We start from the raw sequence: 56,680 nt of genomic DNA on the forward strand, positions 1-56,680 counted from the left end.
GCGTTGAGCGCGTCCTCGGCGGCGTCGGCGCCGGTGCGGTCGATCGGGAACTGACCGGTGGTGGTGAAGAACCACTTCTGGAACGCGCCCTTGACGCCGGGCGTGTTGAAGTATTCGGCCTTCGCCAGGTAGTTGATCCGGCGTGGCGAGAGCAGCGGCGCGAACAGCCAGTCCGCGAAGGAGAGGTGGTTACCCGCCATGATTGCCGGACCATCGGCTGGAATGTTCTCCACACCCTCGACCGTGGGCCGATTGTAGAGATGCATGAACGGTCCCAGCAGCAAGTACTTCAGCAGCCAGTAGAACATGACGTCCTTCCCCCGGGACCGGGATCGAAGCGGGCACCTGCGTCAGTTGCCGACTTTACCGCTGGTTGCAGATCACATCCAAGCGCAGCGGCGAATCTCACCACACTCTGCCATGCGCGAGCGGGTGCACCGCGATCCGTGCCCGAAAGCGAGACTCCCGGCCACCGGAATCAGGTCATCGGCGACCGAGCGGATCTTCTGCTTTCCGGATACCACCGCGGCAGGCGCTGAAACCCGCACCGTCGCAGGAACAGCCGTGCCGCTCAGCGGGTACGCGCGACCCGGGAGTTCTTGCGCTCGCTCTCGATGAGGGCGGCCCGCGCCAGGTCGGCGGCGCCGATCATGCCCGCGGCCTCGCCCAGTTGGGTGGTGCGGATGCGCGCCAGCGGACGGTGACCCGCGCCGGTGACGGCGCGGGCGTACTCCTCGCGCGCCTCGTCCAGGAACAGCGGGGCCGAGCTGCTCACCCCGCCCGCGATGACGACCAGATCGGGGTCGAAGATATCGCTGACGAAGGCGAGCCCGAGGCCGAGCCAGCGCGCGAAGTCCGCCATCACCCGCACCGCGAGCGGGTCGCCGTCCTGGGCCGCGCCCGCGACCCGGCGCCCGGTCAGCGAGCCTGGATCGCGATAGACGTCCTTGGCGAGCACCGAGCGCACCGGATCGGTGGCCAGCATCTCGATCGCGGTGTCGGCCAATGCCGTTCCGCTGCAATACCGTTCCCAGCAGCCGCGTTTGCCGCACGGGCAGGCCCGGCCGTCCGGCACGACCTGCAGATGCCCGAGTTCCGGTGCGACGCCGTGCGTTCCGCGATACAGCCTGCCGTCGATCAGCAGCGCGGCGCCGATTCCGGTGCCGATCGCGACGAGCACCACGTTGTGGCCGCCCGCCGCCGCACCGAACCGGTACTCGGCCCACATCGCGGCGTTCGCGTCGTGTTCGAGAATGACCGGCAGTTCCAGTCGTTCGGTGAGCCGCTGCGCGACCGGGGTGTCCTGCCAGGGCAGGTGCGGGGCGAACCGGACGGTGGTGCGGTCGGCCGTGATGAACCCGGCGACCGCGAGACCGACCGCGCCGATCTCGTGGCGGTCGCACAGGTCGCGCACGGAACGGGCGAGTGCGTCCTCGAGCGCGCGGGCCGAATGCGGGGTCGGCGCCTGCACGGTGTCGAGCACCTCGCCGCTGTTGTCGATCACCGATGCGCGAATGTTGGTGCCGCCGACGTCGATTCCGACAGTCAGCGCTCGCGCACCTGCCAGCCGGTGCGTCATGCCTTGATCGTCACTGGGATCTCGACGTACCGGGCCCGCGCCGGGCGCTCTCCGGTTCGTCCCGCGGTCGAATCGTGGTGCGGCGTCGCGTGTTCGTGCTCGGGCATCACCGGATCGACCGGCACGCCGGCGAGCGCCTCGCGCAGCACCGTGACGATGGCGGTGCCGTGATCGGCCACGCTGCGCAGCACCTCGTGGTGTTCACCGCGGACCAGCGCGGCCGCGGCGCAGACCGGGCACCAGTCGCAGCTCGACCATTCCACCTGGCCGTCGGCGGCGCGGCGCAGCACCGGCTCCACCCGTTCGAGCACGGCTTCGGCGAGCAGCTTGAGTTCGGCGGCCAACTCGGCCAGGCCGTCGCCCGGATCATCCTGGTGGGAGCGGCTTTTCGCGTGATCGCCGTGGCCGGATGCGTGCTCGCCCGTGGCATTGTCGTGCTCTGCCGCGGTGTCGCGTTGGTCGTCGGCGGGCGGAACGCCGGGCTCGGGGGCAGTGGATCGCGGGTACTCGGTGGACCGGCCGAACTCGCCGGGCTGATCCGTGCTGTGGTCCGGTGCCTCGGTGCCTGCCCGCTGTTCGTCCGCGCGGCCCGCGCCCCGGCCGGTGACCCGGCCGAAGAAGCCGGTGCTGCGCTCACCGTTCATCGCCGTTGCTTTCCGGCCACACGCGCGGGTCGGGGCGAAAACGCACCACGAGTTGCCCGCCGTCGAGTTCGGCACCGTCGACCGTGCACCGCCGCAATACCGGCGCCAGACGTACCCGCCGCCGGACACCGTCCGCTCCCACGATCAAATCGTCCTCCACTCGGCCAAGTCGCAGCGTTGCCGCGTCGACAACGGGCAGGGGCATCCGCAGTGTGTATATCGCGTGCAGACCGCTGCCCGATTCACATCGAACCATCGGTGCGCCGGAACCCGCGTCAACCTCTGCCGGACTGTCGCTCAGCATAAGGGCTGCCTCCGGTGCGTCCCCGTTCGAGCCCACTGCGTACGACAACGTCGTGAGCGAGGTGAGGCCGATCGGTTCCGGCCCGGTGTGCTGCGCGATCAGCACCGGGATACCCGGCATCGCCCGCCGTAACTCGGCGATCGCGGTGAGTTGCTCGTCACGTCGGTCGGCGTACCAGCGGGCCGCCGGATGGCCGGTGTCGGGCTCGTGGTCGAGCCGGGGGAGCACCTTGTTGACCACGACGGCGTCCAGCCGCAGGCCGAGCAGGGTGGCGGCGGAGCGGACCCGCTCGGATTCGGCGAGTGTCACCCGTTCGGCGACGGTGACCAGGCGCGCCCCGGTGCGGCGATGGTCGGCGAGCAGGTCACGGACCTCGGTGACGGCTTCGACGATCCGTTCCACGGTCGCGGCGAGCACGGCGCGGCGCAGGTCGGTGCCGATCGAGCTCATCGCACGGGCGTGCCGCGGCCACACCCGCTCCAGATAGCCGAGCAGCGTGTCCGGTGCGGTGACGATGCGCAGCATGTCGGCCGAGGGCGGGCAGTCGATGACGACCACGTCCCAGTCGTCCTCCTGCACGAACTGGGTGATCTCCACCAGCATCAGCAGTTCCTGCACACCGGGCAGTCCGGTCAGCTCGGCCGGGTCGAGCGCGGCCAGGTCGACCCCGTGCTCGTGGCCGGTGCCGGTGGCCAGCATCCGCACCACCTCGCGGAACCGATCCTCCAGCAGCGCAAGCGAATCCACCTCGATCACATCGAGCCCGGGCATGACGGTGGCGATCCCCGCGACCGTGCCAGGATCGTGCGGAAAACGGAATCCGAGCGCGTCACCGAGCGAATGCGCCTGATCGAGCGAGGCGATCAGCACCCGCAGGCCCGCCCTGGCATGGGACACGGCGGCGGCACACGCCAGCGTCGTCTTGCCTACCCCGCCTTTGCCGATGAACAGCTCGACCCGGGTCGTGTGCGTCGTCAGCCTTCGACCCGTTTCTTCAGTTCCTTCAACGCGGTATCGGTGATCACCTTCTCGGCCTTGCGCTTGAACATGCCGATCATCGGGATGTTCAGGTCGACCGTCAGGGTGTAGACGACCTCGGTGCTGCCGTCGGGCTGATCGATGAGCTCGTAGGTGCCGTTCTGCGCCTTCTGCAGATCACCGCTGACCAGGGTCCAGCTGACCGCCTTGTTGTCCGGGCGCCAGGTGTAGGCGAGCACGTAGCTGTCCTTGACCACTCCCGCGTCGAGCACGAACCTGGCGGTGCGCGCCCGGCCGTCCGGGCCCTTCTCCTGCACCTCGACCGACTGTGCCGCCGAGACCCACTCCGGGTAAGACTCCAGGTCGGCGATGACGGACATCACCTGCTGCGACGGGGCCTCGATGATGATCGACCTCTGGGTCCTGTCGGCCATGGCGGACAGCGGTTCCTTTCAGCGTCGGTCGGGGATGTCGGTCGGCCCTCAGGAGGCGTGGGCGGGCGCGACACCCGCCGGGCGACCGGCCTCCAGCCGGGACTTCAGTTCGAAGGACATGTTCTTGCCCGCCACCCGGCGCGCGCGATTGGCGGCCGCCAGCTTGCTCGGCGCCGGCGCGGGCTGCGGTTCGGCGTGCAGGAAGTAGTGCAGGATGACCCCGTCCAGCGCGGGTTGCAGCCAGACCTCCATGGTTCCGGTCAGCGCGCCCGCCACGGTCCAGCGGATTCCCTTGTCGCCCCGGTCTTCCCGGACGGTCAAGGTCAGATCCGGCCACCAGCGGCGCCAATTGTTCGGTCCCGCCAGCACATCCGCGACGGCGGTGCCGGGTGCGGCGATGAACGTCTGGTCGGCGACCTGGACAGTGCTCATGACCGCACCTCGCCGATGCGGCCGACGGGCGCGACAGAGACAGTTCCTTCGCTCACAACCGTGAGCGTATCCGATTCGGGCAGTGGGGCCGCAGTAGCGCTCGTGCGCGCACCCCGGCCTGCGCTCGATTCGCTCATCGAAGCAGCTGACGCAGGCGGGCGCCGTGGCTGCCCCAGCGCCAGTGTTCCTCGACGAACGCGCGGCCCGCCGCGCCCATGCGGGCCGCGGCATCCGGGTCGGACAGGAGGTCGACCAGGGCGTCGGCGATCTGCTGGACCGAACGGCCGTCCACGACCCGCCCGGTTTCGCCTTCGACGACCGTTTCCGGCGCGCCGCCGGAGCGGCCCGCGACCACCGGCACGCCGGACGCCGACGCCTCCAGGTAGACGATGCCGAGACCCTCCACGTCCAACCCCGCGCCCCGGGTGCGGCACGGCATCGCGAAGACGTCGGCGAGGGTGTGGTGGGCGGCGAGTTCGCCGGAGGGCACTCGGCCGGTGAACACCACGTCGTCGGCGACACCGAGTGCGATGGCGTAGTGGCGCAGCTTCTCCTCGTACGGTCCGCCGCCGGCGATCACGAGGATCGCCCCCGGCACCCGATCGCGGATCTCGCGCATGGCCGTGATCAGCATGTCCTGGCCCTTGCGCGGCACCAGGCGCGACAGGCACAGGATGGTCGGCCGGTCGTCGAGGCCGTAGCGAGCCCGCAATTCGGCCCGCGCGGCCGGATCGGGTCGGAACGTGTCGGTGTCCACCCCCGGTGGCAGATACTCCAGCGCGGCATTAGGGCCGAACGCGGCGGCGAACCGGCGCCGGGTGTACTTGCTGACGTAGGTCACCACGTCGGTGTGCTCGCCGATCTGGCGCAGCGCCTGCCTGGCCCCGGGCAGCATCGACCAGCCGACCTCGTGCCCGTGCGTGCTGGCCAGAATCCGTTCCGCGCCCGCCCGGCGCAGCATCGGCGCCAGCAGGGCCAGCGGCGCGGCCGCACCGAACCACACGGTGTCGCACTGTTCGCTGCGCAGCAGCCGCGCGGCCCGGCGCAACACCAGCGGGGTCGGCAACATCAGCGTGGTGGGGTGGCGCACCACCTGGAATTTCTGCTTGGCGTCGAACCTCAGATGACTGTCCCCGCGCCAGCGTGGGGCGTAAACCACCAGATCATCGGGCGGCAGTTCACCGGCCAGGGCATGCAGATAGGACTGGATACCGCCCGGCCGCGGCGGGAAATCGTTGGTCACCAGCAGAGTTCGGGCCATGCGAACAACCTACTGGGTCGCGCGCCCGCGCCTGCGGCGCGGCGTGTCCGTGGCCGGAGTGCCCGCCTGCACGGAATCGGCCGCGAGTAGTTTCGGACGGCGCGACGATCCGCAAACCGGTCGCGTCGACCCGTCCGGTGACCCGAATCTCTTTTCCTGCCACTGCGCTTCGCGCATCGACATGACGCTCGAGGACGGCACGCACTACCGCTGCGAAGACCTCAGGGCCGGTTGCCCCTGAGTTCGCGCTGGACGGGTGATCACCAGGTAGTGGTGGCGTTGTGCTCTCGGCCGATGCTGCCAGGACTACCTGGTGATCGTCTGTCCGGTCGCCGGGGTCTCAGGGGACCTGGGCGGGCAGCCACGCCTGCCAGCCGGCGATGAACTCCTGACGGGTCACGCCGAGGACGGAGCGGAGGATCTCGTCCTCGGTGGCCGGGGTCTGGCGGGCGGCGGCCAGGCGGCGGTAGAGCTCGGCGAGGCGGGGTTGGTCGTACTTGTCGGCGACGAAAGCGCAGATCGACCAGGCCTGCTCATAGGTGGCGGCGGCTTTGGGGCCCGCGAAGTCGGCGTCGGCGGGCAGGTCCCCGGGCAGCGCGTGCAGGCGGACGCGCGCGGTGAGGCCGGGCGCGACGTCGGTGAAGGGGTGGCCTTGGTCGCGGTGGGCGACGTAGTCGGCGAAGCCCTCCAGCATCCACAGCGGGGCGCCGTCGCGAGTCTCGGCGCGGGTGGCGATGTGGGTCAGTTCGTGCCGCAGCAGTGTGCGCAGGCCCTCAGGGTCGAGGCGGCGGCCCGCGTCCGGGCTGAAGACGATGCGCTGACCCGTGGGCGGGGTGCCCGGAATGTACGGGTCGGCCACCGAAGCGGCCGCGACCTCGGCGGACATGATGGCGCCCCCGTGCACCAGCCCGGCGAACTCGGACGGCGACGAGGCGACGACGACCACGGTCGACTGCGGCCACCCCGGCCCCCACACCTCGGTGACCGCCGTGGTCGCCGCGCCGAGTGCCTGCTCGAGGACGTCCATTTCGATGCGCTGCGTCCGATGGCCCACGACCAAGGACTGTTGCCCGTCGCCGGTCGGCACCTGATGCGCGAGGATCGCGCCGAACGGTTCGATGTCGCGCCGGATCTCGGCCAAGCGCGGGTCGGTGGCGGTGGCCTGGCCGACCGCCTCGTGCTGGGCCGTGCCCTCAGGTTTCGGCAGCGCCGTGTTCGGCAGCAGCATCAGCGCGCCACAGAACCCGGTCAGCGCCACCACCATCGCGACGGTGAGACAGAACTCGAAGCGCCGCCGCGCCGACCACCACGCCCGCAATCCCCGCTCACCCCTCATGACCCACCCAGCCAGTGCCTAGTGCCCACTCATTGGTGTTCAGTATCGCCGAGCGGAGTGGTACGGCGTGGTGCTGATGGGTGCCACGGCGACCGGGACGCCGAAGGTGGAGGCGTGCACCATGAGTCCGTTGCCCGCGTAGATGCCGACATGGGAGATGTCGCTGTAGAAGAACACGACGTCGCCGGGCTGCAAATCGCTTTGCGCGACGGGCGTGCCGTAGGAGGCCTGCTGGGAACTCGTGCGCGGCACGTCCTTGCCGACCTGCTTGAACGCCCACTGCACGAGGCCGGAGCAGTCGAACTGGTGCGGTCCGGTCGCGCCCCAGACGTACGGGTCGCCGATGCGGGTGAGGCTCGCGGCCAGCGCGCTGGTGCCGCTGCCGGGCACCAGCCCCTGCAGCAGGGTGTCGCGGTCGAAGCCGGGCGGGAACGCCGGACCGGCGAGTGCGGCCTTGTCCTTGGTGGACAAGCCGGTCCACGCCTGCACCACCTGAACGATGGCGCCGCTGAGGTCGCTGCGCTTGCGTTCCAGCTCGCCGCGCACGGTTTCGGCCTTGGTCGCGGCCGCGTGCGCCTCGTCGGCGGCGCGGCGGGCGTCGGCTTCGGCGCTCTCGGCGGCGTCGGTGGCCTTCTTGTATCGCGCGAGTTGATCGGAGGTCTGCGCGGCGAGCACGTCCAGCGTGGACATCTGGTCGAGCAGTTGCTGCGGGGAATCGCTGACCAGCACGGCGAACAACCGGTTGGTGCGCGCGCCCTGATAGGCGGCGATCGCGGTGCGGTCGATCATCGGCTGGTACTTGCGTACTTCGTCGCGGGCCTGGTTCACCCGATCGGTGCTCTCGACCAGCTTGGCGTCGGCCTCGCGTTGCAGCCCGAGTTTGGTGTCCAGATCGGACTGGGCGTTGAGGGCCTGCTCGTTGAGCTGCTCGGACTGGCGGGACAGGTCGATCATCCGCTGCACGGCGTCGGCGGCGGTCGCGGGTAGGGCGACCGGATCGGCACCGACCGGGCCTGCGCCGTAGACGGTGGCGGTGGCCAGGATTCCGGCCGCCAACGCGCCGCCCACCAGACGTTTCGTGTCGAGCTTCAGCGTGCCCTGTCTCCGGTGTGCTGCCACAGGCTGCCGTGCCCCTGTTCTCTCGATCTGGTTGAACCGACGCAACGTCTTCCGGAAAACGGAGGTTTGCGGGGTGCGCGCCTCGGGTAGATCCAGAAGGTCTCGATTAGGTTACGGAACGGCCTGGGTCTGTGTCCAGTAAAGAACGAAACGATCACGGCCGCCATCCGGCGGTCGGGCCGCAACGTACGGCCCGACCAGCGGTTTCTCAGAAGCGACGGGCCCCGGCGATGGGCATCGATGAGATCGGCGCCACCTGCACGGGCGTGCCGGAGGTCGACGCGTGCACGACATTGCCGTCGCCTGCGTACAGGCCGGAGTGGCCGCCGCCGTAGAACGACACCAGGTCGCCCGGCTGCAGGTCGTCCATCGAGATCGGGCTGCCCGCGGCGAGCTGGGCGCCGCTGGTGCGCGGCAGCTCCAGGCCGGCCTGCGCGTAGGCCCACTTCACCAGGCCGGAGCAGTCGAAGGCGTTCGGGCCGGCGGCGCCGTACACGTACGGGGCGCCGATCTTGGTCATCGCGGCGTCGAGCGCCTCTTCGCCGATGGTCCTCTTCGGGGCGACGAACGGCAGCGGCTGCGCGGGCAGCTCGATGCCGGGGATGCCCTGCGGGATCTGAATCTCGTTCGGCACTTCGAAGGTTCCGACGCCGGGGATGGTCACCGGCTGAGCCGACGCGGGGGCGGCCGGAAGCAGGAACGCGCCGATGGTGGCAGCGCCGACGGCCCCGGCGGCGAAGGCACGCTGCGCCTGTCGCTTGACGGATTCGGTCGTCATGATGCGGTACTCCCAATCTGCCCCACGACGCCGCACCCTGACTGGTGCCGCGGACTTCGTGTCGTTCGCACCGGATGGGATGCGGCGGACTCCGTGAGGTCTCGAAAAGGTTACGAACACATCACGGTGGTTTGTAAAGTCGGACTCCGGCGAATTGTGTGCGCCTGTGTGAATTTCCGCTTAATCAATGTGAGATATGTCCCAGCAATCACGAAAAGATAACGACGCGGTGCCTCCGGTGGGCTTCCGGGTCGCGATCTCGGGCGCGTCCGGCGCGTCCTCGGGTGGGTCGAACGGGCCTCGACTGGGCATTCCCCCAGGTCGCCGGGCTCATTGCGGGGATATGTCCAGCTCCGATACCGGTCGGTCGGCCGCTCGGCTGTGATCGGTCACAGCGCACCGCCGACGGCGCGCCCGGACCGCTGGACACGCCAGGGCCGTTGATACGGTTTATGCAACAATGTGATCTACGCCACTTTTCGGAGTTCTAGATCGTTTCATGGGTAACGAAACGAAATCCCCACAGAGTAATTCGGACATTCTGTGTGGCTTTCGCGTGCGCGCGGGCGGTGCCGTCACCGGCCCGTCCTTGTCGGACCCACCGCCTACGCTCCAGCCCGTGTCCGTCCCCGCTCAGCGCAAGGCCGCAGCTCAGCAGTTGGTTTTCGACGACCTCGACACGCCCCTCTACGACACCACCTTCGTGGTGGTCGACCTGGAGACCACCGGAACCAGCCCCGGCGCGGACGCGATCACCGAGATCGGCGCGGTGAAGGTGCGCGGCGGCGAGGTGCTCGGTGAATTCGCGACCCTGGTCAATCCGGGACGGGCGGTGCCACCGGCGATCGTCCAGGTCACCGGCATCACCACCGCGATGGTGTACGCGGCACCGAGGATCGAGGCCGTGCTGCCCGGTTTCCTGGAGTTCGCCGCGGGCGCGGTGCTGGTGGCGCACAACGCACGCTTCGACATGGCGTTCCTGCGGGCCGCCGCGGCCCAGTGCGGGACAACCTGGCCCTCGGCGACGGTGCTGTGCACGGTGAAGCTGGCCCGGCGCGTGCTCGGCCGGGACGAGGCGCCGTCGGTCCGGTTGAGCGTGCTCGCCCAGCTGCTCGGCGCGAGCACCCAGCCGACGCACCGGGCACTCGACGACGCGCGCGCGACCGTCGACGTGTTGCACGCGTTGATCGGCCGGGTCGGTAACCAGGGCGTGCACAGCCTCACCGAGCTGGTCGACTACCTGCCCGACGTCACGCCCCGTCAGCGCGCCAAACGCTTCATGGCCGCGGACCTGCCCACCGCGCCGGGCGTCTACCTGTTCCGCGGTCCCTGCGACGAAGTCCTCTATATCGGCACTGCGGTGAATCTGCGTCGCCGCGTACGCAATTACTTCACCGGATCGGAAACCCGAGGGCGGATGAAGGAAATGGTCGCCCTCGCCACCCGGGTCGATCATGTGGTCTGCGCGCATGCCCTCGAAGCGGGTGTGCGGGAGTTGCGGCTGCTCGTCGCGCACACCCCGCCCTACAACCGGCGCTCCAAGTTTCCCAAGCGGGCCTGGTGGCTCACGCTCACCGACGAGCCGTTCCCCCGGTTCGCCGTGGTGCGCACCCCGAACCGGGATGCGCTGGGGCCGTTCAACTCTCGGATGGACGCCGCCGATCTCGCGCTGATCATCGCCGAGTTCACCGGCCTGCGTACGTGCAGTACCCGACTGTCCCGACGCGCGACGCACGCGTGCCCGCCCGCGATCGTCGGCGGCTGTCCCGCGGCCGTGCGCGGCACTCCTATTAATACAGAGGAATACGCGCCCGCTCCCGCGCTCGTGCGCGCCCTGTTCAGCGGATGCTCCGACGCGCCCGTCCGCGCCATGCTCGACCGCATCGAAATCCACTCCCGCGCCGAACATTTCGAGGCGGCCGCCCGGCTGCGCGACCGCACCGTCGCGGTGATCCGGGCCCTGCACCGCACCCAGCGTCTGGCTGCCATCGCGCGCATCGCCGAACTCGTCACCGCCCACCCCGACGGCGCGGGCGGGTGGGAGTTCGCCGTCATCCGCTACGGGCGCCTCGCGGCCGCGGGTACCGCCGCCCGCGGCGTCGCGCCCATGCCCGTGGTGGACCACCTCGTCGCCGCCGCCGAGACCGTGATCCCCGAGGGCACGGTGCCGCTCAATGTGCCGCCGCTGCGGGGAGCTTCGCCGGAGGAGGCGGCGTTGGTGGCGCGCTGGTTGGCGCGGGCGGGGGTGCGGATCGTGCACAGCACGGAGGGCTATCGGGAGCCGAGGTTCGGGGCGGGGCGCTGGCTCGGCTGGGCGGAGGTGGCCGACGTCGCCGCCCGCGGCCGGTCCGCCGAAGACGAGTACACACAGCGGTGACGGGCGTGGCGCGCATTACGCTGATCCCATGATTACCGCGATCGTGCTTATCGACGCCGACAACGGGCGTATTCCGGAGACCGCGCAGGCGGTGGCGGATACCGAAGGGGTCGCCGAGGTGTATTCGTGCGCAGGCGATGTGGACTTGATCGCGATCGTGCGGGTGCGCGACCACGAGCAGATCGCCGACGTGGTCACCGGACGGATCGACAAGACGCCCGGCGTCGCGCGCACCACCACGCACATCGCCTTCAAGTCGTATTCGAGCGCCGACGTGGAGGCGGGTTTCTCACTGGGGGAGTAGCGAACTACGTCAGCGATCACCCAGGGTGATCGTGAGCTTGGCCCATCGGTCGAGCAGTGCGGCGCCGTTGCCGGTGTCGATGGCTTCGGCGGCGCGGGTCATGCCGGTCGCCAAAGCATCGTGCACATCGGCCTCGAAATCGACGGTGCCCTGGGACAGGTCGTAGGCGACGATGGCCGCCGCGGAGTTCAACAGCACCGCGTCGCGAACGGGGCCGGTGCCGCCTGCCAGAACATCGCGGGCCACGCCCGCGTTGACCTCGGCGTCCCCGCCGCGCAACGCGGACAGGTCGACACGGGGGATGCCGAGGCGGGTCGGGTCGATGGTGGTCTCGCGACGCCTGCCCCCGAGACCACCCAGGCGGCGGTGGTGTCGGAGGTGGTGATCTCGTCCAGCCCGTCGTCGCCACGCACCACCAGCGCGCTGCCGCCGCGTTCGGTGAACACGCCCGCGATCACGGGCAGCAGGTCGGGGAAGGCGCAGCCGATGAGTCCGGCCCGCGGCTGAGCCGGGTTCGTCAGCGGTCCGAGCACGTTGAACACCGTGGGGATGCCGATTTCCTTGCGGGCCGCGCCGGCGAACCGCAGCGCGGGATGGAACGCCGGTGCGAAACAGAAACCGATGCCGACCTCGCGAATGCACCGTGCGACGGACTCCGGCCCGAGCGCGAGCCGCACGCCGAGCGCCTCGAGCACGTCGGCGCCGCCGCTCTTGGACGAGGCCGCGCGGTTGCCGTGCTTGACCACCGGCACCCCGGCCGCGGCGACCACGATCGAGGACATGGTGGAGATGTTCACCGAGCCGGAACGGTCACCGCCGGTGCCGACGATGTCGACCGCGTCGCCGTCGATGTGCACCAGCCGGGCGTGTTCGAGCATGCCGGTCGCCAGGCCGGCCAGTTCGGCGGGCGTCGGGCCCTTGATCTTCATCGCGACGCCGAACGCGGCGATCTGAGCGGAGGTGGCGTTGTCGGACATGATCTCGTCCATCGCCCATGCCGTGTCGTCCGCCGTCAGGTCGCCGCCGTCGGCGAGGGTTCCGAGCACCTGTGGCCAGCTACGCATGTTCCATTACTCCCGTTCACACTGGTTCAGGCACCAGTTGTCGAAAAAGCTTACTGTGCGCCTCTGCCGGAAAGCCCGTGCTTATGCGGGCCGAGGTTGCAGCGCGTCCCACCCGTCGGCGGTGCCTTCGTGCCGCTGCGCCAGGCCGGCCATCCGCGAGCGTTCCTGCGCGCAGTGCAGCGCGTCGAGCACCTGGACGCGTTGCAAGATCAGGTTTTCCAGTGGGTCGGTGCCCGCGCCGCCGACCCGCGGCGCGGGCGCGTAACCGTCCTGTGCGGCGATGGCGCACACCGTCTCCACCTGATCGGCCGGGATGCGCAGGTGATGGCGCAGCACGGCGGGCGCGTCGGCGTCCCAGCCGTCCGCGCGGGCCAGCGCCGCCGAGCACGCCTCGGCATCATCGAAACTCGCGGTGACCACCACGAGATCGGCCCGGCTCGGATCCAGCGTCGCCACCCCGCGGCGTCCGAACAGTCGCCGCCATATCCCCGCTGCCACATCGCCTCCATCTCAGCTTTTACTCAGTACTGCCTGTCATGCTGTGCGTGCGTGACCCGGCGAGAGCCGGTGCGCACCGCGCACGTTCGGCGAAACGATCTCCAACACGCCGAGCCCAGGTCGAGAGCCTGTCTGTCCGTGGGTTTTCCGACACGGAGACACAAGTTTCGCACCCGGGTACTTGTGTCGTACTACGACGAGTCATACTTACCCCCGTGACGACCGCAGTAGGGACCCCCGGATCGGCCATAACCCAGCGTGTGCACTCGCTGAATCGGCCCAACATGGTCAGCGTCGGTACCATCATCTGGCTGTCCAGCGAGTTGATGTTCTTCGCCGGCCTCTTCGCGATGTATTTCGTCGCGCGCGCCCAGGCCCACGGCAACTGGCCGCCGGAGCCGACCGAGCTGAACCTGAAGCTCGCCGTGCCGGTCACCGCCGTGCTGGTCGCCTCGTCGTTCACCTGCCAGATGGGTGTCTTCGCGGCGGAGCGTGGCGACGTGTTCGGCCTGCGGCGCTGGTATGTCATCACGCTGATCATGGGCGCGTTCTTCGTCGGCGGCCAGGGCTACGAGTACATGAACCTGGTCCACGAGGGCACCTCGATCTCGAGCAGCTCGTACGGCTCGGTGTTCTACATCACCACCGGCTTCCACGGTCTGCACGTCATCGGCGGTCTGATCGCCTTCGTGTTCCTGCTGATCCGCACCAAGGTCAGCAAGTTCACCCCGGCGCAGGCCACCGCCGCGATCGTCGTCTCGTACTACTGGCACTTCGTCGACATCGTCTGGATCGGGTTGTTCGCCACGATCTACTTCGTCCGCTGACCCGGGCGATACCCCAGTCTTTTGCACACGTCGGTTCCGTCTACTCCAAAGGGACACAGATGAGTTCATCTCCCCCGTCAGCGCCAGCGCCCGAACGCACAGGGAACGGCGAGGCCAGCAAGACGCGCAGGCAGCGCCGCGTTCGCCGTCGCATCGCGGGCGGCCTCGCGCTGTTGGTGGGCCTCGTCGGAGCAGGCTTCCTCGCCGCGGCCCTGACGCCGACCCCTCAGGTCGCGACCGCGAACGAGGACAAGACCGCGCTGATCCGCGAGGGTAACCAGCTTTACGACACCTCATGCATCACCTGCCACGGCGCCAACCTGCAGGGTGTCCAGGACCGTGGCCCGAGCCTGATCGGCGTCGGCGAGGCCGCCGTCTACTTCCAGGTCTCCTCCGGCCGCATGCCGATGGCTCGTAACGAGGCCCAGGCGCAGCGCAAGCCCGCCAAGTTCGACGCGCACCAGACCGACGCGCTGATGGCCTACGTCGCGGACAACGGCGGCGGCCCGAGCGTGGTCCGTGACGCGAACGGTGAGATCGCCCAGGAGTCGCTGCGCGGCGACGACATCGCGCGCGGTTCGGAGCTGTTCCGCATGAACTGCGCGTCCTGCCACAACTTCACCGGCCGCGGCGGCGCGCTGTCCTCCGGTAAGTTCGCCCCGCCGCTCGAGCCCGCCAGCGAGCAGCAGATCTACGACGCGATGCTGTCCGGCCCGCAGAACATGCCGAAGTTCTCCGATCGGCAGCTGAGCCCGGAAGAGAAGCGTGACATCGTCGCCTACGTGATGAACGCGAAGGAAGAGCGCGCCCCCGGCGGCTGGGACCTCGGTGGGTTCGGTCCCGCGACCGAGGGTCTGGTCATCTGGGTGGTCGGCATCACGCTGGTCGTGGGTGCCGCGATCTGGATCGGATCGCGGTCATGAGTGAAAAGGAGCCTAACGACATGGGTCGGCCGGATGAGGGCCACGACGGCGGCAAGCCGTCGACCGAGCAGGTCACAGGGGCCGGCGCCCATGTGGCCAAGACTGACGGCCATGCGCTGACGGAACCGACCGAGGCCGAACTCGACGCGATGAGCCGCGACGAGCTGGTCAAGCTCGGCACCGAGCGGGACGGCGTCGACGTCGCCTACCGGCGCGAGCGGTTCCCGGTTCCGGGCACCCGCGCCGAGAAGCGCGCCGAGCGCGCGGTCGCGTTCTGGTTCGCCGTGTCCGGTATCGCCGCCGCCGCGCTGGTCGGTGTGTTCCTGTTCTGGCCGTGGGAGTTCAAGGCCAACAAAGAGGACGGGCACGCCGCCTACTCGCTGTTCACGCCGCTGGTCGGCATCACCTTCGGTGTCTCGGTGCTGGTCATCGGCATCGCGGTGGTGTTGATCCGCAAGCTGTTCATCCCGGCCGAGCTGTCCATCCAGGACCGCCACGACGGTCCGTCGCCCGAGGTCGAGCGCCGCACCCTGGTCGCCGAGCTGAGCGACGCGCTGGACTCCTCCACGCTGGCCCGCCGCAAGCTGATCACCCGCACCGCCGGTGCCGGTGTCGGCGTGCTCGGCATCGGCGCGCTGCTGGTGTTCGTCGGCGGCATGGTGAAGAACCCGTGGGCCAAGGGCGACAAGTCGCCGCTGTGGGTCTCCGGCTGGACCCCGGACTACGAGGGCGAGACCATCTACATCCGGCGCGACACCGGTCGCCCGGAGGACGTCGTGCTGGTGCGTCCCGAGGATCTGGACGCGGGTGCCATGGAGACGGTCTTCCCCTGGAAAGAGAAGTGGCGCGGTGACGAGCACGCCACCCTGCAGTCGCTGCGCGGTATCCGCAACGCGGTCATGCTGATTCGCCTGCGCACCGAAGACGCGCAGAAGGCGATCAAGCGCAAGGGTCAGGAGAGCTTCAACTACGGCGACTACTTCGCCTACTCGAAGATCTGCACCCACCTCGGTTGCCCGACGTCGCTGTTCGAGCAGCAGACCAACAAGATCCTGTGCCCCTGCCACCAGTCGCAGTTCCTGGCGACCGAGTGGGGCAAGCCGGTCTTCGGTCCCGCCGCCCGCGCGCTGCCGCAGCTGCCGATCACCGTCAACTCCGAGGGCTTCCTGGTCGCCAACGGCGACTTCATCGAGCCGCTCGGACCGGCCTTCTGGGAGCGTCGTTCATGAGTGAACGTAGTGAACGAATCATGTGCCAGCGTGCAGGGCACATGACGGAATCGAGCGTCAGCGAGGTGCGGTCATGAGCCCTTCTATCGCAGCTCAGGCGAACGAGGCGGACGAGCGCTATCGCGCCGCCGCGTTCATGAAGCGGTCGATCAACAAGGTCTTCCCGACCCACTGGTCGTTCCTGCTCGGTGAGATCGCGCTGTACAGCTTCATCATTCTGCTGCTGTCGGGCGTCTACCTGACCCTGTTCTTCGATCCGTCGATGACCGAGGTCGTCTACAACGGCGCGTACCAGCCGCTGCGTGGTGTCACCATGTCGCGGGCCTACGAGTCCTCGCTGAACATCACCTTCGAGGTGCGTGGCGGTCTGTTCGTCCGCCAGGTGCATCACTGGGCGGCGCTGCTGTTCGCGGCGTCGATCATCATCCACCTGTTCCGCATCTTCTTCACCGGCGCGTTCCGCAAGCCGCGTGAGGCGAACTGGGTGATCGGCTGCCTGCTGCTGATCCTGGCCATGTTCGAGGGCTTCTTCGGCTACTCGCTGCCCGACGACCTGCTCTCGGGTACCGGCCTGCGCGCCGCGTTCGGCGGTATCACGATGAGCGTGCCGATCGCGGGCACCTGGTTGCACTGGCTGATCTTCGGCGGTGACTTCCCCGGCAACATCATCATCCCGCGCCTCTACATCGCGCACGTGCTGCTGTTCCCGGGCATCATCCTGGCCCTGATCGCCGCGCACGTCGCGCTGGTCTGGTACCAGAAGCACACCCAGTTCCCCGGCCCGGGCCGGACCGAGAACAACGTGGTCGGCGCGCGCATCGTGCCGGTGTTCGCCGCGGATCAGGGCGCGTTCTTCGCCTTCACCCTCGGCATCGTCGGCATCATGGGCGGCGTCTTCCAGATCAACCCGATCTGGAACCTGGGCCCGTACAACCCGTCTCAGGTCTCCGCGGGTTCGCAGCCGGACTTCTACATGATGTGGACCGACGGCATGGCCCGGCTCATGCCGCCGTGGGAGCTGTACCTGGGCCGCTACACGGTGCCCGCGGTGTTCTGGGTCGCGCTGATCATGGGCCTGGTGTTCACCGTCCTGATCGCCTACCCGTGGATCGAGAAGCGGCTCACCGGCGACGTGGGTTCGCATCACAACCTGCTGCAGCGTCCGCGTGACGTGCCGGTCCGCACCGCGATCGGCGCCATGGCGATCGGTTTCTACGTGGTCCTGACGCTGTCGTGCGTCAACGACATCCTGGCGCTCAAGTTCGACATCTCGTTGAACGCGACCACCTGGATGGGCCGCATCGGCCTGCTCGTGGTGCCGCCGGTGGCGTACTTCATCACCTACCGGTTCTGCATCGGCCTGCAGCGCAGCGACCGCGCGGTGCTCGAGCACGGCATCGAGACCGGTGTGATCAAGCGGCTGCCGCACGGTGAGTACATCGAGGTGCACCAGCCGCTCGGCCCGGTCGACGACCACGGTCACCCGATCCCGCTGGAGTACCAGGGCGCCCCGGTCCCGAAGAAGATGAGCAAGCTGGGTTCGGCTGGTAAGCCGGGCACCGGTAGCTTCCTGCGCCCCGATCCGTGGCAGGAGAGCGAGAAGCACTTCGAGATCGAGCACGCCGAGGAGCATCGCCAGCTCGCGGTGCTGCAGCAGCGCCAAGAGCTGGAGAACGGTGGCAAGCACAGCCACTGACAGCTGAGGCACGTGCAGGCCCTGCGTCCGACCGGACGCGGGGCCTGCTTTTTCAACCGCGTTGCCGGTGGCACGTGGCGACCCAAGTCCCATGACGGTGGATTCCTGTCCAGTACACAGCGATTCTCGTAGATTTCGGACGAAATCTGTGGTCTGAGCGCTGATGACTCGCGTTTTGGTGCGTAGGATGTAGCTGTGCTGATTCGATTCGAAGTGTCGAACTTCCGATCGATCCTGGACCGGGTGGAGCTGTCGATGGTTGCGATCGATCGTGATCGATCGGCCGCGCGCGCGGCACCGATGCTTGGGGAGCACCTGCTCACGGTGGCAGGCATCTACGGCCCTAACGCCTCGGGGAAGTCGAACGTTCTAGCTGCGCTGCAGTGGATCCGGGATGCTGTCCGGCTATCCGTCCGGGCTTGGGATGAGTCAATTCCGCTCGAACCCTTCGCCTTTGGTGACGGTCCGAGCCGAACTACGGAGTTCGCGGTCGAGCTACTCGTGAACGGCATCCGCTACGAGTATTCGGTCGAACTGGACAACCAGCGTGTGTATTACGAGGGCCTTTTTCACTACCCAGAGAAGAAGCGTCGCAGAATCTTTGAGCGTGAAGGATTGAAGCTCACCCTGCAGCGTGGCTTGGGTGAGCTTGCTGGCGCTCGTCAGCTGCTCACGGATAGAACCCTCGCGCTTTCCGCTGCTCGGCGCTTCGATGATCCGGTCGTATCCGGTTTTGCGAATTCCTTGATCGATATGAGGACACGTGGGGTGGGCATGCCTCGAAGTGTGTTCTATTTCGGTGGAGGTGGCTCCACTGATCGGTGGTTCGATTCGGAGCGGGCACTCCGCATGCCGGAGGGCGACGCGGTAGATTCTTTTGACGACGATAACCGTGCAGAAAGTGGTCTCGAAAAGCAGGTAGCTGAACGTGAAAGGGATCGACGCGACGCGCTTGCGCTGTTGCGTATGGCGGATCTGGGCATCGAGGATGTTCTTTTTACCGAAGAGCATCTTACGGCTCCGTCTGGTGAGGTTCGCACGCGGAGGCGGCCACGACTGGTGCATCGGACTTCTGCTGAGTCGGCGCCTCTCGACTTTTCGGCGGAATCTGCCGGAACTCGTAGCTGGTATCAGTTGATCGGATTGCTGCTGAGTACACTTCGTTCGGGATCGATGTTGTTGCTGGATGAGATCGACGCGAGCCTGCATCCGACACTGTCCGCTCAGTTGATCGAGTTGTTTCATGATTCCGTTACGAATCCAATGGGGGCTCAACTGATTTTCACGACGCACGATACCAGCTTGCTCAATCACCTCAATCGTGATGAAGTTTGGTTTACGGAGAAGACGCCTGACGCCGCCACTAGGCTCGGTGCTCTTGCCGAGTTCGCGGGTGAACGGGTTCGAAAGTCTAAGAATTTGGAGAACGCTTATCTCCATGGTCGCTTCGGGGCGTTGCCGGACGTCGATACTACTGAGCTCCTGCGGGCGCTCGGTATGATTGCCTGAGTGACATGGCGGCGCGACGTCGACCGACTCGACCGCTCGGCCGGAAAGTTGGTACTCGTGCGGAGTATCGAACAATACTGGTCTTTTGTGAAGGCGCGAATACTGAGCCGGACTACTTGAAGGCGGTCAAGGATTTGCCCCATGTCAAGGCCAATGCTTCGGTAAAGATCGTACTGGACCCTTGCCAGGGCGTGCCTCTTACCCTTGTTCAGCGTGCGGTCGAGCGCATGCAAGATTCCGAAATTGACGAATGCTGGTGCGTTTTTGACGTTGAATGGCCCAAGAATCACCCGAACCTTAAGGATGCGGTCGGGTTGGCGAAGGCTCACGGCGTCGGGTTGGCGATCTCGAATCCGTGCTTCGAACTCTGGTTGATTCTCCATCATCGGGAGCATAGCTCGTACATTGATACCAAATGCGCTGAGAGTGCTAGCAAAAAGCTCGACGGGCGCGGTGGAAAACACATTGATCCAGCCGTTTACATGCCATTGCGAAAAAGCGCCGAACGGCGCGCGGCGGTACTCGCAAAGCGCCACGAGGGTGATGGCAATACCCTGCCGAACAACAATCCTTCGTCATCGATGTACGAGTTACTTCAAGTGCTCGAGCGGTCGGCAGATCCTCTCGGCTAGTACCATCGCATGAGCAGCATAAACGAAGGCCCCGAGTCGAATCCGACTCGGGGCCTTCGTTTATGATCAGCGTCTGCGCGCCGCCTCGATGGCTTCGAACTTGGCCAGATTGTGCCTGGCGTCGGCGAGCGCGTCGTGCGCGTCCGGCGGGACCGGGGGCAGCTCGGGGCGGCCGTGCGCGTCCCAGTGCTGGCGCAGTTCGTTGGTGTAGCGGGGGAGCGCGCTGGGCAGATCGACCATCGAACCCCACAGCTGGCACAGCGCCACGTGGTCGTAGGCGCCGACCCAGGCCCACAGTTCCGGCACCACCGACGAGCGCGGCACCAGGAACTTGTACAGCTCGTCGCGGATCTGCTTGCGGCTGCGATACAGCGACGAGGACGGTGAGGGCAGCTGCGGCAGCACATGCTTGCGCACCCACGGACCGGCCCGCCCCGGGTCGAATTCGGTGGACACCGCGTAATATTCGCGGCCGTCCTCGCAGACGACACCGATGGAGACCAGGTCGATGACCACCCCGTCCTCGATGAATTCGCAGTCGTAAAAATATCGAAGCGAGATCGCTCTACTCCTCCGCAGTTCGGTGTTGCCCCCGGATAAAGTTTCGGACTTCACCCTAAGCGCGCCGACGCCGTCATTCGCGTCCGGGCAGGGTGGTGGCGGTCACCACCCCACGGTGGGTACCGGGCCCGTCCGATGGGTCCGTATTCTGAACGAGTGAACTGGACCGTCGACGTACCCATCGATCGCCTGCCGGAACTGCCGCCGCTGCCCACGGAGCTGCGCAGGCGGTTGGATGAGGCGCTGGCCCGCCCGGCGCTACAGCAGCCGTCGTGGGATCCGGAGCAGGCGGCGGTGATGCGCACCGTGCTCGAGAGCGTGCCGCCGATCTGTGTGCCCGCCGAGGTCGAGGAGCTGCGCGAGCAGCTCGCCGAGGTGGCCCGTGGCGAGGCGTTCCTCATGCAGGGCGGCGACTGTGCGGAGACCTTCGCCGACAACACCGAGCCGCATATCCGCGGCAATATCCGCACCCTGCTGCAGATGGCGGTCGTGCTCACCTACGGCGCGAGCATGCCGGTGGTCAAGGTCGCCCGGATCGCGGGCCAGTACGCGAAGCCGCGCTCCTCCGACACCGACGCGCTCGGCCTCAAGTCCTACCGCGGCGACATGGTCAACGCGCTCGTCGCCGACGCCGCGATGCGCGAACACGATCCGTCGCGTCTGGTGCGCGCGTACGCCAACGCGAGCGCCGCGATGAACCTGGTGCGCGCGCTGACCGGCGCCGGCATGGCCGACCTGCACAAGGTGCACGACTGGAACCGCGATTTCGTCGCGCAGTCGCCCGCGGGCGCGCGCTACGAGGCGTTGGCCGAGGAGATCGACCGCGGTCTGGCGTTCATGACCGCCTGCCGGGTGAACGACCCGAGCCTGAAGTCCGCGCGCATCTACGCCAGCCACGAGGCGCTGGTGCTCGACTACGAGCGGGCGATGCTGCGGCTGAGCGAGAACGCGGCGGGTGAGCCGGTGCTCTACGACCTGTCCGCGCACTTCCTGTGGATCGGCGAGCGGACCAGGCAGCTCGACGGTGCGCACATCGCGCTCGCCGAATTGCTCGCGAACCCGATCGGGCTGAAGATCGGCCCGACCACCACGCCCGACCAGGCCGTGGAGTACGTCGAACGGCTCGACCCGAACAACGAGCCCGGCCGGTTGACCATCGTGTCCCGGATGGGCAACAGCAAGGTCCGCGACGTGTTGCCGCCCATCATCGAGAAGGTGCAGGCCACCGGTCACCAGGTGATCTGGCAGTGCGACCCGATGCACGGCAATACCCACGAGGCCTCCACCGGTTTCAAGACCAGGCACTTCGACCGCATCGTCGACGAGGTCCAGGGCTTCTTCGAGGTGCATCACGCCCTCGGTACCCACCCCGGCGGCCTGCACATCGAGCTCACCGGCGAGGACGTCACCGAGTGCCTCGGCGGCGCGCAGGACATCTCCGACCTGGACCTGTCCGGTCGCTACGAGACCGCCTGCGACCCACGCCTCAACACCCAGCAGTCCCTGGAACTGGCCTTCCTGGTCGCCGAAATGCTGCGCTGAGCAACGCTTCTCGGCGGTATCGCGCCGGGGTCGGTGCGGTGAAGTGCCCGAAAGTCACTGGGGGATAGGGCATTCGGGCATTTCGGTCGTGGGGTGTGGCGCGCTGGGGATGTCGTCGGCGCCGTGCGAAACTCGTCGCGATGCTCACCTACTTCGAAGCGACGGTCATCGGCGTAGTGCAGGGAGTCACCGAGCTGTTCCCGGTCTCCAGCCTGGGACATTCGGTGCTGCTCGCGGCGTGGCTCGGCGGTGATTGGCAGCGGCTGGTCGATCAGGGCGAGTCGGACACGGGCACACCGTATTTGGCCTTCGTGGTGGCCTTGCACGTGGGCACGGCGGTCGCGTTGCTCGGCTACTACCGGCGTGATTGGCGCGCCATCGCCGTCGGATTCGCCGGGCTGCTACGCACCGGCCGGGCCGAAACCGTCGCAGAGCGACTGGCCTTGCTCATCGTGGTGGCCACCCTGCCGGTCGCGGCGCTCGGGCCGTTCCTGCAGCATCCGTTGCACGTGCTGTTCGCGGCGCCGATCTACGCCGCGATCTTCCTGACGCTCAACGGCGTCGTGCTGACCATCGGCGAGGGCCTGCGCCGCCGCAACGAGCCGACGCTGGCTCAGTACGGTCGTCAGTTCGCGCTGCACGCGCGAGCCGGGGTGCTCACCGCGCGGGCGCGCAAACGTAGTGCGGATCGACGCCTGGCCGCGCTCGAACTGGAGGATGCCCTCGGCATCGGTTTCGCGCAGGTCGGTGCCCTGTTGACCGGGTTCAGCCGGGCCGGGCTGACCATGGTCGGTGGACTGTGGCGTGGCCTGCCGCACGAGCAGGCCGCGAAATTCGCGTTCCTGCTCGCGACTCCGGCGATCCTGGGTGCGGGTCTGATGGAGATTCCGGAGCTGGCGGGGCCGGGCACCGCGGGCGTGCGCGGGCCGGTGCTGGTCGGCGCGATCGCCTCCGGTGTGTCGTCCTGGCTGGCGGTGCGCTTCCTGGAGCGCTACTTCCAGACCCGCACGCTGCTCCCGTTCGCGCTGTACTGCCTGGTGGTGGGGTCGGTGTCGATCGTCCGATTCCTCTGATCCGGTTCGTCCGGCTGCCCGCGTCCGAAATCGGGTGCGGGCAGCCGGGAATGGGCGAGCGGGTCGAGGTATCAGTTGTGCGCGAGGGTGGGGACCGGCGGCTCTTGCTCGGCGGGGTGTGCTGGGCCAGTCGGGTTGGGGCGCAGGGTGATCGCCAGGACGGCGGCGCCGGCGAGGGCGATCAGCATCGTCCATATCGCGCCGATGTGCATGGCGTGGATGAAGGCCTGATCGGCGGCGTCGGCCAGGTCGTGGCGCTGCACGGCGTGCGCGACGTGGCGTGCTTGTTCCGCCGAGACCAGTAGCTGGTCCCGCAACGGATCCGGAACATCGACCACCGAGGGTTCCATCGCGCGCCGGTAACCGATCGACATGATGGTGCCGCCGATCGCGATGCCGAGCACGCTGCCGGTTTGGCGGACGGTGTTGGTCACGGCCGATCCGGCACCGGCCCGCGCGGGCGGCAAGGTGTCCATCAGGGCGGCGGTGACCGTGCCCATCACCACGCCGATGGCGAGACCCTGGATCAGCACCACGATTTCGAGCCAGATCAGCGGGGTGTGCAGTTCGAACAGCGCGGCCGTGCCCATGGCCAGTGCGGCGATCGCCAAGGCGGTCGCGGTGACCGCGCGCAGCGACCAGCGCCGGGCGAGCCGGACACCCAGCGGACCACCGATGATCGTGCCGATCGCAACGGGTGAGGTCGCCAACCCCGCCTGCAACGGCGAGAAGCCGCGTGCGCCTTGCAGATAGAACGCGCTGTAGAAACCGGCGGCCGTCATCGCGAAGAGCAGCAACCCGATGGCGACGTTGCCGCCGCCGAAGACCCGCGCCGCGAGCAGCCGGGGATCGAAACTCGGCTGGGCGAGCCGCAATTCGACCAGCACGAAGAGGCCGAGCAGCACCGCGCCCGCGGCGATCGGCGCCCAGACATCGACGGGGGTCCAGGTGGCGAGCTGCCCCGCGCGGATCAAACCATAAGCGAGCGCGGACAATCCGGTGATCGACAGCAGCAACCCGGCCGGATCGAGCGGCCGTCGCACCGGGCTGCGGTGGTCGGGCACGACCAGCGCGATGCCCACCAACCCGAGCACGACGGCGGGCACGTTGATGAGAAACACCGAGCCCCACCAGAAGTGGTCGAGCAGCACCCCGGCGATCAGCGGTCCCGCCGCGATGCCGACACCGGCGGAGGCCGAGGAGATGCCGATTGCCGTCGCCCGCGCCGGTCCGGAGAAGGTCAGGGTCAGGATGGCCATGGTGGCGGGCATGATCAGCGCGCTGCCCAGACCCATGACGGCGCGCGCGGCGATCAGCTCACCGGCGGTGCCCGCGTAGGCGGCCCAGAGGGACGAGCCCGCGAAGATGGTCAGCCCGGACGCGAGCACCGTGCGGTGCCCGAAGCGGTCACCGAGTGCGCCCGCGGTGAACATCAGCGCGGCGAAGACCAAAGTGTATGCGCCGGTTGCCCATTGGAGCTCGGCGGGCGAGGCGCCCAACCCGCGGACCGGGTCGGTGAGCGTCTCGAAGGTGATGCTGAGGATGGTGTTGTCCATCCAGATCAGGAACGACGACAACAAGAGAACGGACAGGATCATCCGCTGCCGGGATTTCGGCGGCGTCACAAGCGTGTTCATGGGAGCCTTCGGTACGATTGGTAGGAACCTGACGATTACTCTGCCCAATCGTCAGGAACCTGTCAATCTCGGAGGAGGACTCGGTCGTGGGTTTGCCCCCCAACGAGGTCGGATCGCTGACCTTCATGGTCCGCACGGTGTGGCTGCACATGCGTGCCGCGATCGGCGAGGAACTCAAGGAATTCGGCCTGTCCACCTCGCAATACGCCACGCTGATGATGGCCGACGCGCACCCGGGGATGTCGGTCGCCGACATCGCGAGGGAGGTGGCGAGCACCCGTCAGGCCGCCAACGAAATGCTCGGCGGCCTCGAACAGCAGGGCCTGATCGAACGCAAGCCGAACCCCGCGGATCGGCGCACCCATCGCATCCACGTCACCGCGGACGGTCGAGAACGCTTGGCGCAGGCGCGAACAGCGGTCGCCCGCCGGGAAACGGAGCTGGAGGCCGACCGCACGCCCGAACAGCGCGCGGCGATCCGCGAGTGGCTCGGCGGCATGGGGCAGGCCTGTCGCTGAATCAGCGCGGGCGCGATCGAAATCGGCGCGGCCGCCGTCGACTCAGGGCAGCGCGGTCAGCTGGACGGTGGATCCCGGCTCGACGTTGGCGCTGATGCCGGGCACCTGTCCGATCACCACCGAGCCGTCGGTGGGCGTGAGCTGCTTGACCTCGACCTGCAACCCGAGGCTCTCCAGTTTGGATCTGGCGTTGCCGACGCTCGACCCGATCAGGTTCGGCATCTTGAGTGCGTTGGAGACGAAAAGCGTGACGCCGCTACCGGATTGCACGGTGGTCCCGGCGACCGGGTCGGTGCCGATCACCTTGTCCGCCTCGACGGCCTTGTCGAACTTGGTCTGCCGGTCGCGGACCTTGATGCCCGCGCTGGTCAGCAGCTGCACCGCCTCGTCGGCGGTCTTGCCGCGCACGTCGGGCACCTTGATCGGTTTGGCTCCGTTGCTGCGATACACCTTGACCTGGGCGCCGGTCGGCAGCACGGTGCCGGGACCGGGCTCGACCCTGGCGAGGGTGCCCTTCGGTGCGGGGTTGCCCTCCTCGCCGGAGTCCACCGGTTGCAGCCCCGCGTCGCGGATCAACTGGTTGACCTTCGAGATGTCGTCGCCCGGGTTGAGGTCGGGTACCTTCGGCTTGCCACTGGAGACCAGCACCGCGACCGTCGAGCCCTTGGTGATCCGCGAACCCGCCGACGGGTCGCTGCCGACCACGCCGCCGACCGGGATCGTGTCGGAGGCCTTCTGCCGCAACTCGGTCTCGAAGCCCGCGTCACGCAGTGTCGCGACCGCGCGATCGGTGTCGAGCCCCGCGATCGCGGGCACCGGGGAGAACCGCCCGAACCCGAGCCACCAGCCGCCGACACCGACGACCAGGGTGAGCGTCGCCACCACGGCGATCCAGATCCATGCCGTGCGCCGCGACCTGCTGGGGTCGGGCGCGTAGGGCTGATACGCCGCCGACGCGTGCTGCTGGCGCGCCGGCGGCTCGTCGTAGCCGTCGGGACCGTAGTCCGGGCGCGGTCGCGGCGCGGTGACCACCCGGGTGTGCTGCACCGTCGGCGGCGTGTACGCCGGTGCGGGAGTCGCCGCGGCCTGCTGGGTCGGTGGGGTGAGCGCCTTGTAGCTGGCGCTCAGATGCTCGGCCGACTCCTGCGGCGCGGGCACCCGGTAGGGCGGCAGGCTCAGTTTCGCGCCGATCTGGCGCAGCGCCGCGGCCATCTCGTTCGCGTCGGCGAACCGGTGCGCGGGTTCGCGCGCGGTGGCCTTCGCGACCAGCTCGTCGAATTCCGGCGGCACACCGGAGATGAACCGGCTCGGGCTCGGCACGTCGTTCTCGATGCGCTGATAGGCGATCGAGATCGAGGTGTCGCCGGTGAACGGGACGCGCCCGGTCAGCAGTTCGAAGATCAGCACGCCGAAGGAGTAGACGTCGCTGCGTGCGTCGGCGGTGCCGCTGGTCACCTGTTCGGGGGACAGGTAGGCGGCCGTGCCGAGGATCACGCTGGCCGAGGTGGTGTTGGCCGCCGCTACCGCGCGCACCAGGCCGAAGTCGGCGATCTTGACCTCGCCCGCGTCGGAGATCAGCACGTTCTCCGGTTTCACATCGCGGTGCACCAGGCCCGCGGTGTGGGCGACGCCGATCGCGGCGAGTACCGGCTCGGCCACCGCGCGCACCGCGTGCGGCGGCATCGGGCCGCGCTCGCGCAGCAGCTCGCGCAGGGTGCCGCCCTCCACCAGCTCCATGATCAGGAACGGATACTCACCGTCCACGCCCTGGTCGTAGACCGCGACCAGGGACGGGTGCTTGAGCTTGGCGACCGCGCGGGCCTCGAACTCGAATCGGGTGAGGAACTGCGGGTCACCGGCGAACTTCGGGTCCATCACCTTGATGGCGACGGGCCGATCCAGCCGGGTGTCGACCCCCCGGAAGACCATCGACATGCCACCGCGGGCGATCGGCGCATCGATGCGATAGCGCCCTTCCAGCATTTGGCCGATCAATTGATGTCCTCCGGCTTTCACAAAGTTCTCACCCCTCGCGGTTGCTCCCACAAGCGATCGGCCGCCCCGTGCGGCCCTCACGATGGTATCGGCGAATCGCGCCCGGGTGTCTCACGACGTGCGGTAGCCGACGGTCTACCGTTATCCCCGTGAGAAAGCGCAGTGAACGAACCAACGGCGCGGCCGCGATTGCGCTCGTGGCGGAGTCGAATGCCGGCGAGGCGCGGTTATGAGCACATTTCCTTGCAGCGATGACGTACTTCCGGAGTCGGTGGAGCTGGTGTCGCTGCCCGAGGTGGCCGACCGGCTCGGGCTCGTGGTGACCCGCGTCCATCAGATGCTGCGTGACCACCAATTGCTCGCCATCCGCCGCGACGGCGTCGCCGGTGTGCCCGAGCGGTTCTTCGACAAGGAGGGCGCGGTGGTCAAGCCCCTGCCGGGCCTGATCACGGTCATGCGGGACGCCAAGTACACCGACGAGGAGATCCTGCAGTGGATCTTCACCGACGACGACAGCCTGCCGGGCAAGCCGATCGACGCGCTGCACGGCCCGCTCGCCCGTGAGGTGGTCCGCCGGGCCGCCGCCGATCCGTTCTGACCCGGCATCCGCCCGGCGCGACGGTAACTAGCGTCCGCCCAGCGCGAGGGTGAACTGCGTCGCCGCGACGCGCAGCCTGCGGTGGCGCGGGACGACCGCGCGCTGGGTGAACACGGCGTAGCCGGACTCCTCGATGCGGTCCAGGATGCCCGCGTACAGCAGGGCGGCGGTGCGGATGGCGGGGCGCACGCGCGGTTGCAGCAGGTCGATCCCCGGGTCCGCGCGCCGGTAGATGTCCCGGTTCACCGCGATGAGATGGGCGAGCGCGCGCCGCACCCTGGCGTCGGTGTGCCCGGCGCGCCCGCAGTGCACGAGCAGCTCGTGGTCGACGCCGAACGTGGCGAGTTCGTCGGCGGGCAGATACACCCGGCCGCGATCGAGATCCTCGGCGACGTCGCGCAGAAAATTGGTGAGCTGGAACGCTTCGCCGAGGGCCGCGGCCGCGGGTTCGGCCTCGGCGATCGGGCCGACGGTGCCGAGCACCGGCAGCACCTGGAGTCCGATGGCGGCCGCCGAGCCGCGCATGTATTCGCGCAGTTCGGTCATGGTGGCGTAGCGGTCGCGGAACCGCGCTGTACCGGGCACATCCATCCGCATGGCGTCGAGGAACGTCCAGAAGTGCTGCGCCGCTATGCCGTAGCGCTCGACGGTGTCGGCCAGTGCGAGAAGTGCCAGGCTCTGGGTCTCGGAGGTGTTGCGCGCCAGTATCTCTGGTGCGCTGCCCGTGCCGTCGAGCAGCGCGCGCAGCTGCTCTTCGATCAGGTCGAGCTGCTCGGCCGGTGTCGGCGTGGCGCCGCCCCCGGCCGGAAACCGCCGCGTCGCACCGGTGTCCACGTGGTCGACGATGTCGTCGACGACCCTGGCGAAGGCGTACAGCGCGTGCACCGCCGGTCGGTGTTCGGCGCTGAGCAACCGGGTCGCCAGGAAGTAGGTGCGCCCGTGCACGGCCGCGATCCGGCGGCACGCGCGATAGGCGGGCGCGAGTTCGGCGGTCCTGCGATACCCGGCGTCGCCGACCGCGTCCAGCGTCGCACCCGTCATGTCCGAGCGGGCGTGGCAGGTTCGGGGACCGGCGTCGCGGCGCGCAGCCGCAGCGGGTCGACCTTGCGCAGCGACATCGCCGCCACCACCGCGGCGAACGTCGCGGCGGCGACGTGCCAGAAGTCGTAGAGCCCGATCGAGCCGTCGGGTTGGAACACCAGCATCAACCAGGTGCACAAGCCCACGAGCACCATCAATGTCGTGGTGGACAGCGCGAACCCGGCGGCCAGCGCCAGCGGCCACGAGTAGTACCAGGGCAGCGCGGCGGGGGAGAGGATGACGATCGCCACGAACGCGATCAGGATGCCGAACACCGCCTCGCGCTCGCTGTGCCGGAAGCGCCACCAGGTCCAGGCGAGCAGCGCGACGAGCGCGAGCATGCACAGCAGCCGGGTCACGTTGAGCACCTTGCCACCGTCGAGCGTGGTCACCCAGCCGACCATGTGCATCATGATGGTCGGCAGCGAGAGCCAGTTGATGATCTTCTTCGACCCGGACAGCGCGGTCAGCCAGCCGATGCCGACGCCCGCGATCGCCGAGGCCGCCACGAACACGGCCGCGAACACGCTCAGCCCGAGCCCGGCGATCTTGGCGAACATCAGCGCCGGGTGCGGCATGTCCTCGGTCGGTTCGGCGGCGTCGTGCGGTCGTTCGCTCTCCGGTAGCTGATCCGGCTCGCGGCCGGCCCGCTGCGCGGCCCGCTTCTCGCGTTCGTGCAGCATCCAGATCCACACCAGGAACGGCAGCGCGACACCGGCGGTCGCCTTGATCGCCACGCCGATCGCCAGCACCACGATGCCCGCGACGTGGTGGCGCTCGAGCACCAGCGCGATGGCCGCGCACATCAGCCCGACCATCAGCATCTCGTTGTGCACGCCGCCGAACAGGTGGATCAGCACCAGCGGGTTGAGCACGGCGAGCCACAGCGCGACCGTCGGCTTACCGCCCAGGTGCTTGGTCAGATAGGGCACCGCCCACATCATCAGCGCGAGTCCGGGCAGCATCACCAGGCGCATCGCGATGGTGCCCGCGACGACGTTGTCGCCGGTGATGCTGGTGATGCCGCGACCGAGCAGCAGGAATATCGGCCCGTAGGGGGCGGTGGTGTTCTTCCAGACGGGACTCACGTTGTCGAGCAGCACGCCGGGGTTCTTCACCGGGCCGTCGACATACGGGTCGAAACCGTCACGCAGCAGGGCGCCCTGTGCCAGGTAGGAGTAGACGTCCTGGCTGAACATGGGCACCGCGAAAAGCAGGGGGGTGATCCAGATTCCGACGATCGCGCGCAGCTCGTTCAACGTCACGGTGCTCGCCAGCCCGGCACGCGCCGGTTGCCGTTTCCCCGGCCCCTGCTCGGGTCTGTCGCCCGTGCCGATCGTGGCGCGGCCCAGCCGGACCCACGCGGTGATCATCAGCAGCACGCCGATCCAGATCACGATCGTGCAGAGCGCGTAGCCGTGGCCGTAGCGTAGCCAGGACAGGTGTAGCGCCTCGAGCAACGGGTCGCGCTTGCGAGTGCTGCCCGCGCCGAACCCGCCGAGGGTGATCATGAACGCGCCGTAGAACCCGAGCAACGCCGCGTGACCCTCGGGCGTACGCAGGAAGATGGCGCTGGTCCGCATCCAGGACCGCACACCCGACGGCTCGGTGTCGGCCGATTCGCGCTGCGCTGCGGTTTTCGGTGCGTGGCCGGTGCTATCTGTCAATGTGGCCTCTGCGGCGCGCGTTTCGGGGGATGCCATCTGGTGTCGGTCCCCCCGAATGGTCAGCGGTCGCAACCGCGAGTGAATAGGTCGGCGCCTAGTTTACGGCGTCGCATGCCGACCCTATCTGGCTGGTCCTCGGGGTTTCCTTTCGAGCAGGCGCTTATTCACCTGTTATGCGGGTTGCCGCCAGTTTTCCGGAAAGCAGCGTGGTCGGCACTCCGACACCCGGCGTGGTGCCACAACCGGCGATAACCACGTTGTCGCCGGCGCTCGGAAAGTTGCGCGGGCGGAATGGGCCGGTCTGGCGGAACAGGTGCGCCGCCGAGAAGGGGGTTCCGGCGAGCATCCCCTGCGCGGCCCAGGTCTGCGGGGTGTCCAGATGATCGACCGTGAAGTGCTCGGCGATCCCGTGGTAACCGCGTGCCTGCAGTACCCCGAGCAGCTCGCGCAGGTACGCGGGGCCCACGCGCGGCCAGTCCAGCGCCGCCGAGTCCAGATTCGGGCACGGGGCGAGCACCGAGAGGGGTTCGTACTCGCCGTCGGCGCGGGTGATGTGCAGCCCGGGGTCGGTGAGCGCGGGGCGGGTCAGCAGCAGCGAAGGATCGCTCATCAGCCGCCCGGTGCCGCGCCGCCCGGTGATCTCGGCGAAGGTCTGCCGCCACGCCTGCCCGAATTCGATGATGTGGTGGGCCTGCACGGGCCAGGTCCGCGCGATCGCCCCGGGCACCGTGCCGTGCGCGACCACGGCCGACGGCGCCGCGCGCAGGCCGCGGCGGCGACGCACGCCGAACCGGTCGATGGCACCGAGATCGGCGGTGAGCACGAGCGCGTCGCAGTCGAAGCCGCGCCCGTCGGCGGTGCGGACTCGGGTGGCGCGCCGCCGGGCGTACTCCACCCCGGTGACCTCGGTGCTCAGCTCGAGGGTGCCGCCCGCCGCGGTGAAGGCCTCGGCCATGGCCGAGGCGATGGCGCGCATGCCGCCCTCGGGGAAGTAGACGCCGAGCGAGGTGTCCATGTGCGGAATCGCGCCGTAGACCGACAGCGCCGCGGTAGGGGGCAGGCCCGCGTACAGCGCCTGGAAGGTGAACAACCGGGCCAGTCGCGGGTCACGCAGGAAGCGTCCGACCCGCGGTCCGAGCCTGCCGAAGCCGCCGAGACGCACCAAAGTCGCCAGCGCACGGCGCTTTTCGGGAATCCGCAGCAGATCCAGCGGCGAATCGAAGTTGGTGTCCATGAATTCGGCGTACTCGGCGTCGTAGATCCTGGCCAGCCAGTCCCGCAGGCGCCGGTAGCGACGGGCCTCGGCGGGACCGCACACCGCGGCCACCTCCGCGGCCATGGCGTCGGCATCGGCGAACACCCGCAGCTCGGTGCCGTCGGCGAATCTGGCGTGGTAGCTCGGCGCCAGCTGATGGATGCGCAGCGCGGGCTTGCTGTTCTCCGGCGTGCGCCCGACCGCGGCGAGTGCGTCGGTGACCAGCTCGGGCAGCGTCAAAATGGTGGCGCCGGAGTCGATCTCGTAATCCGGGCCCACGTAGCGGCCGACCCGGCCGCCGGGATGATCGGCCCGTTCGAGCAGGGTGACCTGTCGTCCCGCGCCGGTCAGGTAGAGCGCCGCCGAGAGCCCGGACAGGCCGGCCCCGACGACGACCACGCGATCCGTCGGTCCGGCAACGGTTTTCAGGTCCTGCATAGCGATCTCCTCGGTGCCTGGCATCGGGCGGTGCCGACCAGGTTTACCTGATCGGCCGGTGCCGCAGCCACTTTCAGGCCGTGCGCTTGGTCGCCGCCAAGGCCATGGCGCGCAGTTGCTGCTTCGCGTCCTGTGTCGCGCTGCTCGCCGCGATGGCCGCCAGGCCCGCGTCGGTGAGCTCGGCGATCCGGCGTTCCACCTCGTCGGCGGCGCCGAGTTCGGTGAGCACCGTGCGCAGGTGGGCCACCTCGTCCGCGTCCAGATCGGTGCCGACGCTGGTGCGCAGCAGTTTCGCGGCGGCCGGGTCGGACTCGTCCGCGCGGCGCAGTGCCTCCGCGAGCAGCACGGTGTGTTTGCCTTCGCGCAGGTCGTCGCCGGAGGGCTTGCCGGTGATCGCCGGGTCGCCGAACACCCCGAGCAGGTCGTCGCGCAGCTGGAACGCGATGCCGATATCGGTGCCGAAGGTGCGGTAGGCCGCGACCAGGTCCGCGTCGGCATCGGCGATGGCCGCGCCGAGGTGCAGCGGGCGCTCGACGGTGTAGGCGGCGGTCTTGTACCGGTTGATCCGCAGCGCGGCCTCGACCGACTCGTCCCCGCCCGCCTCGCCGTTGATGTCGAGCAGCTGGCCGCCGAGCACCTCGGTGCGCATGCCCGCCCACACCGGCGCGAACCGGGCGATCGCCGTCGGGGCGAGGCCGGAGGAGTGCACCATGTCGTCGGCCCAGGCCAGCGCGAGGTCGCCGACCAGGATGGCCACGCTGGTGCCGAAGTGAGCGGAATCACCCGCCCAGCCGCGGTCGCGATGGCGCTGCTCGAAGTCGACGTGCACGGTGGGGAAGCGGCGACGGGTGCGCGAGGAGTCGATGATGTCGTCGTGGATGAGCGCGCACGCCTGCACCAGCTCGAGCGCCGAGCACGCGGTGAGCACAGCGGCGGCGTCCGGGCCCGCGGCGTCGCCGCCCGCGCCGAGCCAGCCGGTCCAGGCGAAGGCGGGCCTGGTGCGTTTGCCGCCGCGCAGCACGAACAGCTCCAGCGCGTCCGCGGCCTCGACGAATACCGGGCCGAGCTCGTCGACGGTGCCGCGCCGGGAGGCGAAGAAGCTGGTCAGCGCGTCTTCCACGGCGGCGACGAAGGCCGGTGTGCCCGGTATCGGCGCGATGAGCTCGGCCGCCGAGGTGCGATGAGGCGTCTGGGTACCGGTTCCGGCGGACAGCGTGGCCTCCAAGGTTGTGCGGGTGGTGGACGCGGGATGGCTGGGGGACGCGTCCCGGCGGGGCGGCGCGCGGTGTCCGGTTCCTCGAACGCGGCCGCGCCGGTGTCGCCGGGCGCTCGCGCACACCCTCTCCGCAGCGAGAATACGCGGCGATCAGCGGCCGAGCCGTCGGGGCTACCGCAGGTCGCCTCTACACTGGATCAGTGACTTTCGACAATGTGCGGGGCGGCTCGACCCCTGGCGGTCCGCCCCGGACGCCGCCGAACGTCTCGGCGACACCCTCGGTGATCCAGAGTTTGCGGACACATTCCGGTACCTCGGTACCGTTTTCCGTCGAGTTCAACCCGCCGCGTGACGCGCCCGCCGAGGCGCGGCTGTGGCGCGCGGTGCGACAGTTCGAGCGAATGCATCCGGCGTTCGTCTCGATGACCTACGGCGCGGGCGGGTCCACCCGCGACCGCACCGTGCGGGTCACCGGCGCGCTGGCCCAGGAGACCACGCTGCTGCCGGTGGCGCACCTGACCGCGGTCGAGCACAGCGTGGCCGAGTTGCGTTCGCTGGTCGGTTCCTACGCCGATTCCGGTATCCGCAACATCCTGGTGCTGCGCGGCGATCCGCCGGGTGACCCGCTCGGCGCCTGGCAGCGGCATCCGGAAGGCGTCGAGTACGCCGAGGAGCTGGTGCGGATCGTGCGCGATCTCGGTGACTTCCACGTCGGTGTCGCCTCGTTCCCGCAGGGCCACCACCGCTCGCCCGATCTCGACTCCGATACCGCCTACCTGGCCGCGAAACTGCGTGCGGGCGCGGAGTATTCGATCACACAGATGTTCTTCGACGTCGAGCACTACCTGCGGCTGCGCGACCGGGTGCTGAAGGTCGACCCGGTCGAGGGCGCGAAACCGATCATCCCCGAGCTGATGCCGATCACCTCGTTGCGCACGGTGGCCAGGGCCGAGGAGCTCTGCGGTCGCGCGCTGCCGCCCGCGGTGCTGCGGCGGCTGCACAAGGCAGCGGGTGCGGATCCCGACGGCAATCCCGCGGCGGTGCGCGAGGCGGGCATCGAGATCGCCACCGAGATGGCCCAGCGGCTCATCGACGAGGGCGCGCCCTGCCTGCACTTCATCACGCTGAATTTCGCCAAGGCGACCACCGAGGTGCTCACCAACCTCGGCTACGGCGTCACCGCCGCACCGATCAGCGCCTGATCGCGGCTCACCAGCCGGTATCACCGCTGAGCGGAACGTTCACATAGCTCGGCGCCGACGGATCAAGTCGCAGGTGTTGCGGTTTGAGCCCGGTACCGTCGAGCATCGGCCGGATCGGCAGCCCCTTCGGATAGTTGCCCGCGAAGACGTCGAGTCGAAGCCGGTGTCCCGGTTGGAGTATCGCGTCGGTGGGGGCGAGGCCGAGGTCGAGCGCGATGGTCCGACCCGGTACCACATCCTGCCTGGCGGCCAGCGACAGAACCGGGAACGGGTCGGTGTAGGCCCCATCAGCCGAGCGCCTGCTCCTGCCTTCGTCGACGGCCCGCATCGACGTCAGCAGCTGTCCTGAGGTCAGCGTGACCGAACGGCCGTCGGGCGCGACATCGTTCAGCGTCGCGGTCCAGTAACCGTCGGTGCCGTCGTGCACGGTCTCGAGATGGACAGCGATCGGCCCGGACAGTGTGGTCGGCGCGGCCACCGGAGGACTGGTGAAGGTGAGTCCCGAGACCTCCTGGACTCTGGCGTCTTTGCTGCAGCCGGTGAAGACGAGAATGCCCGCGGTGCCCTGGGTTCCGTCGGTCGAGCACGCGCTCGCCAGTCCGGGCGCGACGGTCAAGCGGACGCTGTCCGTGCTCACCGCGGTCGTCAGCGAGCCGTCGTGCGCGCTGAGCGCCGAGGTCCCGCTCGGTATCGCGGACAGATACACCCGCCGGTGTTCTGCCTCCGGCCGAGGGAACCGGTCGGCGGTGGTCCACCCGCCGCCCTGCTGCCACATCGTCACCGGGCCCCACCGGTCGATCCCGTTGTCGATGCCCTTGAGCCACCTGTCGAACCAGGCGCGCTGCAACACATCGATGCGCGGCGGTTCGCCCGGCCTGCCGCGCATGTCGAAGCCGGTGTTCACGTGGTAGCCGTTGCCCATCACCAACTGTTTCTGCCCGGGCGGCAGCGCGATGTCCTGGTAGATCCGTGGCTCGCCGTTGACGAAGTTGTCGTGCCAGCCGCCGATCACCATGGTGGGTACCTTGATTCGCTCGGGGTGGCCGAGCCAGGCCTGCCGGATCGGGCTGTTCGGATCGAGCACGCTCGCCAGTTGTGGCGGCACGGTGTCGAAGGAGTCGGTGGTCAGCGTCTGCAACCCGATGTCGAGGAACGACAGCGGATCGGCGAGTCGGTCGGCCAGCCAGCGGGCGTCGAATCTGCCCTGTAGCAACGACATCAGATCCGGCATGAGTTTGGCCGCGTTGACGATCAGCAGATACGGGACCAGGATGCCGATGGCGGCCCCGCCCGGCGCGATCATGTCGCGGACCAGATCGTTGCCCGGCACCACCGGAACGATGGCTTTCAGTGCTGGCGGCTGCTTCTCGGCGGCCTGCACCTGGTTGATGCCAGAGTAGGACACGCCGTTCATCCCGATGTTGCCGTCCGACCAGGGCTGGGCCGCCGCCCAGGCGATCACCTCCGGTGTATCCGCCTGGTCTTTCGGTCCCCATGGCTCCCACATCCCCTGCGAGAACCCGGTGCCGCGCACGTCCACCACCACCTGGGTGTAGCCGCTGCGAATCAGGTTGGGGTCCACCGAGAAAACCCGGCCGAACCCGCCGCCCGCGACCCGGGTGGCGTCGGTGAGTCCTTCCAGTGGAGTCCCCGGCAACTCGAACTCGCGCAGCAAGCCGACCACCGCGTCCGACAGCACCGGCACCGACAGCGCGGTCTGCAGGATCATCGATCCGAGCTTGGTGTACGGCGTCATGTTCACGATCGTCGGGAACGGAGTATCGATCGGACCGTGCGCGTCGGCGGGCCGATATACGTTCGCCTTCAGCACGGTTCCGTCACTCATCGTGATGGGCACGTCCCAGTCGATGTGAATAGACGGAAACCGTTGCGGCCCATCGTGCAGCGCGGTCCACGCCGCGTCTCCCTCCGGTGCGGCGGCGCCGGGCGGGGCGACGACCGACTGCGAAATAGTAAGAAGCGAAACCACTCCGACGAGCCATCGGGCCCAGCGGCGGTGCAGAGCAACTGTCATCGATACCCTTCCTCCGGCCGACGGCGGAAATATACATGCACGTCTGTATGTTTGGGGAAGGGTTTCCGGAAGGATCTCGTTTTCCTGTCCGGCGCACCGATCGGCACCGGAGTCGTTGTGCACGCGAACAGCACCGCGAGTGCGGCGGCACCACAACGGTGGTGCCGCCGCGCACCGGTGTCAGGCCGCCCGGGCGGCGCGCAGGCCCCAGGCGTCGGCGAGCAGCCGATGCGATTCCAGCCGGTCGGCGTGGTGATGGGTGACGCTGGTGACCAGCAGTTCATCGGCGCCGGTGACCCGCTGCAGCGCGGCGAGGCGGGCCGTCACGGTGCTCGGCGAACCGACGAACTGGGTGGCGAGGCGGTCGTCCACCAGACGGTGTTGCTCGGCGGTCAGCGGCGTCGCGGTGTCGGGATCGAGGTAGTGCGCCGCGCCCGCACCGCTGCGGATGCTGTGCACCCAGTGGCCGTAGGTGGCGGCGTGATGTCGCGCGGTCGCGTCGTCGGCGGCCACCACCACGTCGGCCGAGACCACCACGTACGGCTCGGCCAGCTGCGCGGACGGACGGAACGCGGCCCGGTAGGCCGTCACCGCGTCCAGCGCGGTGCCCGGCGAGACGTGATAGGCCGCGGCGAAGGGCAAGCCGAGCCGCCCCGCCAATTCCGCGCTCTCCCCGGCCGAGCTGCCGAACACCCACAGCTGCACCTGGGCTCCTTCGCCCGGAACCGCGTGCAGGGCAACGCCTTCGGGGCTGACGAAGCTGCCGTCGAGCAGCGCCCGCACCTCGTCGACCTGTTCGGCGAACTCCAGCGGCTGCGCGCCGCGCTGCTGCAGCGCGCTGATCGAGGCGAGGAACTTCGACCGGTCGGTGATCCGGCCCGGGTCGAACGGCGGCGGCACCACCACGCCGTCCTTGACCTCGGTCCGTCCGGTCGCGGTGTCGACGCGGGGGTGCCCGCCCTTGGGATGCGCGGGCTCGGAACCGTATTGGCTGCGGCGATGCCCGGAGCGACCGAGCCCGAGATCGAGTCTGCCCGGGTGGAGCGCGTCGATCGTGCCGAATGCCTCCACGATCGAGGCCGAGGTGTGGTGGCCGACCTGCACCGCGGCCGAGCCGACCCGGATGCGCGAGGTGGCCGCGGCGACCAAGCCGATCAGCGTGATCGACGAGGAGCTGGCCACCGCGACGAAATGATGCTCGGCCAGCCAATACCGGTGGTATCCCCACTGTTCGGCGTGCTGGGCGAGTTCGACAGTGTTGCGCAGCGCCTGCTGCGCGGTGGACCCGGCGCTGATCGGCGCCAGATCGAGGATGGAAAGGGGAACGGTCACGCCGGCCTCCGCTCGGCTAGCTCGCCGTGTTGCAGCCGGGGGTGCTGCTCGCCCGCCTCGATCGCCACCCGCAGCCGGTTCTCGGCGGGCGCCACCGGGCAGGTCGCGAAATCGGTGAAGGCGCATGGCAGATTCGCCGCGCGGTTGAAGTCGAGGCGCACCGTGCCGTCCGCGTCCACCGCGCCGACGGCCAGCGACCGTGCCGCGGGGTAGGTGGTGACCCCGCTGGTGGCATCGGTGAACAGCACACGCAGATCGGCCGGATCGCCGAACGCGATGACCCGCTCGGTGGCCGTGCCGACGGTGAATTCGATGGTGCCCGAGGCGGTGTGGTGATGCTCGAGCCCGTCGACCACGGCGCCGGTGGTCACCGTCTTCGCCGCGTCGAACGGGGTGAACTTGCCCGGCAAGACCCAGCGCGGGTCCGGCGCGTAGCTGGGGATGCCGTCGAAGCTCAGCAGCGCCGGCGCGGCCGGATCGTGCACCCGCACCGCGTAGCGGCCGGTGCGCCGGATCACCTCGAGTAGCCGATCCTCGTGCAGCACACTGAGGCCAGGTGCGCCCTCGGCGGGCGTGATGATGTGCACGCCGGCGATCCGCTCGCCGTCGTAGTCCAGCCGGTCGGCCGGCTGCGCGGTGATGAACACCTTGTGGTCGGTGACCCACCAGGTGCCGGGCACGTCCGGCAGCCGCTCGGGTTGATCGGTGAGCCAATGCAATCCGGTCAGGCTCAGGAAGCCGAGCGGGTCGCGCAGCTGGTCCTCCCGCGCGTGCTGCCAGTGTGCCCACTCGGTTTCGAAAACAGTGCTGATGCTGGTCGTCATGACGCTCGTGCTCCTTCGTGGGCGGTGGTGCGGTGGTGGGGATGGCGCAGACCGAGATGGTCGCGCAGGGTGGTTCCGGTGTATTCGGTGCGGAAGCTGCCGCGCTCCTGCAGTTCCGGCACGACCTTGTCGACGAATTCGTCCAGTCCGCCCGGGGTGAGGTGCGGGACGAGGATGAAACCGTCGCTGGCGTCGGACTGCACGTAGGTGTCGATCTGCTCGGCGACCGCGGCGGGTGTGCCGACGAACTGCTGGCGCGCGGTGACCTCGATGATCAGCTCGCGGATGCTGAGGTTCTCGGCCGTTGCCCTGGCCCGCCATGCCGCGGCGACCGCGCGCGGGTCCTTGGCGTGGCGCACCCGCCCTCGGGTGATGTCGACGTTGTCGGCGGGCTCGACGTCGGGCAGCGGGCCGTCCGGGTCGTACTCGGAAAGGTCACGGCCCCATACCTGTTCGAGGAACGCCAGCGCGGTCTGCGGGCCGACCTGCTGCTGCCGGATATGGCGGGCACGGTCCTGCGCGTCCTGCGCGGAGTCGCCGAGCACGAACGTCGCGGCGGGCAGGATCTTCAATTCGTCCGGTGTCCGGCCGTACTTCGCGAGGCGGGCTTTCACGTCGGCGTAGAAGCGTTGTCCCGCTTCCAGCGTGCCGTGCACGGTGAAGATGGCGTCGGCCGCGGCGGCGCCGAATTCGCGGCCCTCGTCGGAATCGCCCGCCTGCAACAGCACCGGGTGCCCCTGTGGGCCCGGCGGCAGCACGAACCGGCCCGCGATATCGAACTGCGGTCCACGATGGCGGGTTTCGGGGATCTCGCGGGCGAAGACGCCGGCCGTCCGGTCGACCACGAGGGTGTGCGCGGCCCAGCTGTCCCACAGCTTGCGGGCGACCTCGACCGCCTCGGCGGCCCGCTGATACCGGTCGCGGTGTTCCAGATAGCCACCGCGACGGAAGTTCTCGCCGGTGAAGGCGTCGGAGGAGGTGACGACGTTCCAGGCGGCGCGGCCACCGGAGAGGTGGTCCAGCGAGGCGAATTGCTTGGCCAGCTCGAACGGTTCGTTGTAGGTGCTGTTGATGGTGCCCGCGAGACCCAGCTTGTCGGTCACCCCGGCCAGCGCGTTGAGCACCGTGAAGGTGTCCGGCCTGCCCACCACGTCCAGATCGTGGATGCGGCCGCGATGTTCGCGCAGCCGCAGTCCCTCGGCGAGGAAGAAGAAGTCGAACAGTCCGCGTTCGGCGGTGCGCGCCAGGTGCACGAACGAGTCGAACTCGACCTGGCTCTTCGACGCCGGATCGGCCCATACCGTGGTGTTGTTGACGCCGGGGAAGTGCGCCGCCAAGTGAATGAGCTTGCGAGGTTTGCCGGTCACGAGGCCATCCCTTCGACCGTGCCGGTGGCGTGCGCGCGCCGGCGCCGCGCCGGCGGGCACGGACGCGGCACACAGGCCGTGGCAGCGGGTGAGCTCATGCGCAAGCCCCTTCCTTCTCGGTGTAACGGCTGACGGGACGGGACAATCCGAGTCGAGCTCGTAATGTGGTGGAGGACACAGCGGGACGGCCGAGCGCGGCGAGCCGCCGCACGGTCGCGGGCAGCGCCAAGGGACGCAGCACGACGCCGTCGGCCGCCGCGGAATCGCGCACGGCGTCGAGCAATTCGCGCAGCGTGGCCGCGGTGCCGACGTGCGGTACGCCGGTCGTGGGCGGTGGCGCGCTCCACCGATCCAGTTCGGCGACCTCGGCGTGCGCCGTGGCCGCGGAGTCCGCGAGGTGCACGTCGAGGTCGAGCAGCACCCGCACCTTGTCGGGGTCGCGATCGGCCGCCCGCAGCGCTGTGCGCAACGCGGTGCGGTGCGCCCGCGCGTCGTCCAGGTCGGCGGCGCCGATCCGGATCAGGTCGGCCCGCCGCACCGCGACACCGGTGCTCGCGTCGTCGTCGGCGCGCACCGCGACGATCGACTGTCCCTGCGGGGAGCGCGGCGTGATCGACGGCCCCTTCACCGCGAAGTTGTCGCCGGCGAAGTCGATGTAGTGCAGCTTGTTCCGGTCGATGAAGCGGCCGGTGGGCACGTCGCGGATCTCCGCGTCGTCCTCCCAGCTGTCCCACAGCCGGGTGACCACCTCGATCGCCTCATCCGCCTCGTGCCACAGCGACGCCGCGTCCTGGGCCTGCTTGCGCCCGAAAGCCTGGGCCTGCTCCGGTCCTTCGGAGACGGTGACCTCCCAGCCCGCCCGGCCCAGGGTGGCGAAATCCAGGCTCTGGATGGCCTTGGCCAGATGGAACGGCTCGGTGTGCGTCACCGGCGCCTGCGGCAGCAGGCCGAGGTGCCGTGAGGTCGCGGCGACCCGTGCCGCGGTCGCCACCGCGTCGAGCCTGCCCCGGGTGACGCCGGGGCCGCCGGGTTGCAGGCCGAACGAGTCGGGCAGGAAAACCGCGTCGGCACCGGCCTTTTCGATCGCCGCCACCACGTCGACCCAGAACGCGCCGGTGAACAGGTCCTCGGCCCGCGAGTCCGGTCGCCGCCACGCGGCCGGGTGCGCACCGGGGCCCGCGAGTTCCACGGCCAGGAAGAAATCGGATGCGGCCATCAGTAGGGTGCCTTCCAGTCGATGCACTGCCGCGCGGCGGGATGGGTGCCCGCACAGCCGATGTCGGGGGCGAAGAAGAACGCGTGCTGCCACAGCTCGGTGGCGGCAGACGGGCGCGGTGCCCGAAATCGGCTGCGCCACCAGCGCTTCACCGGATCACCCGGTGATCGGGGTTCGGGTCTGCTGCGGCAGTGCGGCCGGGTCTCGGTGCGGACGAGTATCCGGCTGTGGCGGTAGGTCGAACCCGGCATCAGAGGCGTCCTTTCGCGAGTGCGGGAGTGGGAATGGCGGACAACAGTTCCCGCGTGTATTCGTGTTGCGGGTGGTCGAAAATCGCGGCCGTCGGCCCGGATTCGACGATCCGTCCGTGCCGCATCACCGCGACGTGGTCGCTGATCCGGCGCACCACCGCCAGATCGTGGGAGATGAACAGATAGCTCAGTGCCAGCTCGGCCTGCAGCCGGTCGAGCAACTCCAAGATCTGCGCCTGCACCGAGGCGTCCAGCGCCGAGACGGGCTCGTCGAGTACGAGCAGCTCGGGATGCAGCGCCAGCGCGCGGGCGATGGCGACACGCTGGCGCTGCCCGCCGGACAGCTCGGCGGGCCTGCGCTGAGCGAAGCCGGTCGGCAGCGCCACCTGGCCGAGCAACTCGCGGACCCGTGCCTGGCGCGCGGCGCGGTCGCCGACACCGTAGGCCCGCAATGGCTCCTCGATGATTGTGCCCACCCGCCAGCGCGGATCCAGCGAGGCGTACGGGTTCTGGTACACCACCTGGAACCGCTTGCGCAGTGCGCGCAGCCGGGTGCCGCGCAGCCGGGTGAGCTCGTGCCCGTCGAAGGTGACCCGGCCGCGGTCGGGATCGGTGAGCCGCAGCGCGATCCGCGCGGTGGTCGACTTGCCCGAGCCGGATTCGCCGACCAGCGAGAGGGTTTCGCCGCGGCCCAGTTCGAATCCCACCCCGGCGACCGCGGTCACCGCGCCGCCTGCCTGCGCGCGAAAACTCTTGTGCACCTCGCGCAGTGCGAGCAGCGGTGCGCCCTCGCGCGGTTTGGCAGGCCGGTACGCGCGCGGCGCTGCCAGGCTCGGCGCGGCGGCGAGCAGCCGCTTCGTGTACGGGTGTCGCGGTGCGTCGAGCACCGTCGCGGTCGGCCCGCTCTCTACGATCTCGCCGCCGTTGAGCACAACGAGCCGATCCGCGCGTTCCGCGGCGACGGCCAGATCGTGGGTGATCAGCAGCACCGCGGTGCCCCGTGCGGCGATCTGCGCGGCCAGCTGATCGAGCACCCGGCGCGCCACCGTGGCGTCCAGCGCGCTCGTCGGCTCGTCCGCGATCACCAGCTCCGGCGCGCAGGCCAGCGCGGCCGCGATGAGCACCCGCTGGCGCTGCCCGCCGGACAGCTCGTGCGGATACTGCACCTCGCGCAGTTCCGGGCGGTCCAACCCGGCCTCGGCCAGCAGCTCGACCGCGCGGGCGCGGGCGCCGCGCCGGTCGGCCAGCCGGTGGACCACCAGGGCCTCGGCCACCTGATCGCCGACCCGGCGCACCGGATTCAGCGACAGCCCGGGATCCTGTGGCACGAAACCGATCCTGGCGCCGCGCAGGCGCCGCAGCGCCTGTTCCGAACGCAGGTCGACGACCTGTCCGTCGAAGCCGACCGTGCCGCCGGTGATCTCGGCATTCGCCCCGAGCAGCCCGATCACCGCCTGCGCGAGAGTGGACTTGCCCGAGCCGGATTCACCGACCAGGGCCACCACCTCGCCGCGTGCCACGTCCAGCGAGACACCGGCCAGCGCGGTCACCGCGCCGGTGTCGGTGCGGTACCGGACTCGCAGATCGCGTACTCGCAGCAGCGGATCCGCGTCCCGCCCTTCGGATTCGGTGCCCGGTGCTGGGGTGGTCATGAGCTATTCGTTCCTTCCTGCCGCGCGTCCAAGGCGCTGCGCGGCGAGCACCACCGCGACGATGACCAGGCCGGGCAGCGTGGTCATCCACCACGCGGTGGCGAGGTAGTTGCGGCCCTCCGCGATCAGCGAGCCCCATTCCGGGGTTGGCGGTTTCGCGCCGTAACCGAGGAAGCTCAGCGCCGAGACCGCGAGCACGGCCATGCCGAACTCGACCGCGGCCAGCGCGAGCACCGGCTGGTAGGAGTTGGGCAGCACGTGGCGCAGCAGCACGGTGTGCCATCGGGCTCCGCCCGCCCGCGCGGCCTCGACGAACGGTGCCTGCCGCACTCGCAGCACCTCGGAGCGCATCACCCTGGCGAAGTTGGCGACGAGCGAAACACCCACCGCGATCGCCACATTGCGGGTGCCGAAGCCGAGCGCGGTGACCAGCGCCAGCGACAGCAGCAGCGACGGAATCGAGAGCAGCACATCGACCACGCGCATGACGACGGTGTCGAGCACACCGCCCGCGGCGCCGGAGAGCAGGCCGAGGATCGACCCGGCGACCAGGGCGATGCCCACCGCGGCCAGCGTCGCGGTGAGGGAGAGCCCGGCGCCGTGCACCATCCGCGTGTACAGGTCGCGGCCGAGATTGTCGGTGCCGAACCAGTGCTGCGCGCTGGGTGGCTGGAACTTCTGCGCGGGTACTCCGGTCAGCGGGTCGCCGCCGGCGAACACCGAGGGCAACAGTGCCCAACCGATCGCGAGCAGCGCGACCGCGCCCGAGAGCAGCAGTACCGCGTTGGCACGCAACCACTTCCAGCGCAGCGTGGGTCGGCGCAGCCGGGGGAGTACGGCGCGGCGGCCCTCCTCGATGACGTCAACCACGGCTCGCGACCCCCTCCGCGGTCTCCGTGGCGCGCCGCGGCGCCGCGTTCGGCTCGGCCGCCCGCCTCGATCGGGTGGCGATCCGCGGGTCGAGCACTGGATACAACAGGTCGACCGCGAGATTCACGGTGACGAAGACCGTCGAGGTGAGCAGCACGATGCCCTGCACCACCGGAATGTCCTGGGCCAGTACCGCGGTCTGGGTGAGCCGCCCCACGCCCTGGCGGGCGAAGACGGTCTCCACCACCACCGAGCCGGCCAGCATGTTGCCGACCAGCACGCCCGCGATGGTGAAGGTGGGCACGCTGGCCGGGCGCAACACGTGCTTGCGCTGGACCCACCAGCGCGAACCGCCCTTGGCCAGCGCCACATCGACGAACGGTTGCCGCCAGGTCGACCGGAGCCCGGCCGAGAGCACCTGGGCGAGCACCGCGCCGATCGGCAGGCCGAGGGTGAGCGCGGGCAGGATGGTGCTGGCGATCCCGTGGCCGCCGAACGCGGGCACCCAGCGCAGCTGGAACGAGAACAGCTGCAGCAGCAGCAAGCCGGTCCAGAAGGTCGGCACCGAGACACCGACCGACGGCAGCGCGCCGAGCGCGCTGCGCAACCACGGCCGCCGGGTGTACGCGGCGGCGATGGCCAGCGCCACGCCGCCGACGGTCGCGAAAAGCAGGGCGAGCCCGGCCAATTCGAGCGTCGCGGGCAGCGCGTCGCCGATCGCGCCGGTGACCGGTTGGCCGGTCACGATGGAATGCCCGAGGTCGCCGCGCACGGCATGGCCGAGCGCGGTCCAATACTGCTCCCACAGCGGGCGATCCAGCCCGTAGCGGGCCTGTAGTTCGGCGATCGCGGCCTTGTCCACCGGGGTTCCCGCGCCCGCGCCGTCGGCCGCGATCGAGACCGGGTCGGCGGGCAGCAGGTACAGCACAACGAACGAGATGGTGAACGCGGCCCAGAGCACCCAGATCGCCTGTAGCACCCGCGAAGCCAGATAGCGCGTCATCGCTATCGCCCGCTCAGCCAGGTGTCGAAGAACTGCAGGCGGGCCGAGGCCTCGAACCTCAGATCGTGGGTGGTCGCGCCCGCGCCGATCGCCTGGGACAGCTCGACCGTCGGAATCAACAGTCCCGCGTCGAGTACCTGCTGCTGCGCAGTGCCGATGAGTGCGGTGCGGGCCGCGGTGTCAGCGGTGCTCAGCTGGCCGTTGAGCGCCTCGTCCAGCGCCGGAATCGGCTCGCGCACATTGAGATTGCGGCCGTCGAGGCCGAACGAGGTGCGCAGGATGTCGCCGTCGGCGCGGGTGGTGTTGCCGTAGCTGGTGTCGAAGTCCTTCCTGCCCTGCCTGGCCGTGGTCTCGGCGATCGACACCAGGTCCAGCTTCAGTTCCACCCCGACCTGCCGCAGCTGCTGCTGCACCAGCTCGATGATCGCCTGGTTGCCCGCGAACACCTGGCTGAAGAGCACCGAGAACGACAGGCGCTCACCGCTTTTCACCCGGATGCCGTCACCGCCGCGCACCCAGCCTGCCTGCTCGAGCAGCGCCTCGGCCTTCGCCGGGTCGTAGGCCAGCCGGGCCGAGAAGTCCCGGTAGCCGGGTGTGCTGCTGGCCAGCACGCTGGTCGCGGGCTTGAACTGCGGCCCGAGCACGGTGTCCACCAACTGCTTGCGGTCGATCGCGGGCAGCAGGGCCTGCCGCACCACCGGATCACGCAGCGGTCCGCGGGTCACGTTGGGCTGGAAACCGAACGGCACACCGGGATTCGCGGTGCTGAGCACCCGACCGCCCGCCGCCTCGAGCTGGGGCGCGTCCTGGGGGAGCGCGTCGCTGATCGCGTCCAGCTGTCCGGAGGCGAGACTGCCGGTGCGCACGCCGGATTCGGGCACCACGGTGAACTCGATCTTGTCCAGGTACGCCTCGCCGCGATGGCCGAACACCGCCGAACCCCACTGGTAGCCGGTGCGTTTGCTCAACGTCGCGGAGGCGTCCTGCCGGTAGTTCGTGTAGACGAAGGGGCCGCTGCCGATGTTGTCGCCCAGGCACCGCTGCTCGGCAGGCTTGCTGGTGGTGGCCGCGGCGAGGATGCCGAGCTGGGTGGTCGAGGAGGCCTGCAGGAACTGCGCGTTCGGCTTGCTGAACTCGACCCGCGCGGTCAGCCGGTCCACCGCCGTCGTGCCCGCGTAATTGGTCAAATAGCTGCCCGCCAGCGGTGCTTTGGCGGCGCCGAGCGCGAGCACCGAGTCGAAGGTCTGCTTGACCGAGTCCGCGGTGAGCGGGGTGCCGTCGCTGAAGCTGACGCCGTCGGTCAGGTGGAAGGTGAACACTTTCGCGTCGGGGCTGACCTCCCAGCTCTGCGCCAGCCACGGCTTGAGCTCGCCGGTCGCCGGGTCCTGGTCGGTCAGCGAGTCGACGATCTGCCTTGTCACATACAGGGTTTGGTTGGTGCCCGCCTGTGCGGGATCCGAGCAGGTCGGTGCCTGCGACAGGCCGTAGCGCAGGGTGCCGCCCGGCCGCGGCGGACCGGCGTCGGCGCCGAGCGCGGCCGAATCGGTGCCGCAGGCGGCCAGCGTCGTCGCCGCGGCCACGGCGGCTGCGAGCGCGACGATGCGGTGGCGGGGTCGGATCACGGGGTAACTCCAGAGGTATCGGTGCGGACGAGGACGTCGCGGGGGTCTAAGTCGGTGGTGCCCGCGCCGGTGGCCAAGGGGCGGCTGGGAATTCGACGGCGCAGCTCCGGCGCCACCTCGGTCTGGAACAGCGCGAGACTGTCCAGGTAGTCGATCTCGGGGCGGCCGTCGCGTTCGGCCGACAGGTGGATCACCTCGTGGCCGAACTGCTCGTGCTGCCTGCCCACCTTGTCGAGCACCTGTTCCGGGCTGCCGACCAGCGCCGAACTGCGGTCGAGGAAGTCGTCGACGGTCTCGAACACAATCGGCAGACCGTGCCTGCGCGCCAACGCGAGTCGCGCCTCGAAGATCGGGCGGTAGACGTCCCTGGCCTGCTGCGACGTGCGCGCCACATGGAATCCCGCGGTGCCGGCGCCGACCAGCGCGTCGGCCGGGTCGTGCCCGTGGAAGGCCCAGCGCTCCCGATAGTGACGCACCAGCTCCGCGTACGGTTCGATCGAGTAGGTCACGTTGGCCGAGAACAGCGGATCGCCGTTGCGCGCGGCGAGTTCCACCGAGTCCCTGCTCGTCGCGCTGCCGTGCCAGATCCGGATACGCGGCTGCCACGGTCGCGGTAACGCCTTGGCGTCGTTCAGTTCCGGCCGGAACCGGCCCGACCAGGTGACGCTTTCGCTGTCCCACAGCGCCCGGAACAGTTCGTAGCCTTCACGATTGCGGTCCCACTGGTCCTCGGTGGTGACGTGGAACAACTCGGCCTGTGCGGTCCCGTTGCCCTTGCCGATGATCAGCTCGAGCCGCCCGCCGCAGAGATTGTCCAGGGTCGAGTAGTCCTCGAACGCGCGCACCGGGTCGAGCAGGCTCAACGTGGTGACCGCGGTGAACAGCGTGATACGCGAGGTGACCGCGGCGAGATGGCTCAGGATCACCGGCGGCGCGGCCGAGAGGAACGGATCCTCGTGCCGCTCACCGACGGCGAACCCGTCGTAGCCGAGATCCTCGGCCAGCTTCGCCTGTTCGACGACGTTCAGCAGCCGCTCCCTGGTGCCGGGCAGCCGCCCGGTCGTCGGGTCCGGGACGCGGGTGACGAGGGTGAACAAGAGGAACTTCATGCGATCACCGCTGCTTCGGTAGGCCGGGCGGGTTGATCCGCGACTCGGTGACCTGCTCGGACCGCAGGTTCCACCGGTCGATCACCTGCTGGTAGGCGCCGTGTTCGATGGCGTAGTTCAAGGCGTGCTGGATCGCGGTGACCAGACCGGTGTCCTTCTTGGTCAGCACCGCGATCTCGCCCTGCAACTCCGCACCCGCGCCGGAGAAGGTGGCCAGGATCTTGGTCTGGTTCGCGGTGGCGCAGTGATAGATCGCCGTCGGATTGGGCCCGATGTAGCCGTCCAGTCTTTGCGAGGCGAGCGCCAGGTAGTAGTCGCTGACCTGCTGGAAGTAGGCGATGTCGATGGGTGCCAGGCCGTCGGCGCGGTTCTGCTCATTCCACTTCACCAGCAATTGCTCCTGGTTGGTGCCGGTGCCGACGCCGATCCGTTTGCCCGCCAGGCTCTTGCGGTCCTTGTACTCGAGGGTGCTCTGCTTGGGCACCTCCAGCGCGACCGTGTCGTTGCGGTAGGTGGCGAAGTCGTACTTCTCCTTGCGCTCCTCGGTCACCGTCACGTTGGAGATGAAGGCGTCCACCTCGCCGGAGTCGATGCGGACGAAGTTCTGTGACCAATCCGCCACTTGCGCATCGAGTTTCAGCCCGAGGATGTCGGCGATCAGCGCGGCGAAATCGACCTCGGAACCGACCACGGTCTTGTCGTCGTCGGCGTAGAACCGCAGCGGCGGGGCGGTGCCCGCCGCGCCGGTCACCACCAGCGTGCCGCGGTCGCGAATCGCCTGCGGCACTTCGGCGGCGATACTGTCCACCTGCTGTGCGCGGACACGGCCCGCCTGGGCGGCGGAGAGGTCGAACGAGATCGCACCGGCGGGCGGAGTCTGCGACTCGGCCTCGGGATCGGTGCAGCCGGTGGCCAGCAGCACGACCGCGGTCGCGGCGGCGGTGGCCAGGGCGGAGAGCTTCATCGGATACCTGTTCATCAGCGGACTCGGGACAGAAAGGCGCGGGTGCGCGGGTGTTCGGGACGGTCGAGCACGACCGAGGGCGGTCCCTGCTCGACGACGGCGCCGGCGTCGAGAAACACGACGGTGTCGGCGATCTCGCGGGCGAAACCGATCTCGTGGGTGACGATCACCAGCGCGGTGCCGCTCTGGGCGAGGTCGCGGATCACGTCGAGCACCTCGCCGACCAGTTCGGGGTCGAGCGCGGAGGTCGGCTCGTCGAACAGGATCACGCGGGGGCGCAACGCCAGAGCGCGCGCGATCGCCACGCGCTGCTGCTGGCCGCCCGACAGGGTGCGCGGGTAGGCGTCGGCCAGCGGGCCGATACCCACCCGGTCCAGCAGCACGCGCGCCTCGGCCTCGACCTTCTTGCGGTCGCGCCGTTGCGCGGAAATCGGTGCGAGCGTGACATTGTCGAGCACCGTCAGATGCGGGAAGAGATTGAACTGCTGGAAGACGAATCCGATGCGGGCGCGCTGCCTGCGTACCTCGCGATCGGGCAACACGTGCAAGGTGTTGCGGCGCAGGCGATATCCGATCAGCTCGCCGTCGATGCGCACGGTGCCCGCGTCCAGCGACTCCAGATGGTTGATCACCCGCAGCAGCGTCGACTTACCTGAACCGGAGGGGCCGAGCACCGTCACCACCTCGCCGGAGCGGACGGTCAGGTCGATGCCGCGCAGTACCTCGTGCGCGCCGAAGGACTTGCGGACGCCGCGGACCTCGACGGCGGTGGCGGCGGTGGCGGCGGTCATCGCGTCGCTCCTCGTGGTGCGGCGGAACCGGATTCGGCGATCTCGCGCAGCTTCAGCCAGGCGCGGCGCGGGGGCGACGGCGGCGGCGTGCGCTGCGCGCCCTTCGCGTAGTGCCGTTCGATGTAGTACTGCGCCACCGAGAGCACGGTGGTGAGCACGATGTACCAGACGGTGGCGACCATGAGCAGCGGCACCACCCGCCCGTTGCGGCCGTAGATCACCTGCACCTGGTAGAAGAGTTCGGCGATCGCCATCACCGATACGATCGATGTGCCCTTGAACAGGCTGATCACCTCGTTGGTCGCGTTCGGCAGGATCGAACGCATCGCCTGCGGCACCACGATCGTGCGGAACTGCCGTACCCGCGGAAGGCCAAGGGCCGCGGCGGCTTCCAGCTGACCGGCGTCCACCGAGATGATGCCCGCCCGGATGATCTCGGCCGAATACGCGGCCTGATGCAGCGCGAGCCCGATCACCGCCGCGGTGAACCCGCTGATCACCCCGTTCACCTCGAAGGTGAAAAGTGCGGGGCCGAACGGGATCCCGACCGAGAGCGTGTTGTAGAGGTAGGCGATGTTGAACCAGAACAGCAGCTGCACGATCAGCGGAATCGAGCGGAACGCCCAGATGTAGGCCCACGAGATCACCCGCAGCACCGGATTGTTCGACAGTCGCGCGATCGCCACCGCGGTGCCGAGCAGGAAGCCGAGCGCGGTGCCCCACACGGTGAGCTCCAGCGTCACCTTCAGCGCCGACAGCACCGACCGCGCGGTGATGTACTTCGCGAATGTCGGCCAATCCCAGCCGGGATTGGTGGCCAGGCCGTGCCCGAACTGGGCGAGCAGGATCAACGCGATCGCGCTGACCACCCAGCGCCACGGGTGCCAGGATTTGGCGACGGTCGGCGCCGGGTCGCTCGCCTCGGCGTCGGCGCGCGGAGCCGCCGCGCCCGCCTCTGGCGTGGCGGTCGCGCTCAGGACGACGGTCGCGGTCGGGCCCTCAGTGCGCTCGCTGCGCTCACTCATGGTCGGGGTCCTTCGGAAGAACGAACGTGACCGCGCCGCGTCGGGCGCCGGTCGCATCACCCGGCCAGCGACGGGTGCACACTCTGGCTGTGGGTCAGCCTCGACAGCTCGCGGAGTTCACCTTGCACTGATCGATATGTCGGCGACCCCAACGGGTGCTGCGGACAGCAGAGCTGATCACTTCGGTTCCTCCATCGGTCCCGGCGGAAGCACCCGCACCCGGTGAGCCGGGGGGTTGCTGCGACGTCGACGAGCCAGGTCTCTCGGTCGCTCTGGATGGTTGACGCCGATCCGGACATCGGGCGATGCCAGGGTCGAGCCGAATTATCATGCCCAGCAGGCGAACCCCGAGACAAGGAAACCGATCACCGTGAGCGTAGCCCTTGTCGGGTCCGTCGCCCGGCGCTATAACCGATAGCCGGGCGTACGCTGCCGTCCCGCGCTTCGCCGAGTATCGGACGATCGCCCTACGCCTGCGCAGTGGTCGGCGGGACACACGTGGCGGATAACCGCGTCCAGGAGCTGGACCAGCGCGATCGCCACGACACGCCGGACAGTAGCGAGGGCGTATTTCGCGTGGTGCCCGCGTTTGCCGGAGTACCGTTCACTTCCCGGTCGTGTCGACGATGAGAAGAGGTCCCCTGTGACCGCAGCACACCGCCTGGCCATGCTCACCACCGCCGCCGCCTGCGCCATCACCCTCGCGGCCGCCGCCCCCGCGCTCGCCACTCCGTCACCTGACCCCGTTCCCTCGGCCGCCGGCCCCGCCGTCGCGACCTCGGCAGCTGCCACTCGGGCTGCGACCGAATCCGACCACGGTGGAACAGCTCGGGCAGCGGTGCCGCTGCCCGCCCCGGCGGCTCGACCAGAAGCGGCGCCGCAGGCGGTGGCCGAGCCGGAGCTCGTCGCGGCGCCGCCCGCGGTGGGCGCGCCCGACGGTGGCGCCGCGCCTCGGGCCGCGGTGGTGCCGCCGGCCGGGCCGGGCGCGTCCGGTGGGCGGGCAGGGCAGGGCGGGATCACGGCCGGGGATCTGTTCGGGACCTATCAGGCGGCGGTCGATGGGTTGCGGGCGTTCGGGATGCAGCCGTTCCTCTATCCGACCGCGGCGCCGTTCTGCCTGGAAGGCACGACGCTGGGGCTGGCTCCCGCGGTGGCGGGTGCGGTGCCGGGGCCGTGGCCCAAGACGGCGATCACGTTGCCCGGGATCGATATGTCGGCGGTCAAGGCGGGGCAGACCATGTTCACCTTCCTGCCGTACGGGCTCGGCCGCGACAGCGTGAACACCAGCGGGATGCGGGTCGCCTGGTTCAACGTGACCACCGGGCGAGGCGGCATGGCGTCGATGGGTTCGCTGTCCGACGTGTTCCGCGCGATGGTGCCCCCGGAGGTCCCACCCGCGCTGCGCCCGCTCGCCGAACGCGCCGTGCAGGACTTCTTCGTGGCAGCGCTGCCGGTCGGCGGCATCCGCGCCGTCCCGGTCGACACCGGATCGGGCACCGTCCTCGCCGCCGTGTTCGGCACCGTCGAGAACGGCACCGACTCCTGCTTCTTCCTGCCAACCGTAGGCATCACCGAAGTCCCCTGACACTCGTGCCCCAGAAGCGGTGCGGCACAGGGAGTCAAGGGGTGGGGAGGACGCGGCCCTTCCAGGTGAGGGTGCCGCGGCGGTGGGTGCGGTGGGAGCGGGCCCACAGGCGGAGATAAGCGGCGATGGCGAGGGGGTGGCCCAGTGCGGCGGCGAGGTCGGTGGGGGTGGGGGAAGCGCCGAGTTCGAGGGAACGGGCCAGGAGACGGCCGGCGACGGCCGCGGTGTATCCGAGCAGGCCGATCCTGCGGGTGCGACCCCTGGCGCCGAGGGCTGCCCAGGGCGGCAGCCAAAAGGCAAGGGCGGCAAGTGCTCCCACCGCGGTGCCACCGGCTACCGTGCCGCCGTAGGCGGACCACAGCCAGCGGGTATAGCCCGCCTCGACTTCGGCTGCGTCCCGGTACATTCGAGTCGCGGCCAGCGGCCCCGCCGCGACCAGGGCGGTGTGCTGCCCGGCCCGGCGCAGGGCGCGGGCGAGGTCGAGATCCTCGGTGGCGCTGGCTGCCACCGCGCCGTGCCCGCCGACCGCGCGATAGGCGGCGGTGTCGAAGACCAGGAACTGCCCGCAGGCCACCGCGGTGCTGGGCCGCAGGCTCCGATCGGCCACGGTGATCGGCAGCGACGCGGCCCACGACCAGCACAGCAGCGGCTGCACCAGCGCCTCGGCGCGCGACTCGGCGCGCTGGGCAGGCCACGGCGAGAGCAATGCCACCCGCCTGCGGCGCAGCTCGGTGACCGCCGCCGCGATCGCGTCCGGCGCGAGGCGCACGTCCGCGTCGACGAAGACCAGCACCGGGGTGCGCACCTGCTCGGCCAGCCGCGCGCAGGCGGCCGCTTTCCCGGTCCAGCCGTGTTCGGGCTCGGCGTCGTTGCGCGCCACCGTGATTCGGGAGTCCGCCGCCGCGGCTTCGCGCGCCACCGCATAGGTCTCGTCGGTGGAGGCGTCGTCGAGGACCAGCACCCGCAGCCGCGCGAGCCCGCGCTGCGCCCGCAGGTCCGCGAGCAGCGCGGGCAACCGGGTGGCCTCGTCCCGTGCCGGAACGCACACGGTCACCGGCTCGAGCACGTAGGCAGGCTGAGTCGTCAACCGCCGCACGGTGATCCGGTTGTAGGCGGCGACGCAGGCGCCAGCCAGCGCCACGCCGGTCCCGGCGGTCGTCGCCAGCGCCGCGACGCGCGCTACCAGCGATTCTGTTTGACGGTGCGCCACCAGCGGCTCCACGAGAACCCGGTCGGCGCGCCAGGTGCCGCGGGATTGCGATCCATGTAGGCCATGGCGGCGATGATGGCGGCCACCGCGAGGGTGATGCCGCCGACGATGCCCGCCCAGCCCGCGAACGAGCGGGTGTTCGGGTCGGCGTAGCTCACCTCGGCGCGCAGGGTGGAGACGTCGCCGGGCGGCAGCTTCCAGGACACGATGTTGTCGCCCTCGCGGTTGCCGTTGGTCTTGGCGACCCGGGCCGGGAACGCGATGGTGAACTGGACGTCGGAACCGTGCGGCGGCACGGATTTCAGATCGACCCGGCCGCTGAGGCTGACCAGGTCGCCGTTGCGCTGGAACTGCAACTGGAACATGCCCTGGGTCTGCTCGGACAGCTGGCCGAGCTGGCCGACCTCACCGAAGGACATGTCCTCGAAGAACACCTGGCTGCCCGCGTAGCCGTCCTGGCTGTACGGCTCGACCCGCACCTTCGCGGCGAGCGAGTCGGGGGCCTTCAGCTGCGGGCCCTTGTCCTTGGGGTCGGTCGGCACGACGGCGGCGACGATGCGGCCGGAGACCCGATCGTTGGAGGAGACGCCCATCGAGACCTGCACGCGCAGGCAACCCGCGAGGACCGGAACCAGCAATGCCGTGAGCAATACGGCCGCGGCGATACGCCTGGGGAGGCGGGGTGTCCGCGGCGAGCGTAGGACCGGGGCATCGGGCATCGTGGTGACGGGACTCGGCTGCACGGGGACATCGTGCCAGGCCCTCCGTCCGGATGCCCACGCGACGGGCGGAACACGCGTCATCGAGCCGGGCGGGCAGCGCGTATGCCTCGGTTTTCGGGCCGCGGCCGGTAGCGGAGCAGCAGCGGTACGCCGAGCAGTCCGAGCCCGACGCCGCCGTAGAGCGCCGAGTACGGCAGCCCGAGGAACACGGCGTGCGCGAGCGCGGACCCGAGCCACGTCCACAGGAAAACCGCCACCGGCACCAGTGCATCGACATCCGCGGATCGGGATGGGGTGTCGTCCAGCCTCGCGGACGAACCCGGCGCGACGCGCGCCCACACGCTGAGGAGCGCGCCCATCACCAGCGCCACCGCGAACCAGCCGAGGTAGTTGGTGTACGGGATGTGCGCGAGGCCGGGCGGTCCGGCGTCGGTGTCGCACCAGCTCCACTGCCCGTCGGCGACCATCTGCGGATCGAGGAACAGATCCCAGCCGACCGCGCCGAGCGCGGTGAGCGCGATCCGCGCCTGCGCCCCGCGCGTCAGCAGCCCCGCCACCACCCACACCGGATAGAGCCCACCGGTCCAGGCCAGCGCGACGATCAGCGGCACCCCGTGCAGCGCGGGCCCGAGTCGGTCCACCGCGTACGCGTAGCACCCGAACGGCAAACCCGTTGCCGTGCCCACGATCTCGGCGAGCAGGCCGAGCCCGGTCACGATCACGGCGAACCCGAGCGCGAACCGGAGGCCGCGCGTCGCCGTGGCGTGCGCCAGTGCCGTTGTGGCCGAGAGCAAGACGACCACCACGGTGACCCGATCCCGGCCGGTGCCCGAGGTGAGCGGGTAGCAGATCTGGGCGAGCACGAGCAGCGCCGCGCACGCCGCGGGCAGCACGATTCGCGCGGTCACCCGAACTCGGGCCAGTCCCTCGCGCGGGCGCGTCATCGTCGGCGCGGCAGCGCGAATCGGCCGCGCAGATCACGCAGCAGCAACCGGGCGGCAGTGCGCCCGCTGGCGCCGGAGACCCCGCCGCCGGGATGGGTCGACGCGCCGGTGAGATACAGCCCGGGCGCACCGGGCACGCGCTGGCCGGACAACTCCGGCAGCGGCCGCCACAGCATCATCTGATCCAGTGACATCTCCACGTGCATCACGTTGCCGCCGAGCAGCCCCATCTCGCGTTCCAGCTCGACCGGCGTCTGTACGTGGCGGCGCAGCACGGTGTCGGTGAAACCCGGTGCGTAGGAGTCGACTTCGGCGATGATCCGATCCGCTTCACGGTCGGCGTGCGCGGCCCATGCGCTGCCGTCGGCCAGGCGGTAGGGGTGCCACTGCGCCCACAGCGAGAGCTGATGTTGTCCGGGCGGCGCGATACTCGGGTCGAGCGCGCTGAAGCTCATCGCCAGCACCACCGGTCGCGGCGGCAGCTCGCCTGCGACGGCCGCGCCGTGCGCGAGCCGGAGCTGCCGCCGATCGGACACGAGAAACTGCAGGCCATGGGCGGATTCGGGGGGAGAGCCGCCGGGGTAGCGCGGCAGCGCGCTGGTGGCCGCCCGCACCACCATGCCGATCCCGGGGCCGACCCGAATGCGCCGCCGCCAATCCTCGAGCACGGCCGCGTCGAAGCCGCCGTCGCGCAACAGGTCCAGCGTGGTGAGCACATGGGTGCCCGCGATCACGCTGTCGGCGTGCAGGTTTCGGCCCGACGCGGTGTGCACCCGCCAGCCTTTGCCTGCCCGGCGCAGGCCGGTGACCGCGTCGCCCGCCGTCACCACGCCGCCGTCGGCCCGCAGCCGCGCGACCAGTGCCGCGGCGAGCGCGCCGCTGCCGCCGACCGCGCGCCCCGGCGGCAGCGTGTGCATCAGCGCGGCGAAGCCGACCATCGGCGCGGTGCCCGGCTCCGACATCGGCGGCCCGGACTGCGCGCCGAACCAGGCCAGCGACGCCTTGAGTCGTTCGTCCTCGAAGTAGCTGTCCAGCAGGGCATCCCCGGACTGCAGGAACTCGCGCGAGAGCGCGCTGCCGCCCTGCTTCGCGTCCAGACCCCAGAACGAGCGCACCAGCCGTCCCGGGGTCGGCCCGCCGCCGAACGCGCGCATCACCCTGGCACTGCGCGGACCCCACGCCGCGACGAAGCGCCGATACGCGCCTGCCTCGCGATCGCCGCAGGCCGCGGCGATCGACGCGCAGGTGGCGTCGAGATCGCGGTGGAAGACCAGTGGCGCGCGGTCACCGGCGGCCGGGGTGAAACCCCACGGATCGCAGTCGATATAGCGCAGCCCGAACCGGTCGAGCTCGAGTTCCTCGATGATCCCGGTGTGCCGGATCATGATGTGCGCGGAGGACCCGCGATCGACCAGATGCCCGGGGAACCGCTCGACCGTCGACACCGCGCCG

Annotated in this window: 51 protein-coding genes, 1 pseudogene and 1 riboswitch (2 of these 53 only partly in view); of the genes and pseudogenes, 15 read left to right on the plus strand and 37 right to left on the minus strand. The window is 69.5% G+C overall.

The annotated features are described in order from the left end of the window. From F5X71_RS11135 to F5X71_RS11165, 7 genes are all read right to left on the minus strand, one after another. Positions 1-308, minus strand: partial view of a lysophospholipid acyltransferase family protein gene (locus tag F5X71_RS11135; protein WP_167461879.1) — the start only. Its footprint begins 418 nt before the window's first position; the window shows 308 of its 726 coding nt (coding positions 1-308); it begins with the start codon at positions 306-308; its stop codon lies off the left edge, out of view. A gap of 263 nt (positions 309-571) precedes the next feature. Then, the gene (locus F5X71_RS11140) at positions 572-1,579 is read right to left on the minus strand and encodes an ROK family glucokinase (protein WP_167461880.1); all 1,008 of its coding nucleotides are present in this window, start codon (positions 1,577-1,579) and stop codon (positions 572-574) included. After that, on the minus strand, positions 1,576-2,223 hold the full coding sequence (locus tag F5X71_RS36905) for a hypothetical protein (protein ID WP_238815836.1): 648 nt from the start codon (positions 2,221-2,223) through the stop codon (positions 1,576-1,578). Before F5X71_RS36905 ends, F5X71_RS11140 begins: the two co-directional genes overlap by 4 nt. Next, a complete protein-coding gene (locus tag F5X71_RS11150; protein ID WP_238815987.1) occupies positions 2,213-3,505 on the minus strand; it encodes an ArsA family ATPase in 1,293 nt (430 codons plus the stop codon). Before F5X71_RS11150 ends, F5X71_RS36905 begins: the two co-directional genes overlap by 11 nt. Next, positions 3,502-3,939, minus strand: a complete 438-nt coding sequence (locus F5X71_RS11155; RefSeq protein WP_167461881.1) for an SRPBCC family protein — start codon at positions 3,937-3,939, stop codon at positions 3,502-3,504. The genes F5X71_RS11150 and F5X71_RS11155 overlap by 4 nt, the downstream gene beginning before the upstream one ends. Before the next feature lie 48 nt (positions 3,940-3,987). After that, positions 3,988-4,371: a polyketide cyclase / dehydrase and lipid transport gene (locus F5X71_RS11160; RefSeq protein ID WP_167461882.1), complete on the minus strand. Its 384-nt coding sequence runs from the start codon at positions 4,369-4,371 to the stop codon at positions 3,988-3,990. A gap of 133 nt (positions 4,372-4,504) precedes the next feature. Further along, a complete protein-coding gene (locus F5X71_RS11165; RefSeq protein ID WP_167461883.1) occupies positions 4,505-5,632 on the minus strand; it encodes a glycosyltransferase family 4 protein in 1,128 nt (375 codons plus the stop codon). Between F5X71_RS11165 and F5X71_RS11170 the strand changes: the two genes are divergently transcribed. Then, positions 5,631-5,873: a hypothetical protein gene (locus F5X71_RS11170; RefSeq protein ID WP_167461884.1), complete on the plus strand. Its 243-nt coding sequence runs from the start codon at positions 5,631-5,633 to the stop codon at positions 5,871-5,873. The genes F5X71_RS11165 and F5X71_RS11170 overlap by 2 nt on opposite strands. Positions 5,874-5,972: 99 nt before the next feature. Here the strand turns inward: F5X71_RS11170 and F5X71_RS11175 are convergent, their stop codons facing one another. The 3 genes from F5X71_RS11175 to F5X71_RS11185 form a co-directional block, all read right to left on the minus strand. After that, entirely contained in the window at positions 5,973-6,968 is a 996-nt protein-coding gene (locus F5X71_RS11175; protein ID WP_167461885.1) for a hypothetical protein, read from the minus strand. Between the two features lie 39 nt (positions 6,969-7,007). Next, positions 7,008-8,087, minus strand: coding sequence for an NlpC/P60 family protein (locus F5X71_RS11180; RefSeq protein WP_428981464.1), 1,080 nt, complete (start codon positions 8,085-8,087; stop codon positions 7,008-7,010). Between the two features lie 208 nt (positions 8,088-8,295). Beyond that, on the minus strand, positions 8,296-8,865 hold the full coding sequence (locus F5X71_RS11185) for a C40 family peptidase (RefSeq protein ID WP_167461886.1): 570 nt from the start codon (positions 8,863-8,865) through the stop codon (positions 8,296-8,298). Between the two features lie 619 nt (positions 8,866-9,484). On the opposite strand from F5X71_RS11185, the gene F5X71_RS11190 reads away from it, so the two are divergent. Beyond that, on the plus strand, positions 9,485-11,242 hold the full coding sequence (locus F5X71_RS11190) for a DEDD exonuclease domain-containing protein (protein WP_167461887.1): 1,758 nt from the start codon (positions 9,485-9,487) through the stop codon (positions 11,240-11,242). 28 nt (positions 11,243-11,270) lie between these two features. Next, positions 11,271-11,546, plus strand: coding sequence for an Lrp/AsnC family transcriptional regulator (locus F5X71_RS11195; RefSeq protein ID WP_167461888.1), 276 nt, complete (start codon positions 11,271-11,273; stop codon positions 11,544-11,546). Between the two features lie 9 nt (positions 11,547-11,555). Here the strand turns inward: F5X71_RS11195 and trpD are convergent. Together trpD and F5X71_RS11205 are read right to left on the minus strand one after the other, a co-directional pair. Further along, positions 11,556-12,610, minus strand: a pseudogene (trpD, locus tag F5X71_RS11200) (anthranilate phosphoribosyltransferase). A gap of 81 nt (positions 12,611-12,691) precedes the next feature. Then, positions 12,692-13,108 (minus strand): hypothetical protein, encoded by a 417-nt coding sequence (locus tag F5X71_RS11205; RefSeq protein ID WP_167461889.1) that lies wholly within the window; start codon positions 13,106-13,108, stop codon positions 12,692-12,694. A 215-nt stretch (positions 13,109-13,323) separates the two neighbouring features. Between F5X71_RS11205 and ctaE the strand changes: the two genes are divergently transcribed. The 6 genes from ctaE (at position 13,324) to F5X71_RS11235 (ending at position 19,924) form a co-directional block, all read left to right on the plus strand. Continuing rightward, positions 13,324-13,935, plus strand: a complete 612-nt coding sequence (ctaE, locus tag F5X71_RS11210; RefSeq protein ID WP_029893672.1) for an aa3-type cytochrome oxidase subunit III — start codon at positions 13,324-13,326, stop codon at positions 13,933-13,935. 59 nt (positions 13,936-13,994) lie between these two features. Then, a complete protein-coding gene (qcrC, locus tag F5X71_RS11215; protein ID WP_167461890.1) occupies positions 13,995-14,858 on the plus strand; it encodes a cytochrome bc1 complex diheme cytochrome c subunit in 864 nt (287 codons plus the stop codon). Positions 14,859-14,878: 20 nt separating this feature from the next. Beyond that, complete coding sequence (gene qcrA, locus F5X71_RS11220) at positions 14,879-16,087, plus strand: cytochrome bc1 complex Rieske iron-sulfur subunit (RefSeq protein WP_194250765.1); 1,209 nt, start codon at positions 14,879-14,881, stop codon at positions 16,085-16,087. Positions 16,088-16,160: 73 nt separating this feature from the next. Further along, complete coding sequence (qcrB, locus tag F5X71_RS11225) at positions 16,161-17,783, plus strand: cytochrome bc1 complex cytochrome b subunit (protein WP_167461891.1); 1,623 nt, start codon at positions 16,161-16,163, stop codon at positions 17,781-17,783. A gap of 195 nt (positions 17,784-17,978) precedes the next feature. Then, entirely contained in the window at positions 17,979-19,292 is a 1,314-nt protein-coding gene (locus F5X71_RS11230; RefSeq protein ID WP_167461892.1) for an AAA family ATPase, read from the plus strand. Positions 19,293-19,297: 5 nt separating this feature from the next. Continuing rightward, positions 19,298-19,924 carry an RloB family protein gene (locus F5X71_RS11235; protein ID WP_167461893.1) on the plus strand — a complete coding sequence of 209 codons (627 nt, stop codon included), beginning with the start codon at positions 19,298-19,300 and terminating at the stop codon, positions 19,922-19,924. A gap of 66 nt (positions 19,925-19,990) precedes the next feature. On the opposite strand, the gene F5X71_RS11240 is transcribed toward F5X71_RS11235, so the two are convergent. After that, positions 19,991-20,485, minus strand: coding sequence for a polyadenylate-specific 3'-exoribonuclease AS (locus F5X71_RS11240; RefSeq protein WP_167466378.1), 495 nt, complete (start codon positions 20,483-20,485; stop codon positions 19,991-19,993). A gap of 156 nt (positions 20,486-20,641) precedes the next feature. Between F5X71_RS11240 and F5X71_RS11245 the strand changes: the two genes are divergently transcribed. Continuing rightward, complete coding sequence (locus F5X71_RS11245) at positions 20,642-22,027, plus strand: class II 3-deoxy-7-phosphoheptulonate synthase (RefSeq protein WP_167461894.1); 1,386 nt, start codon at positions 20,642-20,644, stop codon at positions 22,025-22,027. 140 nt (positions 22,028-22,167) lie between these two features. Further along, the gene (locus F5X71_RS11250) at positions 22,168-23,100 is read left to right on the plus strand and encodes an undecaprenyl-diphosphate phosphatase (protein ID WP_167461895.1); all 933 of its coding nucleotides are present in this window, start codon (positions 22,168-22,170) and stop codon (positions 23,098-23,100) included. Positions 23,101-23,171: 71 nt separating this feature from the next. On the opposite strand, the gene F5X71_RS11255 is transcribed toward F5X71_RS11250, so the two are convergent. Next, positions 23,172-24,737 (minus strand): MFS transporter, encoded by a 1,566-nt coding sequence (locus F5X71_RS11255; protein WP_203218283.1) that lies wholly within the window; start codon positions 24,735-24,737, stop codon positions 23,172-23,174. Positions 24,738-24,823: 86 nt separating this feature from the next. Between F5X71_RS11255 and F5X71_RS11260 the strand changes: the two genes are divergently transcribed. Continuing rightward, entirely contained in the window at positions 24,824-25,255 is a 432-nt protein-coding gene (locus F5X71_RS11260) for a MarR family winged helix-turn-helix transcriptional regulator (protein ID WP_203218284.1), read from the plus strand. Between the two features lie 42 nt (positions 25,256-25,297). Here F5X71_RS11260 and pknB read toward each other — a convergent pair whose 3' ends face one another. Next, complete coding sequence (pknB, locus tag F5X71_RS11265; RefSeq protein WP_167466381.1) at positions 25,298-27,238, minus strand: Stk1 family PASTA domain-containing Ser/Thr kinase; 1,941 nt, start codon at positions 27,236-27,238, stop codon at positions 25,298-25,300. Between the two features lie 241 nt (positions 27,239-27,479). On the opposite strand from pknB, the gene F5X71_RS11270 reads away from it, so the two are divergent. Continuing rightward, positions 27,480-27,848, plus strand: coding sequence for an Rv2175c family DNA-binding protein (locus F5X71_RS11270; RefSeq protein WP_167461896.1), 369 nt, complete (start codon positions 27,480-27,482; stop codon positions 27,846-27,848). 27 nt (positions 27,849-27,875) lie between these two features. On the opposite strand, the gene F5X71_RS11275 is transcribed toward F5X71_RS11270, so the two are convergent. The 4 genes from F5X71_RS11275 to F5X71_RS11290 all read right to left on the minus strand — a co-directional run bounded on the left by F5X71_RS11275 (position 27,876) and on the right by F5X71_RS11290 (position 33,513). Next, entirely contained in the window at positions 27,876-28,889 is a 1,014-nt protein-coding gene (locus F5X71_RS11275; protein ID WP_167461897.1) for a phytoene/squalene synthase family protein, read from the minus strand. Next, complete coding sequence (locus F5X71_RS11280; protein ID WP_428981465.1) at positions 28,886-30,631, minus strand: alpha-(1->6)-mannopyranosyltransferase A; 1,746 nt, start codon at positions 30,629-30,631, stop codon at positions 28,886-28,888. Before F5X71_RS11280 ends, F5X71_RS11275 begins: the two co-directional genes overlap by 4 nt. A 124-nt stretch (positions 30,632-30,755) precedes the next feature. Continuing rightward, positions 30,756-32,288, minus strand: coding sequence for a phytoene desaturase family protein (gene crtI / locus F5X71_RS11285; protein WP_167461898.1), 1,533 nt, complete (start codon positions 32,286-32,288; stop codon positions 30,756-30,758). Between the two features lie 73 nt (positions 32,289-32,361). Next, on the minus strand, positions 32,362-33,513 hold the full coding sequence (locus tag F5X71_RS11290; RefSeq protein ID WP_167461899.1) for a polyprenyl synthetase family protein: 1,152 nt from the start codon (positions 33,511-33,513) through the stop codon (positions 32,362-32,364). A gap of 191 nt (positions 33,514-33,704) precedes the next feature. Between F5X71_RS11290 and F5X71_RS11295 the strand changes: the two genes are divergently transcribed. Further along, positions 33,705-34,706 (plus strand): methylenetetrahydrofolate reductase, encoded by a 1,002-nt coding sequence (locus F5X71_RS11295; RefSeq protein WP_428981466.1) that lies wholly within the window; start codon positions 33,705-33,707, stop codon positions 34,704-34,706. A gap of 7 nt (positions 34,707-34,713) precedes the next feature. On the opposite strand, the gene F5X71_RS11300 is transcribed toward F5X71_RS11295, so the two are convergent. From F5X71_RS11300 to F5X71_RS11365, 14 genes are all read right to left on the minus strand, one after another. Continuing rightward, positions 34,714-36,741 carry a CocE/NonD family hydrolase gene (locus F5X71_RS11300; protein WP_238815837.1) on the minus strand — a complete coding sequence of 676 codons (2,028 nt, stop codon included), beginning with the start codon at positions 36,739-36,741 and terminating at the stop codon, positions 34,714-34,716. Between the two features lie 180 nt (positions 36,742-36,921). Beyond that, a complete protein-coding gene (locus tag F5X71_RS11305; RefSeq protein WP_167461900.1) occupies positions 36,922-38,073 on the minus strand; it encodes an LLM class flavin-dependent oxidoreductase in 1,152 nt (383 codons plus the stop codon). Then, on the minus strand, positions 38,070-38,897 hold the full coding sequence (locus tag F5X71_RS11310; protein WP_167461901.1) for a DUF1684 domain-containing protein: 828 nt from the start codon (positions 38,895-38,897) through the stop codon (positions 38,070-38,072). Before F5X71_RS11310 ends, F5X71_RS11305 begins: the two co-directional genes overlap by 4 nt. Further along, complete coding sequence (locus tag F5X71_RS11315) at positions 38,894-40,264, minus strand: NtaA/DmoA family FMN-dependent monooxygenase (RefSeq protein ID WP_167461902.1); 1,371 nt, start codon at positions 40,262-40,264, stop codon at positions 38,894-38,896. Before F5X71_RS11315 ends, F5X71_RS11310 begins: the two co-directional genes overlap by 4 nt. 94 nt (positions 40,265-40,358) lie before the next feature. Then, positions 40,359-41,480 carry an LLM class flavin-dependent oxidoreductase gene (locus F5X71_RS11320; RefSeq protein ID WP_167461903.1) on the minus strand — a complete coding sequence of 374 codons (1,122 nt, stop codon included), beginning with the start codon at positions 41,478-41,480 and terminating at the stop codon, positions 40,359-40,361. Beyond that, positions 41,480-41,731 carry a hypothetical protein gene (locus F5X71_RS11325; protein WP_167461904.1) on the minus strand — a complete coding sequence of 84 codons (252 nt, stop codon included), beginning with the start codon at positions 41,729-41,731 and terminating at the stop codon, positions 41,480-41,482. The genes F5X71_RS11320 and F5X71_RS11325 overlap by 1 nt, the downstream gene beginning before the upstream one ends. Then, positions 41,731-43,383, minus strand: a complete 1,653-nt coding sequence (locus F5X71_RS11330) for a dipeptide ABC transporter ATP-binding protein (RefSeq protein WP_167461905.1) — start codon at positions 43,381-43,383, stop codon at positions 41,731-41,733. Before F5X71_RS11330 ends, F5X71_RS11325 begins: the two co-directional genes overlap by 1 nt. 3 nt (positions 43,384-43,386) lie before the next feature. Next, the gene (locus F5X71_RS11335; RefSeq protein WP_238815989.1) at positions 43,387-44,193 is read right to left on the minus strand and encodes an ABC transporter permease; all 807 of its coding nucleotides are present in this window, start codon (positions 44,191-44,193) and stop codon (positions 43,387-43,389) included. 52 nt (positions 44,194-44,245) lie between these two features. Then, complete coding sequence (locus tag F5X71_RS11340) at positions 44,246-45,256, minus strand: ABC transporter permease (RefSeq protein WP_167461906.1); 1,011 nt, start codon at positions 45,254-45,256, stop codon at positions 44,246-44,248. A 2-nt stretch (positions 45,257-45,258) separates the two neighbouring features. Continuing rightward, entirely contained in the window at positions 45,259-46,878 is a 1,620-nt protein-coding gene (locus F5X71_RS11345) for an ABC transporter substrate-binding protein (protein WP_167461907.1), read from the minus strand. Continuing rightward, positions 46,875-47,987, minus strand: a complete 1,113-nt coding sequence (locus F5X71_RS11350; protein ID WP_167461908.1) for an LLM class flavin-dependent oxidoreductase — start codon at positions 47,985-47,987, stop codon at positions 46,875-46,877. The genes F5X71_RS11345 and F5X71_RS11350 overlap by 4 nt, the downstream gene beginning before the upstream one ends. A gap of 4 nt (positions 47,988-47,991) precedes the next feature. Next, entirely contained in the window at positions 47,992-48,951 is a 960-nt protein-coding gene (locus F5X71_RS11355) for an ABC transporter substrate-binding protein (RefSeq protein ID WP_238815838.1), read from the minus strand. 14 nt (positions 48,952-48,965) lie between these two features. Further along, positions 48,966-49,742 carry an amino acid ABC transporter ATP-binding protein gene (locus F5X71_RS11360; RefSeq protein WP_167461910.1) on the minus strand — a complete coding sequence of 259 codons (777 nt, stop codon included), beginning with the start codon at positions 49,740-49,742 and terminating at the stop codon, positions 48,966-48,968. Beyond that, positions 49,739-50,767, minus strand: a complete 1,029-nt coding sequence (locus F5X71_RS11365) for an amino acid ABC transporter permease (protein ID WP_238815839.1) — start codon at positions 50,765-50,767, stop codon at positions 49,739-49,741. The genes F5X71_RS11360 and F5X71_RS11365 overlap by 4 nt, the downstream gene beginning before the upstream one ends. A 188-nt stretch (positions 50,768-50,955) precedes the next feature. After that, a riboswitch (SAM riboswitch) is annotated at positions 50,956-51,050 on the minus strand. A gap of 360 nt (positions 51,051-51,410) precedes the next feature. Here F5X71_RS11365 and F5X71_RS11370 point away from each other — a divergent pair. Continuing rightward, positions 51,411-52,352, plus strand: a complete 942-nt coding sequence (locus F5X71_RS11370; RefSeq protein WP_238815840.1) for a hypothetical protein — start codon at positions 51,411-51,413, stop codon at positions 52,350-52,352. Between the two features lie 34 nt (positions 52,353-52,386). Here F5X71_RS11370 and F5X71_RS11375 read toward each other — a convergent pair whose 3' ends face one another. From F5X71_RS11375 to F5X71_RS11390, 4 genes are all read right to left on the minus strand, one after another. Continuing rightward, entirely contained in the window at positions 52,387-53,562 is a 1,176-nt protein-coding gene (locus tag F5X71_RS11375; RefSeq protein WP_428981467.1) for a glycosyltransferase, read from the minus strand. After that, positions 53,532-54,281, minus strand: a complete 750-nt coding sequence (locus F5X71_RS11380; protein WP_167466389.1) for an LppM family (lipo)protein — start codon at positions 54,279-54,281, stop codon at positions 53,532-53,534. The genes F5X71_RS11375 and F5X71_RS11380 overlap by 31 nt, the downstream gene beginning before the upstream one ends. A gap of 80 nt (positions 54,282-54,361) precedes the next feature. After that, complete coding sequence (locus F5X71_RS11385; protein WP_167461911.1) at positions 54,362-55,228, minus strand: carotenoid biosynthesis protein; 867 nt, start codon at positions 55,226-55,228, stop codon at positions 54,362-54,364. Further along, positions 55,225-56,680, minus strand: partial view of a phytoene desaturase family protein gene (locus tag F5X71_RS11390; protein WP_167461912.1) — the 3' portion only. Its footprint extends 107 nt past the window's final position; only the last 1,456 of its 1,563 coding nucleotides appear in the window; its start codon lies beyond the right edge, outside the window; it ends in the stop codon at positions 55,225-55,227. The genes F5X71_RS11385 and F5X71_RS11390 overlap by 4 nt, the downstream gene beginning before the upstream one ends.

It is taken from the genome of Nocardia brasiliensis, assembly GCF_011801125.1.
Classification (GTDB): domain Bacteria; phylum Actinomycetota; class Actinomycetes; order Mycobacteriales; family Mycobacteriaceae; genus Nocardia; species Nocardia brasiliensis_C.

Excerpts from the sequence above, each read along its gene's own strand:
- F5X71_RS11170 (WP_167461884.1), top strand. The coding sequence starts at position 5,631 with ATGCGAACAACCTACTGGGTCGCGCGCCCGCGCCTGCGGCGCGGCGTG.
- qcrA (WP_194250765.1), top strand. The coding sequence starts at position 14,879 with ATGGGTCGGCCGGATGAGGGCCACGACGGCGGCAAGCCGTCGACCGAG.
- pknB (WP_167466381.1), bottom strand. The coding sequence starts at position 27,238 with ATGCTGGAAGGGCGCTATCGCATCGATGCGCCGATCGCCCGCGGTGGC.
- F5X71_RS11340 (WP_167461906.1), bottom strand. The coding sequence starts at position 45,256 with ATGACGCGCTATCTGGCTTCGCGGGTGCTACAGGCGATCTGGGTGCTC.
- F5X71_RS11365 (WP_238815839.1), bottom strand. The coding sequence starts at position 50,767 with ATGAGTGAGCGCAGCGAGCGCACTGAGGGCCCGACCGCGACCGTCGTC.
- F5X71_RS11270 (WP_167461896.1), top strand. The coding sequence starts at position 27,480 with ATGAGCACATTTCCTTGCAGCGATGACGTACTTCCGGAGTCGGTGGAG.
- F5X71_RS11160 (WP_167461882.1), bottom strand. The coding sequence starts at position 4,371 with ATGAGCACTGTCCAGGTCGCCGACCAGACGTTCATCGCCGCACCCGGC.
- F5X71_RS11380 (WP_167466389.1), bottom strand. The coding sequence starts at position 54,281 with ATGCCCGATGCCCCGGTCCTACGCTCGCCGCGGACACCCCGCCTCCCC.
- F5X71_RS11175 (WP_167461885.1), bottom strand. The coding sequence starts at position 6,968 with ATGAGGGGTGAGCGGGGATTGCGGGCGTGGTGGTCGGCGCGGCGGCGC.
- F5X71_RS11360 (WP_167461910.1), bottom strand. The coding sequence starts at position 49,742 with ATGACCGCCGCCACCGCCGCCACCGCCGTCGAGGTCCGCGGCGTCCGC.
- F5X71_RS11355 (WP_238815838.1), bottom strand. The coding sequence starts at position 48,951 with ATGAAGCTCTCCGCCCTGGCCACCGCCGCCGCGACCGCGGTCGTGCTG.
- F5X71_RS11275 (WP_167461897.1), bottom strand. The coding sequence starts at position 28,889 with ATGACGGGTGCGACGCTGGACGCGGTCGGCGACGCCGGGTATCGCAGG.
- F5X71_RS36905 (WP_238815836.1), bottom strand. The coding sequence starts at position 2,223 with ATGAACGGTGAGCGCAGCACCGGCTTCTTCGGCCGGGTCACCGGCCGG.
- F5X71_RS11155 (WP_167461881.1), bottom strand. The coding sequence starts at position 3,939 with ATGGCCGACAGGACCCAGAGGTCGATCATCATCGAGGCCCCGTCGCAG.
- qcrB (WP_167461891.1), top strand. The coding sequence starts at position 16,161 with ATGAGCCCTTCTATCGCAGCTCAGGCGAACGAGGCGGACGAGCGCTAT.
- F5X71_RS11165 (WP_167461883.1), bottom strand. The coding sequence starts at position 5,632 with ATGGCCCGAACTCTGCTGGTGACCAACGATTTCCCGCCGCGGCCGGGC.
- F5X71_RS11185 (WP_167461886.1), bottom strand. The coding sequence starts at position 8,865 with ATGACGACCGAATCCGTCAAGCGACAGGCGCAGCGTGCCTTCGCCGCC.
- F5X71_RS11330 (WP_167461905.1), bottom strand. The coding sequence starts at position 43,383 with ATGACCACCCCAGCACCGGGCACCGAATCCGAAGGGCGGGACGCGGAT.
- F5X71_RS11320 (WP_167461903.1), bottom strand. The coding sequence starts at position 41,480 with ATGGCCGCATCCGATTTCTTCCTGGCCGTGGAACTCGCGGGCCCCGGT.
- F5X71_RS11195 (WP_167461888.1), top strand. The coding sequence starts at position 11,271 with ATGATTACCGCGATCGTGCTTATCGACGCCGACAACGGGCGTATTCCG.
- F5X71_RS11310 (WP_167461901.1), bottom strand. The coding sequence starts at position 38,897 with ATGACGACCAGCATCAGCACTGTTTTCGAAACCGAGTGGGCACACTGG.
- F5X71_RS11350 (WP_167461908.1), bottom strand. The coding sequence starts at position 47,987 with ATGAAGTTCCTCTTGTTCACCCTCGTCACCCGCGTCCCGGACCCGACG.
- F5X71_RS11255 (WP_203218283.1), bottom strand. The coding sequence starts at position 24,737 with ATGAACACGCTTGTGACGCCGCCGAAATCCCGGCAGCGGATGATCCTG.
- qcrC (WP_167461890.1), top strand. The coding sequence starts at position 13,995 with ATGAGTTCATCTCCCCCGTCAGCGCCAGCGCCCGAACGCACAGGGAAC.
- F5X71_RS11140 (WP_167461880.1), bottom strand. The coding sequence starts at position 1,579 with ATGACGCACCGGCTGGCAGGTGCGCGAGCGCTGACTGTCGGAATCGAC.
- crtI (WP_167461898.1), bottom strand. The coding sequence starts at position 32,288 with ATGCAGGACCTGAAAACCGTTGCCGGACCGACGGATCGCGTGGTCGTC.
- F5X71_RS11325 (WP_167461904.1), bottom strand. The coding sequence starts at position 41,731 with ATGCCGGGTTCGACCTACCGCCACAGCCGGATACTCGTCCGCACCGAG.
- F5X71_RS11235 (WP_167461893.1), top strand. The coding sequence starts at position 19,298 with ATGGCGGCGCGACGTCGACCGACTCGACCGCTCGGCCGGAAAGTTGGT.
- F5X71_RS11280 (WP_428981465.1), bottom strand. The coding sequence starts at position 30,631 with ATGGCATCCCCCGAAACGCGCGCCGCAGAGGCCACATTGACAGATAGC.
- F5X71_RS11300 (WP_238815837.1), bottom strand. The coding sequence starts at position 36,741 with ATGACAGTTGCTCTGCACCGCCGCTGGGCCCGATGGCTCGTCGGAGTG.
- F5X71_RS11250 (WP_167461895.1), top strand. The coding sequence starts at position 22,168 with ATGCTCACCTACTTCGAAGCGACGGTCATCGGCGTAGTGCAGGGAGTC.
- F5X71_RS11385 (WP_167461911.1), bottom strand. The coding sequence starts at position 55,228 with ATGACGCGCCCGCGCGAGGGACTGGCCCGAGTTCGGGTGACCGCGCGA.